50 protein-coding genes and 2 pseudogenes (2 of these 52 running past the window's edge) are annotated in these 57671 nt (G+C 61.7%); 19 read left to right on the top strand and 33 right to left on the bottom strand.

Going from position 1 to position 57671, the window contains the following annotated elements; all coding sequences use genetic code 11:
* The 5 genes from flgG to BM017_RS16000 form a co-directional block, all read right to left on the bottom strand.
* On the bottom strand, positions 1-701 hold the 5' portion of the coding sequence (gene flgG / locus BM017_RS16020) for a flagellar basal-body rod protein FlgG (RefSeq protein WP_092246122.1). It extends 85 nt beyond the left edge of the window; only the first 701 of its 786 coding nucleotides appear in the window; its start codon is at positions 699-701; its stop codon lies off the left edge, out of view.
* 126 nt (positions 702-827) lie between these two features.
* On the bottom strand, positions 828-1931 hold the full coding sequence (locus BM017_RS16015) for a serine hydrolase domain-containing protein (RefSeq protein ID WP_092246119.1): 1104 nt from the start codon (positions 1929-1931) through the stop codon (positions 828-830).
* A gap of 110 nt (positions 1932-2041) precedes the next feature.
* Positions 2042-2485 (bottom strand): GNAT family N-acetyltransferase, encoded by a 444-nt coding sequence (locus BM017_RS16010; protein ID WP_071491513.1) that lies wholly within the window; start codon positions 2483-2485, stop codon positions 2042-2044.
* A 4-nt stretch (positions 2486-2489) separates the two neighbouring features.
* Positions 2490-2864: a BrnA antitoxin family protein gene (locus tag BM017_RS16005; protein ID WP_058427066.1), complete on the bottom strand. Its 375-nt coding sequence runs from the start codon at positions 2862-2864 to the stop codon at positions 2490-2492.
* A 3-nt stretch (positions 2865-2867) separates the two neighbouring features.
* A complete protein-coding gene (locus tag BM017_RS16000; protein ID WP_058427065.1) occupies positions 2868-3149 on the bottom strand; it encodes a BrnT family toxin in 282 nt (93 codons plus the stop codon).
* A 347-nt stretch (positions 3150-3496) separates the two neighbouring features.
* Here BM017_RS16000 and gabP point away from each other — a divergent pair, with 347 nt between their 5' ends.
* Together gabP and BM017_RS15990 are read left to right on the top strand one after the other, a co-directional pair.
* Entirely contained in the window at positions 3497-4906 is a 1410-nt protein-coding gene (gene gabP, locus BM017_RS15995; protein WP_092246116.1) for a GABA permease, read from the top strand.
* Positions 4903-5979, top strand: a complete 1077-nt coding sequence (locus tag BM017_RS15990; protein WP_092246113.1) for a choline metabolism transcriptional regulator GbdR — start codon at positions 4903-4905, stop codon at positions 5977-5979. Before gabP ends, BM017_RS15990 begins: the two co-directional genes overlap by 4 nt.
* 2 nt (positions 5980-5981) lie before the next feature.
* Here the strand turns inward: BM017_RS15990 and BM017_RS15985 are convergent, their stop codons facing one another.
* Genes BM017_RS15985 through BM017_RS15975 form a run of 3 tightly spaced genes read right to left on the bottom strand, consistent with a single transcriptional unit; the run spans position 5982 to position 10016 of the window.
* Positions 5982-7325 (bottom strand): c-type cytochrome, encoded by a 1344-nt coding sequence (locus tag BM017_RS15985; protein WP_092246110.1) that lies wholly within the window; start codon positions 7323-7325, stop codon positions 5982-5984.
* 16 nt (positions 7326-7341) lie between these two features.
* On the bottom strand, positions 7342-9561 hold the full coding sequence (locus tag BM017_RS15980) for a xanthine dehydrogenase family protein molybdopterin-binding subunit (RefSeq protein ID WP_092246107.1): 2220 nt from the start codon (positions 9559-9561) through the stop codon (positions 7342-7344).
* Positions 9561-10016, bottom strand: a complete 456-nt coding sequence (locus BM017_RS15975) for a (2Fe-2S)-binding protein (protein WP_058427060.1) — start codon at positions 10014-10016, stop codon at positions 9561-9563. Before BM017_RS15975 ends, BM017_RS15980 begins: the two co-directional genes overlap by 1 nt.
* Positions 10017-10331: 315 nt before the next feature.
* Here BM017_RS15975 and BM017_RS15970 point away from each other — a divergent pair, with 315 nt between their 5' ends.
* On the top strand, positions 10332-12293 hold the full coding sequence (locus tag BM017_RS15970) for a methyl-accepting chemotaxis protein (protein WP_092246104.1): 1962 nt from the start codon (positions 10332-10334) through the stop codon (positions 12291-12293).
* A gap of 57 nt (positions 12294-12350) precedes the next feature.
* Here BM017_RS15970 and BM017_RS15965 read toward each other — a convergent pair whose 3' ends face one another.
* Positions 12351-14033: an AMP-binding protein gene (locus BM017_RS15965; RefSeq protein ID WP_092246102.1), complete on the bottom strand. Its 1683-nt coding sequence runs from the start codon at positions 14031-14033 to the stop codon at positions 12351-12353.
* A gap of 262 nt (positions 14034-14295) precedes the next feature.
* Here BM017_RS15965 and BM017_RS15960 point away from each other — a divergent pair, with 262 nt between their 5' ends.
* Entirely contained in the window at positions 14296-15072 is a 777-nt protein-coding gene (locus BM017_RS15960) for an ABC transporter substrate-binding protein (protein WP_092246099.1), read from the top strand.
* Between the two features lie 188 nt (positions 15073-15260).
* Here the strand turns inward: BM017_RS15960 and BM017_RS15955 are convergent, their stop codons facing one another.
* From BM017_RS15955 to BM017_RS15940, 4 genes are all read right to left on the bottom strand, one after another.
* Positions 15261-15887 carry a helix-turn-helix transcriptional regulator gene (locus tag BM017_RS15955; RefSeq protein ID WP_071491497.1) on the bottom strand — a complete coding sequence of 209 codons (627 nt, stop codon included), beginning with the start codon at positions 15885-15887 and terminating at the stop codon, positions 15261-15263.
* Complete coding sequence (locus tag BM017_RS15950; protein WP_092246096.1) at positions 15887-17020, bottom strand: NAD(P)/FAD-dependent oxidoreductase; 1134 nt, start codon at positions 17018-17020, stop codon at positions 15887-15889. The genes BM017_RS15955 and BM017_RS15950 overlap by 1 nt, the downstream gene beginning before the upstream one ends.
* On the bottom strand, positions 17017-17961 hold the full coding sequence (locus tag BM017_RS15945; RefSeq protein WP_092246093.1) for an ornithine cyclodeaminase family protein: 945 nt from the start codon (positions 17959-17961) through the stop codon (positions 17017-17019). Before BM017_RS15945 ends, BM017_RS15950 begins: the two co-directional genes overlap by 4 nt.
* 68 nt (positions 17962-18029) lie before the next feature.
* Entirely contained in the window at positions 18030-18968 is a 939-nt protein-coding gene (locus BM017_RS15940; protein ID WP_092246090.1) for a LysR family transcriptional regulator, read from the bottom strand.
* A 109-nt stretch (positions 18969-19077) separates the two neighbouring features.
* Here BM017_RS15940 and BM017_RS15935 point away from each other — a divergent pair, with 109 nt between their 5' ends.
* From BM017_RS15935 to BM017_RS15910, 6 genes are all read left to right on the top strand, one after another.
* Positions 19078-20577, top strand: a complete 1500-nt coding sequence (locus tag BM017_RS15935) for a CoA-acylating methylmalonate-semialdehyde dehydrogenase (protein ID WP_092246087.1) — start codon at positions 19078-19080, stop codon at positions 20575-20577.
* A gap of 243 nt (positions 20578-20820) precedes the next feature.
* Positions 20821-21759, top strand: coding sequence for a pectate lyase family protein (locus BM017_RS15930; protein ID WP_092246085.1), 939 nt, complete (start codon positions 20821-20823; stop codon positions 21757-21759).
* 251 nt (positions 21760-22010) lie between these two features.
* Complete coding sequence (locus BM017_RS15925) at positions 22011-23261, top strand: glycoside hydrolase family 68 protein (protein WP_071491491.1); 1251 nt, start codon at positions 22011-22013, stop codon at positions 23259-23261.
* A gap of 446 nt (positions 23262-23707) precedes the next feature.
* On the top strand, positions 23708-24535 hold the full coding sequence (locus tag BM017_RS15920) for an iron-containing redox enzyme family protein (RefSeq protein ID WP_092246082.1): 828 nt from the start codon (positions 23708-23710) through the stop codon (positions 24533-24535).
* Positions 24536-24553: 18 nt separating this feature from the next.
* Positions 24554-24721: a rubredoxin gene (locus BM017_RS29655; protein WP_081049337.1), complete on the top strand. Its 168-nt coding sequence runs from the start codon at positions 24554-24556 to the stop codon at positions 24719-24721.
* Positions 24722-25315, top strand: a complete 594-nt coding sequence (locus BM017_RS15910; protein ID WP_092246078.1) for a LysE family translocator — start codon at positions 24722-24724, stop codon at positions 25313-25315.
* A 96-nt stretch (positions 25316-25411) separates the two neighbouring features.
* Here the strand turns inward: BM017_RS15910 and BM017_RS15905 are convergent, their stop codons facing one another.
* The 4 genes from BM017_RS15905 to xylA all read right to left on the bottom strand — a co-directional run bounded on the left by BM017_RS15905 (position 25412) and on the right by xylA (position 30674).
* A complete protein-coding gene (locus BM017_RS15905; RefSeq protein WP_092246075.1) occupies positions 25412-26548 on the bottom strand; it encodes a sugar ABC transporter permease in 1137 nt (378 codons plus the stop codon).
* Entirely contained in the window at positions 26549-28096 is a 1548-nt protein-coding gene (gene xylG, locus BM017_RS15900; RefSeq protein WP_092246072.1) for a D-xylose ABC transporter ATP-binding protein, read from the bottom strand.
* Between the two features lie 5 nt (positions 28097-28101).
* Positions 28102-29094 (bottom strand): D-xylose ABC transporter substrate-binding protein, encoded by a 993-nt coding sequence (gene xylF, locus BM017_RS15895; protein WP_092246069.1) that lies wholly within the window; start codon positions 29092-29094, stop codon positions 28102-28104.
* A gap of 263 nt (positions 29095-29357) precedes the next feature.
* Positions 29358-30674, bottom strand: a complete 1317-nt coding sequence (gene xylA, locus BM017_RS15890; RefSeq protein ID WP_071491485.1) for a xylose isomerase — start codon at positions 30672-30674, stop codon at positions 29358-29360.
* 139 nt (positions 30675-30813) lie between these two features.
* On the opposite strand from xylA, the gene BM017_RS15885 reads away from it, so the two are divergent.
* Positions 30814-31986, top strand: coding sequence for a XylR family transcriptional regulator (locus BM017_RS15885; protein WP_058427030.1), 1173 nt, complete (start codon positions 30814-30816; stop codon positions 31984-31986).
* An 88-nt stretch (positions 31987-32074) separates the two neighbouring features.
* Positions 32075-33052, top strand: coding sequence for a sugar-binding transcriptional regulator (locus BM017_RS15880; RefSeq protein ID WP_071491483.1), 978 nt, complete (start codon positions 32075-32077; stop codon positions 33050-33052).
* Positions 33053-33267: 215 nt separating this feature from the next.
* Here BM017_RS15880 and dhaL read toward each other — a convergent pair whose 3' ends face one another.
* From dhaL to BM017_RS15855, 5 genes are read right to left on the bottom strand one after another with little or no spacing between them, the layout of a single operon-like run.
* Complete coding sequence (gene dhaL / locus BM017_RS15875; protein ID WP_071491482.1) at positions 33268-33915, bottom strand: dihydroxyacetone kinase subunit DhaL; 648 nt, start codon at positions 33913-33915, stop codon at positions 33268-33270.
* Between the two features lie 3 nt (positions 33916-33918).
* Complete coding sequence (locus BM017_RS15870; RefSeq protein WP_092246066.1) at positions 33919-34920, bottom strand: dihydroxyacetone kinase subunit DhaK; 1002 nt, start codon at positions 34918-34920, stop codon at positions 33919-33921.
* A 36-nt stretch (positions 34921-34956) separates the two neighbouring features.
* Complete coding sequence (locus BM017_RS15865; protein WP_071494914.1) at positions 34957-35715, bottom strand: SDR family oxidoreductase; 759 nt, start codon at positions 35713-35715, stop codon at positions 34957-34959.
* A 14-nt stretch (positions 35716-35729) separates the two neighbouring features.
* Positions 35730-36707: an ABC transporter permease gene (locus BM017_RS15860; protein WP_076954377.1), complete on the bottom strand. Its 978-nt coding sequence runs from the start codon at positions 36705-36707 to the stop codon at positions 35730-35732.
* Complete coding sequence (locus BM017_RS15855; protein WP_071491478.1) at positions 36704-38191, bottom strand: sugar ABC transporter ATP-binding protein; 1488 nt, start codon at positions 38189-38191, stop codon at positions 36704-36706. The genes BM017_RS15860 and BM017_RS15855 overlap by 4 nt, the downstream gene beginning before the upstream one ends.
* Before the next feature lie 256 nt (positions 38192-38447).
* Here BM017_RS15855 and rpiB point away from each other — a divergent pair, with 256 nt between their 5' ends.
* Positions 38448-38930 (top strand): ribose 5-phosphate isomerase B, encoded by a 483-nt coding sequence (rpiB, locus tag BM017_RS15850; protein ID WP_170856088.1) that lies wholly within the window; start codon positions 38448-38450, stop codon positions 38928-38930.
* A 6-nt stretch (positions 38931-38936) separates the two neighbouring features.
* Here the strand turns inward: rpiB and BM017_RS15845 are convergent, their stop codons facing one another.
* The 5 genes from BM017_RS15845 to BM017_RS15825 all read right to left on the bottom strand — a co-directional run bounded on the left by BM017_RS15845 (position 38937) and on the right by BM017_RS15825 (position 46054).
* On the bottom strand, positions 38937-40202 hold the full coding sequence (locus BM017_RS15845) for a carbohydrate porin (RefSeq protein WP_092246063.1): 1266 nt from the start codon (positions 40200-40202) through the stop codon (positions 38937-38939).
* Positions 40203-40259: 57 nt separating this feature from the next.
* The gene (locus BM017_RS15840; RefSeq protein ID WP_092246060.1) at positions 40260-42668 is read right to left on the bottom strand and encodes a glucose/quinate/shikimate family membrane-bound PQQ-dependent dehydrogenase; all 2409 of its coding nucleotides are present in this window, start codon (positions 42666-42668) and stop codon (positions 40260-40262) included.
* A 166-nt stretch (positions 42669-42834) separates the two neighbouring features.
* Positions 42835-43575, bottom strand: a complete 741-nt coding sequence (locus BM017_RS15835) for an IclR family transcriptional regulator (protein WP_071491474.1) — start codon at positions 43573-43575, stop codon at positions 42835-42837.
* A gap of 116 nt (positions 43576-43691) precedes the next feature.
* Positions 43692-45020: an MFS transporter gene (locus tag BM017_RS15830; RefSeq protein WP_092246057.1), complete on the bottom strand. Its 1329-nt coding sequence runs from the start codon at positions 45018-45020 to the stop codon at positions 43692-43694.
* A gap of 65 nt (positions 45021-45085) precedes the next feature.
* A complete protein-coding gene (locus BM017_RS15825; RefSeq protein ID WP_071491472.1) occupies positions 45086-46054 on the bottom strand; it encodes a hydroxyacid dehydrogenase in 969 nt (322 codons plus the stop codon).
* Between the two features lie 274 nt (positions 46055-46328).
* Here BM017_RS15825 and BM017_RS15820 point away from each other — a divergent pair, with 274 nt between their 5' ends.
* Positions 46329-47003, top strand: coding sequence for an RraA family protein (locus tag BM017_RS15820; RefSeq protein WP_071491471.1), 675 nt, complete (start codon positions 46329-46331; stop codon positions 47001-47003).
* A complete protein-coding gene (locus BM017_RS15815; protein WP_092246054.1) occupies positions 47000-48220 on the top strand; it encodes an MFS transporter in 1221 nt (406 codons plus the stop codon). The genes BM017_RS15820 and BM017_RS15815 overlap by 4 nt, the downstream gene beginning before the upstream one ends.
* Before the next feature lie 37 nt (positions 48221-48257).
* Here BM017_RS15815 and BM017_RS15810 read toward each other — a convergent pair whose 3' ends face one another.
* Together BM017_RS15810 and BM017_RS15805 are read right to left on the bottom strand one after the other, a co-directional pair.
* A complete protein-coding gene (locus tag BM017_RS15810; protein ID WP_092246050.1) occupies positions 48258-49148 on the bottom strand; it encodes a proline iminopeptidase-family hydrolase in 891 nt (296 codons plus the stop codon).
* Between the two features lie 80 nt (positions 49149-49228).
* Positions 49229-49987, bottom strand: a complete 759-nt coding sequence (locus BM017_RS15805) for a helix-turn-helix transcriptional regulator (RefSeq protein ID WP_071491469.1) — start codon at positions 49985-49987, stop codon at positions 49229-49231.
* Between the two features lie 139 nt (positions 49988-50126).
* Here BM017_RS15805 and BM017_RS15800 point away from each other — a divergent pair, with 139 nt between their 5' ends.
* Positions 50127-51497: an APC family permease gene (locus BM017_RS15800; RefSeq protein ID WP_092246047.1), complete on the top strand. Its 1371-nt coding sequence runs from the start codon at positions 50127-50129 to the stop codon at positions 51495-51497.
* A 43-nt stretch (positions 51498-51540) separates the two neighbouring features.
* Here the strand turns inward: BM017_RS15800 and BM017_RS29650 are convergent.
* The 3 genes and pseudogenes from BM017_RS29650 to BM017_RS15790 all read right to left on the bottom strand — a co-directional run.
* Positions 51541-52083 (bottom strand): annotated as a pseudogene (locus BM017_RS29650) (methyl-accepting chemotaxis protein); the annotation flags it as partial.
* 321 nt (positions 52084-52404) lie between these two features.
* Positions 52405-53484: pseudogene (locus tag BM017_RS29645) on the bottom strand (cache domain-containing protein); the annotation flags it as partial.
* Between the two features lie 143 nt (positions 53485-53627).
* Positions 53628-54518, bottom strand: a complete 891-nt coding sequence (locus BM017_RS15790) for a bestrophin family protein (protein ID WP_092246044.1) — start codon at positions 54516-54518, stop codon at positions 53628-53630.
* A 447-nt stretch (positions 54519-54965) separates the two neighbouring features.
* On the opposite strand from BM017_RS15790, the gene BM017_RS15785 reads away from it, so the two are divergent.
* Together BM017_RS15785 and BM017_RS15780 are read left to right on the top strand one after the other, a co-directional pair.
* The gene (locus BM017_RS15785) at positions 54966-55829 is read left to right on the top strand and encodes a hypothetical protein (RefSeq protein ID WP_092246041.1); all 864 of its coding nucleotides are present in this window, start codon (positions 54966-54968) and stop codon (positions 55827-55829) included.
* Between the two features lie 26 nt (positions 55830-55855).
* The gene (locus BM017_RS15780) at positions 55856-56881 is read left to right on the top strand and encodes a GGDEF domain-containing protein (protein WP_092246038.1); all 1026 of its coding nucleotides are present in this window, start codon (positions 55856-55858) and stop codon (positions 56879-56881) included.
* Positions 56882-56897: 16 nt separating this feature from the next.
* Here BM017_RS15780 and BM017_RS15775 read toward each other — a convergent pair whose 3' ends face one another.
* Positions 56898-57197 (bottom strand): ArsR/SmtB family transcription factor, encoded by a 300-nt coding sequence (locus BM017_RS15775; RefSeq protein ID WP_170856087.1) that lies wholly within the window; start codon positions 57195-57197, stop codon positions 56898-56900.
* A gap of 92 nt (positions 57198-57289) precedes the next feature.
* On the opposite strand from BM017_RS15775, the gene BM017_RS15770 reads away from it, so the two are divergent.
* Positions 57290-57671 carry the start of an NADH:flavin oxidoreductase/NADH oxidase gene (locus BM017_RS15770; protein ID WP_092246033.1) on the top strand. The gene runs 710 nt beyond the window's last position, so the window shows 382 of its 1092 coding nt (coding positions 1-382); it begins with the start codon at positions 57290-57292; its stop codon lies beyond the right edge, outside the window.

The following is a 57671-nucleotide window of genomic DNA, read 5'->3' as shown; positions in this document are numbered from 1 at the left end:
ATCATGTTGACCATCTCTTCAACGGTGCTCACGTTGGAGGTCTCCAGGGACCGTTGCAGGGTGGTGCCAAACCCGTTGAGCCCCGGCGTGCCGACCTGGGGCGCGCCGCTGGAGGCGGTTTCCAGGAACAGGTTGTTGCCGATTGCCTGCAAGCCGACGGGGTTGATGAAGTCGGCGGTTTGCAGGTTGCCGATCACTTGCGCAGCAGGGTTGCCGGCCACGGTGATCGACACCGTGCCATCCTGGCCCACGGTAAAGGTCTTGGCGTTATCCGGCACCACGATGGCCGGTTCCAGTGCAAAGCCGCTGGCCGTCACCACCTGGCCATTGGCGTTCAGGTGAAAGGTGCCGTCGCGGGTATAGCCGGTGGTGCCGTCCGGCTGCAACACCTGGAAAAAACCGCGCCCGTTCACCGCCAGGTCCAGCGGTTGCCCGGTGGTTTGCAGGCTGCCGGCGCTGAAGTTTTTCTGGGTGCCGACGATCTGTACGCCGGTGCCCAGTTGCAACCCCGACGGCAACGCACTGTCCTGTGTCGACTGTGCGCCCGGCTGGCGCTTGATCTGGTAGAGCAAGTCCTGGAACTCGGCGCGATCACGTTTGAAACCGGTGGTCGAGACGTTCGCCAGGTTGTTGGAAATTGTCGTCAGCTGCGTGTCCTGCGCCGACAAGCCGGTTTTTGCGACGTACAGGGCTGGAATCATGCCGTTCTCCGTGGGAACCCGGTCGACCGGGCACTCTGATGAAAGCCATTGTGCGCAACGAACGTGCGCATTCAGGGGAGGTTTTGTGGAGGAATGATGGAGAGCGGCATTTTTTGTTGGCCCTGATCACTTCAATCCGGGTTCGATCAGGCCGGCTACGCCACGTCCGATGACTTCCGGGTAGCTGTGTTCGGCATCCAGGTTGGTTAGCACCACCACCGTCAACCGGTCGTCGAGGTAGCGCGAGATGGACGAGGTAAAGCCTTGCCAGGAGCCGCCGTGCTCGATCACGGGGTGGCCGTTGACTGTGCGGATTTCCCAGCCGAACCCGTAGCCTTGCGCCCGCTGTTTGCCGGCGTAGGGGTAGGGCGTCCACATCCGTTGCAGCGAGGCTTGTGTCAGCAGGGTTTCATCGTAGAGGGCGCGGTCCCAGCGCTCCAGGTCGCGGACGCTGAAATAGAGCGTGCCGTCGGCCGTGGCATTGAAGGTTGGCGACACCCATTCCTGGTTCCTCAGCTCACCGTCGACCCTTTCGTAGCCCGACGCCCGGTTGGGCACAATCGCGAGGTCCGAGATGACCCGTGTCGAGCGCATGCCCAGCGGTGTGAAGATACGCTGCTGGAGAAACTCGCCATAAGGTATCCCGCTGACACGCTGGATCAGGATGCCGAGCAGCACGAAATTGGTGTTTTCGTAGGCCCAGTTCTGCCCGGCCTTGAAGTCCAGCGGCAGCTTGGCAATCGCCTTGGCCAGCTGCGCTTCGGTGAAGTCGCGGCGTATATCCAATGGGCCACCAGGCTTTTGCAGCGCTGGCGTGTCGTAGGCCGACAAGCCAGACGTGTGGGACAACAGATGGGCGACCGTGATCGGCGCCCAACTTGCCGGCGCCTCGGGGAAGTACTGGCGGATGCTGTCGTCCAGGCCGACCTTGCCTTGCTCCACCAGCATCATGACGGCCGTTGCGGTAAAGGATTTACCCACCGAGCCGGACTGCAACACGCTGTCGGCGCTCATGGGCACGTCGAGTTCCACATTCGCCAGGCCATAGCCCTTGGCGAGCACGGCCTGGCCGTTTCGGAAGATACCGAGGGCCAGGCCCGGCAACTGCTGACGGGTTATTTCTGCGTTGACATAGCGGTCGATGGCCGAGCGTTGTTCGTCCGTGAGCGGGGTGGCTATCGCCAGGGGCGCGGACATCAGCAGGACACTCGCCGCAAGGATTCGGAACATGGGCACCTCTGAAGCGTTTTTGCGGTTTCAGGAGGTGCCAGTGTGCGCGAGGGGGGTGGATGTTTGCGGGAGGTTCGATGGAGGCTGCGTGGAGCTGATGAGGCCAGCACTCACAGGGGTTGGATGAATTTCACATACACCCGCTCAGGGTCGTGATCGTCAAGGTTTTCGATGTGCCCGCTCGGCACGAACCCGGCCTTTGCAAACAGCGCCTGGGCGGCGGTGTTCGACGCATTGGTTGAAGTAAACAGCTTGGGCGTCTTGCACGCTGCTTGTGCCGCCGTCAGCAACCGCAGCGCAACACCTTGGTGCTGATAAACCGGCGACACAACCACCAGTGCCACGAAGCCATGATCGAAAAAATCATGGGTCAGCACCAGGTATCCCACACACCGGCCAGCGCTATCGACGGCGACGAGGCAGTGTTGGCGAACCACCGCATCATGGATGAATACGCGGCGGTGGGTATGGGCCGTGGCGTAAGCATCCAGTTCGATCAGGGCGTGCACGTCGTCGGGCGTGGCCTGGCGGATGTTTATCGAGCGTGTAGGCAAGTGATTACCTCAGCGGAGTGGGTTTAGCCTTTGGTTTGGTCGGTTTTGGTGTGACTAATACTCGATTCAACTCTCCGGCGAGCGCGATCAGCTGCTGTTCCAGCGCTTCGACTTCGCAAAGGCTGATTCCCTCCTTGATGACTTGCAGGGTTTTGGCTTTTCTCGTCAGTGCGGATCCGAGGTTATGCGCGTCTTGGGAAACCAACACTTGGCGCAGTAGGTTGTTGATCACGGTTTGATAACCGGTACCTGCATTTTCCGCTCGCTCGCGGGCGGCTGCAATCACCGCATCATCCAGCATGATAGTGATTCGGGTTTTGCCTTTGTTGCTGGCGACTGCACCGCGCTTGCCGGAGCTGAAGTCGTATTCGTCTTTCATGGTTCAAGCCTCCAAGTACTGGCGCCGTTCATTTTTGGATGCGCGCCTGGCACTGATAATCCGTACAAAATTTGGATCGCGGTAGGTGTAGGCCACTACCAATACGCGTCCCTTTGCGTCCGTACCCATGATTATCCAACGCTCTTCGTCGTGATCATTGTCTTGTATGGTTAGAGCGGTCTCGTCGTAAAACACCGGTTCTGCATCGGCAAGGCTCACGCCCTTGTGCTTTTGCTGATTAGTGATGCTTTTTGCTTTGTCGTATTGAATCCTGAAAGTTCTCATTATGCATATTTTATATGTATATAAAAGCAATTGGACAAAGCGACAGTCAGGGCATTGGTTCAGCGTCTGCGGGTCCCGATTCGGGTACGCACATCCCTACCTATCAGTGAGGGATCGATTTTGAGGAGGGTGCCCGCGTATGTCCGTGCGTAACCGGTGATCCGTTAAGTAGTCAGATTCCGATTCCATAGCCAGATAAGGTCTTATGTCGATATCAGACCAACCCCCGCCGTTTCCAGGCTATTTTCGCGCCAGTCAGCCCGCGTAAGGTGACCCATCATTCAAAAATGACGATCGCCTGACCCTCCAGTCAGTCCTCACGCCGGTCACCGAGAACAACAAAAACAATGAATAGCCTCAATTCCAACGACTCGAACGGCCAGTTGGCGCAAGGCTTCAAGCCGCGCCATGTCACCATGCTTTCCATTGCGGGGATTATCGGCGCGGGGTTGTTTGTCGGGTCCGGGCATGCGATTGCGGCGGCGGGGCCGGCGGTGCTGCTGGCCTATCTGTTTTCCGGCCTGCTGGTGGTGCTGGTCATGCGCATGCTGGGGGAGATGGCGGTGGCCAACCCGGACACCGGCTCATTCTCGACCTACGCCGACCAAGCCATCGGCCGCTGGGCCGGCTTTACCATCGGCTGGCTGTACTGGTGGTTCTGGGTGCTGGTGATCCCCATCGAGGCCCTGGCCGCCGGGCATATCCTCAACCAGTGGTTCCCGCAGATCGACGCTTGGCTGTTTGCCTTGTTGTCGATCTTTTTGTTGGTGGTCACCAACCTGTTCAGCGTGTCCAAGTACGGCGAGTTCGAGTTCTGGTTCGCCATGGCCAAGGTGATCGCGATCATCGGTTTTATCGGCGTGGGCTTTGCGGTGCTGATGGGCTGGGTGCCGGAACGCGAGGCCAGTGGGCTTGGCCAGTTGATGCAGGACCATGGCGGGTTTGCGCCCAACGGGCTGTCGGCGGTGGTCGGCGCCTTTATCACCATCATGTTCAGTTTTATCGGCACGGAGGCCGTCACCATTGCGGCGGCCGAGTCCAGCAACCCGGTGCAGAACATCGCCCGGGCCACGCGCTCGGTGATGTGGCGCATCGGGGTGTTCTACCTGCTGTCAATCTTCGTGGTGATCTCCGTGGTGCCATGGGATGACCCGTTGCTGGCCTCGGTCGGCTCTTATCAGCGTGCACTGGAATTGATGAACATTCCCCACGCCAAGCTGCTGGTGGATGGGGTGGTACTGATCGCCGTGGCCAGTTGCATGAACTCTTCGATCTACATTGCCTCGCGCATGCTGTTTTCCCTCGGCAAGCGTGGAGATGCACCCGCACTGATGAAAAAGACCTCGGCGGCGAGTGTGCCGAGGGCGGCGGTGATCGCCAGCACCATCCTGGGCGCGGGCGTGACCCTGCTCAGCTACTTCATGCCGGCCGGGCTGTTCCAGTTCCTGCTGGCCAGTTCGGGGGCCATCGCCTTGCTGGTGTACCTGGTGATCGCGGTTTCGCAGTTGCGCATGCGCAAGACCCTGCGCCAGCGCAAGGTCACGCTGAGCTTCCAGATGTGGCTGTTTCCGTGGCTGACCTGGCTGGTCATCGCGTTCATCTGCGCGGCCTTGATGGTGATGCTGGTCACGCCTGAACACCGTTTCGAAGTCTCTTCGACCCTCGTCCTGGCCCTGATGATTTCCTTGATCGGCTTGCTCACCGCCCGGCACCCGGAACCCACGCAAAAACCGGTGGCCGCAGTTTCGCAATCATGAGTGGCCGCCCGGTCGGCAGTATTGTTTTCCTGCTGCTGGACCAGTTCACCCTGATGTCGCTGGCGGCAGCGGTCGAGCCGTTGCGCATGGCCAACCAGTTGTCGGGCCAGGAGCTTTACAAGTGGCACACGGCAAGCCCGGACGGCAACCCGGTGTGGGCCAGCGACGGTGTGCCGATCACGCCCGACGGTTCGATACTCAGCGTGCCGCCCGCCGACATTGTGATGGTGTGCGGCGGCATCGGCATCCAGGGCACCGTGACCGGCGAACTGGTCAAGTGGCTGCGCAGCCAGGCGCGTTATGCCAAGCGACTGGGTGGGATTTGCACCGGCAGCGTTGTGTTGGCGCGGGCCGGCTTGCTCGACGGGTATGAATGCAGCGTGCATTGGGAATGGTTGGCGGCGATGCAGGAGGCGTTTCCACGGGTGACCGTCAGTTCCAGCCTGTTCACCCTCGACCGCGACCGGCTCACCAGTTCAGGCGGCACGGCGCCCCTGGACATGATGCTGCACCTGATCGGCCGTGAGCACGGGCACGAATTGTCGGCGGCCATCTCGGACATGTTTGTCTACGAGCGCATCCGCAACGAGCAGGACCACCAGCGCGTACCGCTCAAGCACATGCTCGGCACCCAGCAGCCCAAGCTGCAGGAAGTCGTGGCATTGATGGAGGCCAACCTGGAAGAGCCGATCAACCTGGATGAACTGGCGGCGTATGTCGCGCTGTCGCGTCGCCAGCTTGAGCGCATGTTCCAGAAGTACCTGCACTGTTCGCCCTCGCGCTACTACCTGCGGCTGCGGCTGATCCGCGCGCGGCAGTTGCTCAAGCAGACACCCATTTCAATCGTCGAATTGGCCGTGCTCTGCGGCTTTGTGTCCACGCCGCATTTCTCCAAATGCTATCGCGAGTACTTCGGCGTGCCCCCCAGTGACGAGCGTTCCGTCACGGACAGCGAGCGGTCCATCATGCTCAAGCCAGCGTTGCACACATTGCCGGCGCCCGCACCAATGAATGTATTGGAGCAGGCGCGGGGCGAGGCAACATTTGCCAGTGTGAAAAACCTGAAGTCCTGAACTCAGCGCATATGCAAGATGATCGGACTGCTGCTCGCCGGGTCGGTATGCCCGCGCAACTTGCCCACCGCCTCCACATCCACCGCACCGCCGTTGTTACCCCAGGTGCCGCGCACGTAGCTGAGCACCTCGGCGATTTGCTGGTCGGTCAGTTGCTCGCGGAACGCCGGCATGCGATAGGCGTCCGGCACGCCGGCGGCTACCACGCGTTGCGAACCGTTGAGGGTGATGTTGATCGCCGAGGCGCTTTCCTTGGCCAGGGCCGAGGTGGCGCCGGCCAGGGGCGGCATCCAGTCGGGCTGGCCCTTGCCGTCGAGGCCATGGCAGGAGGCGCAGCGGGTGGCGTAGGTGTGGGCGCCGGGGGCGTCCGGGTTGGTGGCGGCCGCCTGATACTGCCAGGGAGTGCCGTCGCGCTGCGGATCGCCGGGCAGTGACTTGAGGTAGCGGGCGATGGCGGCCAGGTCGTCGTCCTGCATGAACTGCGTGGAGTTGTTGAACGCTTCGGTCATCGAGCCGTAGACCACCGCATGGGCATTGCGCCCGGTCTTGAGGAACTGCACGATCTGCGCCTCGTCCCAGCGGCCCAGCCCGGTGTTGGGGTCCTGGCGCAGGCTCGGTGCATACCAGCCGTCGAGCAGGGCACCGGCGAGGAACGGCGCACCGGATTCGTCCAGCGCCTTCTCGTTGAAGGCCAGCCCGCGTGGCGTGTGGCAACTGCCGCAGTGGCCGGGGCCTTGGACGATGTAGGCGCCGCGGTTCCACAGCGCGTCCTGGTTGGGTTTGGCTGCATAAGTTGCAGTGGGCGCGAACACGCCGTTCCACAGCGCGATGGGCCAGCGCATATTCAGCGGCCAGGGAATATCCCTGGGGATATTCGCCTGGTTGGCCGGTTGCACGCCCTGCATGAAGAACGCGTACAGCGCTTTCACGTCATCGTCGCTGAGCTTGACGTAGGACGGGTAGGGCATCGCCGGGTACAGCCGTCGACCACCCGGCGCCACGCCGTGGCGTACCGCACGGTCGAAGTCGGCCAGGCTGTAGCTGCCGATCCCGGTGGTTTTGTCCGGCGTGATGTTGGTGGCATGGATTGCCCCCAACGGCGTGGCCATTTCCAGGCCACCGGCGAACGGCGCCTTGCCCGGCAGACTGTGGCAGGCCACGCAGTCGCTGAGACGCGCGACATATTCGCCGCGGCTGACCAGGGCCGGCTCGAAGGTGGCGGTGGCCGGCGCTTGTGCAAACGGTGTGGCGGGCTCACGGGTGACGTACCAGGCCAGCAGGCCTGCCGCGACCAGGCAGGGCAGCGCCAGCCAGCCTGCGGTTCTTGCGAATCGACGGTTGTTCATGGGCATTTCCTGAAAGTCAGCTGAAGGTGTGTCGGCTCAAGGGCAGACTGCGAACACGCTGGCCGGTCAATTGCGCCACCGCATTCGCCACGGCCGGTGCCACGGCAGGCAACGGCGGCTCGCCGATACCACCCATCTTTTCGCCACTCTCGACGACCCGCACATGCACCCGCGCCATCTGCGCCGGCGCCAGGATCGGGTACAGGTCGTAGTTGCGCGCCCGTGGCTTGCCGTCCACGTACACCGCTTCTTCCAGCAAGGTCTGTGACAAGCCCAGCGCCACCGCGCCATTCACCTGAGCCTCGACAATCGCCGGGTTGACGATGCTGCCCGGGTCGATGGCCTGCCAGATATCGTGCACCCTGACCTTGCCATTCTCGATGGACACCTCGGCAATCGCCGCCGTGTGGGAACCGAACGGCGAGGCCATGGCCACGCCGCGTGCACGCCGGCTGCCGTCTTCGGCGGTGAAGGGGCCGCGCTTCCAGCCGCCGGACAGTTCAACCGCCGCTTGCAGCAAGGTGGTCAGCCTCGGGTTGTCGCGCAGCAGGTGCAGGCGCAGTTCATAGGGGTCGTGTTTGCCCTTGTCCGCCAGTTCGTCGAGGAACGACTCGTAGAAAAAGTCATTCAGCGAATTGCCCACCGAACGCCAGTAACCGAGCATGGGCGCGCCTTTGACGTAGATCTGTGCGATGCGTTTGTTGGGGATGGCGTAGGACTTGCCCGACAATCCTTCCAGTGCCGTAGGGTCGATCTTGTCGCCCTGTTTGCCGGCGAGGGCTTCGGTCGGGCCTTCGGTGGCGCTTACCGCTTCGATGGCCACCGGCAGGCCTTTGTCATCCAGTGCGGCGCGGAACTTGACCACGGCCACCGGGCGCAATACATCGCGCAGGAATTCTTCTTCTCGGCTCCAGATCAGCTTGACCGGACGACCCACCGCCTTGGCGAGCGCGATGGCCTGCGGGTAGGGGTTGGCTGAGTCATACAGGAAATGCCGGCCGAAAAAACCGCCGAGCAACGGTGAATGCAGGTTGATCTGCGCAGGGTCCAGGCCGGTGCGCTTGGCGATATCGGCGCGGAACATGTCCGGCGCCTGGTTGGGCAGCCAGATATCCAGGGTGCCATCCGGGTTGAAGCGGGCCAGGGCGGAGGGCGGCTCCAACTGGCCGTGGTTGAGGTACTGGTTGTGATACGTCGCTTCGACCTGGGTCTTGGCGCCTTTCAGCGCGGCGGCCACGTCGCCTTCGTTTTCGTCATCACGGGCCGGGCCCTGCTGGGCGGCGAGGAACTCGAAATGCTTGTCGCTGGAGAAGTCCGCCGGCATCACGCGCAGCGTCGAGTCGGCCGCCGCTTCCTGCCAGTCGACCTGGACCGCTTCCACCGCACGCTTGGCGTGCCACCAGCGTTCAGCCACCACCGCCACCGCGCCCGGCAGCACGTGTACCGAATGCACGCCCTTCATGCCTTCGACCTGCGCCTGGTTGCGCAGGCTGCCCACAGTCATGCCCAGACGTGGCGCATGCTGGACGGCGGCGTGGAGCATGTTGTCGACTTTCAGGTCGATGCTGTAGAGCGCCTTGCCGGTGGATTTGTCGTAGGCGTCCAGGCGCTTGACCGGCTTGCCGATCCAGCGGAACTGGCTCGGGTCGCGCAGGGTGATGCTGGCAGGATCGGGCACTGGCATGTCGAGGGCGCTGCTGGCCAGTTCGCCATACCCCAGCGAACGGCCGGATGCCGCGTGCACGACTCGGCCAGGTTGGGTGGTCAGTTCGCCCACCGGCACGCCCAATTGTTTGGCGCCGGCCTGCAGCAACATGGCGCGGCCGAGGGCACCGAGACGGCGCATGGTCGGGTAGCTCATGCGCACCGACATGCTGCCGCCGGTGATGCGCATACCGTTTTCCATCACCACATAGGCTTCGCCAGGCGGGGCGGCCTCGACGATGAAGGTGGCGGGGTCGGCATCCAGCTCTTCGCCGACGATCTGCGCCATGGCGGTATGGGTGCCTTGCCCGCCTTCCATGAACGGGCTGAGCAGGCGCACCGTGCCGTCCGGGCGAATCTCCAGAAACGCCGGCACCTGGGTGCCGCGTTCAGCGGCAGTGGCGGCTTGTACCCGGCCCGAGCCCAATGGCAGGCCGAAACCGATGACCAGCGCACCTACGGCGGTACTCGCCAGAAAGCGGCGGCGTGACAGGTTGACCGGTGCGTCGAGCAGTTCGTCGAGGATGTTCATCACGCGCCCTCCTGCTTGGCCAGGGCGTCGACGGCCGCATGGATGGCGTTGTAGGTGCCGCAGCGGCACAGGTTGACCATGGCGGCGTCGATCTGCGCCTTGCTCGGCGCGGGGGTGTGCTTGAGCAGCGCAGTGGCCGCCATCACCTGCCCGGACTGGCAGTAGCCGCATTGCGCCACCTGTTGCTCGACCCAGGTCGCGACCACACGCTTGCCGACCTCGTCGTCTTCAATCGCCTCGATGGTGGTGATTTCACGCCCGACCACCCCGGCCACCGGCGTGACGCAGGAGCGCACCACATTGCCGTCCACCAGCACCGAACAGGCGCCGCACTGGGCCAGGCCGCAGCCGTACTTGGTGCCGGTCAGGCCCAGGTCATCGCGGATCACCCACAGCAATGGCGTGTCCGCGTCGGCATCGACCTGATAGGCCTTTTGGTTGATTCGTAATTCCATGGCTCACCTGCTGATCATCGGTAGGTGCGGCCTGTTTTAGATGTGAACGCAGTGGCCGCTTATTGTCGAACTCTAGACCAGCGCGCAAGGGCTATCTATCCGTTAATCGATAAGTCGGAGGATCAGGCAAGTATTCAAGAGAAATGAGCCAGTCTGGTGTTATCGAAGCGGCGATTGACCCAGGTCAATACAAGCTCGAATCGGGGGCCACGAATGGGCATGGCGAGCGTAGAGCGGTGTGTAGCGGTGATATCATGGCGCCACTATTCTGGCGCGGTGCGTCATTGCGATCCATGGAAATGAGGCTTTAGGCAAATGCTCAAGAATGCACCACTGCGTCTGAAACTGTTGTTGATCCTGCTGCTGCCCATGCTCGGGTTCCTGACATTGGCCGGCGTGTTCGTGGTGGACAACTACAAGACGCTGCGCGACATGGACGCCACGGTGACGGCCAGCGCCACCGCGCAGAAGCTGAGCCGACTCATCACCACGCTACAACGTGAGCGTGGTGCCAGCGGGGTTTTCCTGGGCAGTGGTGGCCAGTCGATGGGCGACAGGATGTTGCAGATGCGCCAGGACTCCAGCGCGGCGGTCGAGGTGGTACGCGGCTTGAGGGCGTCGGGTGGTGCGAGCCTGGATGGCGTGCAGCGTGCCTTGGACCAACTGCCGGCGACCCGTGCACAGATCGACAAGCTGGGCATCAATAGCACCGAATCCGGCGCGCGCTACACCGAGATCATCCAGGCCCTGGTGGGGTATACCCATTCCCTGGAGGCCAGCGTCAACAACGCAACCCTGGTCTATGCCCTCGGCGCGTTGAACCAATTCATCGAAATGAAAGAGCGCGCCGGACGCGAGCGCGTGATACTGGGGCTGGTATTCAATCAGGATCGCTTTGATGCGACGCTGCTGTCACGCTTCAGCCGTAACCTGGGTGAGTTCAATGCCTACTACGATGCGTTCCGCCGCAAGGCACCGGTAGCCACGCTTCAACAGTTCGATGAGCAGATGCAAAACCCCGCCGCCGTGGAAGTCGGCAAACTGCAACGCCTGGCATTTGAGGTGCCGATGGGGCAGGCGCTGGGCATCAAGCCAGAGGCGTGGTTTGAAACCTCCACTCGACGCATCGACCTGATGAGCCAAGTGGAAGAAACCCTGGGCCAAAGTGTCAGCGACCTGGCCAAGCATGAACGCGATGCCGCCAGTCGTGCCCTGTGGTTGACCCTGGGCGCGGTGGTGGTGGCGCTGTTGGCGGTTGTGGTGTTGTCCTGGCTGATTATCCGCATGATCGGCTCGGCGGTGCGCGACCTGAACCGGGTGCTGAACGACCTGGCGCAGCGCGACCTCACGGCACGGGCGACGTACCAGAGCTGCGACGAATTCGGCCAGATCTCACACAACCTCAACCGCATGGCGCAAGAGATCAGTGGCGTCGTGCAGGAAATCGGCAACGCCACCGCCCAAGTGGCGACGGCGGCGGAGGAGTCCTCCACGGTCACGATCCAGACCAGCCAGAGCGTCGAGCAGCAACGCCAGAGCACCGAGCTGGTGGCGACGGCGATCAACCAGATGAGTGCCACCGTGCGCGAAGTGGCGCACAGCACCAACGATGCGGCGCAGATGTCGCAACGGGTCAATACCAGCACCGCACAAGGGCGTGCCGAAATAGAAAGCACCATCGCACTGATCCGCCAGCTCTCGGGGCAGGCCGAGGAAACCGCGCTGATCATTGGCGATCTCAAGCAGGAAAGCGACGGCATTTCCACTGTGCTTGACGTTATTCGGGGCATCGCCGAGCAAACCAATCTGCTGGCCTTGAATGCGGCGATCGAAGCGGCGCGGGCCGGGGATCACGGCCGTGGGTTCGCGGTGGTGGCGTCCGAAGTCCGTGTGCTTGCGCAGAAGACCCAGGAGTCCACGGGCAGTATTCAACAGATGATCAGCAACCTGCAGACCGGCTCCGACCGTGCGGCCACGTCCATGCAAGAAACCCTGGGTAAGGCGCAGGACGGTGCGAGCAAGGTGGAACGAGCGGGTGAGTTGCTGCAAGAGATCGCCGAAGGGGTGTCGGGGATTAGTGATCGCAACATGCAGATCGCATCGGCCGCCGAAGAGCAGAGTGCGGTCTCGGAGGACATCAACCGCAACGTCAACGAGATCAATGACCTGGTGATCCAGGTCAGTGCCGGGGCTGAACAGACGGCCGCTACCAGCCAGGAGCTGGCGCGCCTGGCCGAGCAGCAGCAACGCCTGGTCAATCGTTTCAAGGTGGCCTGATCGACTGGCGTGCAGCGCGCCCCGCCGAGTGCAGCCACCTGCATCACGGGGCTTTGGTTAAGCGAAATCTTCCTCGAAGTGTTCCCGCTCGCCACGCGTATCGCCCTGGCGCCGCACCACCTCCATCTGGCGCAACTCCACGCGGCGGATCTTGCCGGAGATGGTCTTGGGCAGTTCGCTGACGAACTCGATACGCCGCACCCGTTTGTACGGCGCCAGGTGCTCGCGGGCAAAAGCCAGGATGTGCCGGGCCAGCTCGGCGTCGCCCGCAGCATCGTGGGCCAGGATCAGGAACGCCTTGGGCACCGCCAGGCGCAGCGGGTCTGGGCTCGGCACCACGGCCACTTCCATGACCGCCGGGTGTTCGATCAAGGCGCTTTCCAGCTCGAACGGGCTGATGCGGTAGTCGGAGGCCTTGAACACATCGTCGGCGCGACCGACGAAGGTGATGTAGCCGTCGGCGTCGACCTGCGCGGTGTCGCCGGTGCGGTAGTAGCCGTCACGCATGACCTCGGCGGTTTTCTCCGGGCTGTCTTCGTAGCAGATCATCAGCCCGAGAGGGCGCACGTCCAGGGGCAGGGCGACTTCGCCTTCGCTGCCGGGATTGCCATCCGGGTCGAGCAAGGCCACCTTGTAGCCCGGCAGCGGACGGCCCATGGAACCGGGCTTGAGCACCTGGCCTGGGGTATTGCCCACCAGCGCGGTGGTTTCCGATTGGCCGAAACCGTCGCGCAACGGCAGGCCCCAGGCGTGCTGGATCTGCTCGATGATTTCCGGGTTCAGCGGCTCACCGGCGCCTACCAATTCGCGCAGGCTCAGGCGCGATTTATAGCTGGCAAGATCCTCCTGGATCAGCATGCGCCATACCGTGGGCGGCGCACACAGGCTGGTCACGCCGTAGCGTTCCAAGGCACTGAGCAGGGCCGGCGCGCTGAACCGCGCGACGTTATGGATAAAGATGCACGCACCGGCATTCCAGGGCGCGAACAGGCAACTCCAGGCATGCTTGGCCCAACCGGGCGAGGAGATATTCAGGTGCAGATCGCCCGGCTGCAGGCCAATCCAGTACATGGTCGACAGGTGGCCCACCGGGTAACTCTGGTGGCTGTGCAGCACCATCTTCGGTTTGGACGTGGTGCCGGAGGTGAAATAGAGCAGCATCGGGTCGGTGGCCAGGGTGCGGCCTTCGGCCTCGAAATGATCGGGGTATTCAAAGGCGGCGTTGTGGGCGACCCAACCCTGCGGTGCCGCGCCCACACAGATGCGGTTGCAACCGTCTGCCAGCCCGTCGAATTTAGGTACGTGGGCCTCGCCGACCACCAGATGGCGCACCTGCCCGCGCTCGATGCGGTCGCGCAGGTCGTCGGGGTTCAGCAGGGCGGTGGCGGGAATGACCACGGCGCCGAGCTTGAACGCGGCGAGCATGGTGTCCCACAGCGCCACATCGTTGCCGAGCATCAATAGCACCCGGTCACCGCGACGTACACCGAGTGCGCGCAAGTGATTGGCCACCTGGTTGGAGCGCGTGGCCAGTTGCTGGAAGCTGTAGCGTTGCTCACTGCCGTCTTCCTCGACGATCCACAGCGCATGCGCCGCATTGCCCTCGGCCATCGTGTCGAAATAGTCCAAGGCCCAGTTGAATGCATCCAGTTGCGGCCAACGGAAGTCCCGGACGGCAGTGGCGTAGTCGGTGCGGTGAGCGAGCAGAAAATCCCGAGCGGCCAGGAAGGGCTGGGTCATGGTGGCTGTCCTTAATTATTGTTGTGGGGACTGACCCTCGGTTTAGCCGAGAGGCTGGATCGAGTATAGGCACGCATAAATCAGAGCAGAACGCCCAAAAACACCGGTGCGTTGTGCAAAAAAGTCATGGGTGTCGCGCCAGGCAGCGGTGAGATTGACGATTGAGACGTAAAAGTCCAAGATGGAATTATAAGTACAAAATAGCGCGATTCATCTCTTTCTCACTCTTGCCAAACCAACAACAACTTGCGAGACCACGATCATGCAGAAACGCTCCCTCATTACCGCCCTGGCCTTGAGCCTGCTTGCATCCGGCCCCTTGGTCGCCGCCGAGAAAACCCTGCGCATCGGTATCGAGGCGGCTTACCCACCGTTCGCCTCCAAGACCCAGGAAGGCAAGATCGTCGGGTTCGACTACGACATCGGCAATGCGCTGTGCACGCAGATGAAGGTCAAGTGCGTGTGGGTCGAAGGTGAGTTCGACGGTCTGATTCCGTCCCTCAAAGTCAAGAAAATCGACATGGCGCTGTCGTCCATGACCATCAACGAAGACCGCAAGAAGTCGGTGGATTTCACCCACAAGTACTACTTCACTTCATCGCGCCTGGTGATGAAGGAGGGGGCGGTGGTGGATGACCAGTACGCCAGCCTCAAGGGCAAGACCGTGGGGGTGCAGCGTGCGACCACCACGGATCGCTACGCCACCGAGGTGTTCGAGCCCAAGGGCATCAACGTCAAGCGCTATGGCAATAACGAAGAGATCTACATGGACCTGGCTGCCGGGCGACTGGATGCGATCTTTGCCGACACCATCCCCTTGAATGATTTCCTGCAGATGCCCCGTGGCAAGGGCTACGCGTTTGTCGGCCCGGAACTCAAGGACCCGAAATACGTGGGCGAGGGCGCGGGCATCGCGGTGCGCAAGGGCAATACTGAATTGGTCAGCCAGTTGAATGCGGCCATTGACGGCATTCGCGCCAGTGGCGAGTACCAGAAGATTTCGCAGCAGTACTTCAAGGCCGATATCTACGGCGATTGAGAGGTACACGCGCGCTGTCGCGCGGCCAATTAGAACCCCTGAGGCCAACGGACTTGTTGTGGCGAGCGGGCTTGCTGTGGCGAGCGGGCTTGCCCCGCGTTGGGTTGCGAAGCGACCCCAAAGATGGGCCTGCTACGCAGTCCAACGCGGGGCAAGCCCGCTCGCCACAAAATGCGGTCGTGCGCACCTCAGCCCTTCAGTTCCTTCAGATGCTTGTAGACCGTCGCCCGCCCCATGCCCAGCACATTGGCCACATAGTTCGACGCGCTCTTGCCCTTGAACGCCCCCTCGGCGTGCAGGGCCAGCACCAGCTCACGCTTGTGGTCGCGGGTCAGCACATTCAGGCTCAACTGCCGCTCGCGCATCCAGGCATGCAAAAACGTGTTGATGCGCTCCTGCCAGTCATCACGAAACAACGAGTCCGGCTGCGGGATCAGCTTGCTCGGCGACAGGAACAGGTCCAGCGCCGCCTTGGCGTTTTCAAACAGTGAAATATTCAGGTTAATGCACAGCACCGCCAGGCGTCGGCCCTTGTGGTCGTGCAGCACGGTGCTCAGGCTGCGGATTTTCTGGCCATCCCAGTTGAGCTTTTCGTACGGGCCGATATTGACCTCGCTGACGTCGGCGTCGAGCATGTCCTCCAGCGCCGAGTCATCGCCGATGCTGCGCTTGGACAGGTTATTGGCGATGTAATCGACTTTTTGCGAGCGCAGGTCATGCAGCACCGCTTCGGCGTGGGGGAAGAACAGCGTGGCGATGGCGTCGGCCATCGCGCGGAAGTTCTGCATGACGGTGTCTTGTTCAGCGGTGTTCATCAATGGGGCTCCAGGCGTGCAGGGGAGAGCATACCAGCGTCGAGGCCGAAGCGTGTCAGCGCCTCCGGCAGCGCTGCGCCGCGCACCAGTGCGGCACTGGCCTGGCCCATGGCCGGTGAGGTCTGGATGCCATAACCGCCCTGTGCCGCGACCCAGAACAGCCCCGGTACCACCGGATCAAAACCCGCGAGCAGATCACCGTCGTGCACGAAGCTGCGCAGGCCGGCCCAGGTGCGGGTCGGGCGGCGGATGGTCAGGGTGGTGGCTTCTTCGATCTGGTAGATGCCCATGGCGATGTCCAGCTCTTCGGGCTGAATATCCTGAGGCGCCACCGGGTCGGCATTGGCTGGGGAGCCGAGGAACATGCCGGCGTCGGGTTTCATGTAGAAGGATTCGTCCAGCGCCACCAGCATCGGCCAGCGGTGGCTGTCGACGCCGTCGGGGCCGGCGAAGATGAACGCCGAACGCCGCTTGGGCTGCAAGCCGATGGACGCGGCCCCGGCGAGACCGCCGATGTGGTCGGCCCAGGCGCCGGCGGCGTTGATGATGACCGGCGCGGTGTAGGTTGTGTCCTGGGTTTGCACCTGCCAGACGCCGTCGCTGTCGCGGCTCAAGCCGAGTACGTGGCTATCGGTATGCACCTGGCCACCGTTGCGGCGGATACCGCGCAGGTAGCCCTGGTGCAGGGCGTCGGTGTCGATGTCGCTGGCGGTGGGGTCATACAGTGCACCGTGGACTTTTTCCCGGCGCAGGATCGGCAACTTCGCACAGGCCTCGTCGGCGCTGAGCAATTCGACCTCGGCCACGGTGGCCTTGGCGCTCTGGTACTGGGTGTTCAACTCGGCCGCATCGCCGATGAAGTCCACGGTCATTTCGCCCCTGGGCGTGAGCAACGGGTGTTCGCAGAAACCGGGCGGCGGGTTATCGAAAAACGCCCGGCTGGCCAGGGTCAGCGCCCGCACCTGCGGGGTGCCGTAGGCGGCGGTAAACAGTGCCGCCGAACGTCCGGTGGAGTGATAGGCCGGGTGGCTTTCGCGCTCAAGCACCCGCACCTTGCCGTGCTGCGACAACCAGAACCCCGTGGAGGCGCCGGCAATACCGCCGCCGATGATGATGAAATCTGCGTGGTTCATAGCTGTCTCCAGAGGGCATTGGCCAGGGCGATGTCTTCCAGGCCCAGGCCGATGGAGCGGAAGAATACATGACGGTCGTAGGTCGGAGGTTGCACCCATTCGCTGAGCAGTTCGGGCAAGTCCCCCACGATGGCACGCGGGTCCCACCCGTGTTGCTCGGCGGCGATCAGCATGTCACCCGCCGCGCCCGGGGTGGTCTGGCGATAGTCGCAGAACACCTGCATCGCGTTGAGGCTGTGGGGCGGCACTTCGTGGGCGCGGGGCGCATTGGTGCTGATCGAGGTAATCAGCGCCGGTTTGCTCAAGTGGGCAGGGTCGAGTACCGGCCCGGCCGACGAGGTGCACAGCAGGATCACATCGGCGTCGTCCACGGCCGCCTCGCAGCTGTCGGCGATGACCACCCGTGGGTCCAGGTTTTTGAGGTGGGCGATAGCCTCGGCGCTGGCGTTGCCCAGACTGGGGGAAAACAGGCTGATGCGCTGCCAGTCACGCAGTTGCTTGACGTAGTGCAAATGCGCCTGCGCCACCTTGCCGCTGCCAATGATCGCCAGGCGTCTTGCTGATAAAGGCGCCAATGCTTCCACCGCCAGCGCTGTGGTGGCCGCAGTGCGGGCCGTGGTCAGTTCGGCCGCATCGCACAGCAGCAGGGGTTGGCCGGTCTGCATCGACATCAACAAGGTCCACGCGGTCACCAGTGGCCCTTGCTCACCCACGATATAGGGCGAGGTCTTGACCCCGTACACCCCATCCTCGGCCAGCACACCCAGGTAGTTGATAAAGTCGCCGGTGGCGTGCGGGAACTCCACCAGTTGCTGCGCTGGCTGCACGGCTTGCCCGGCCGCCAGGTCCTGGAACAGCTTGCGCAGGATCTGCGGCACATCGACTTTTCCGAGCAATTCGCGGGCCTGGGCCTGGTGGATCACATGGGGTGTGCTGGACATGGGGATCTCCGCAAGTAAACTAATTTGTCTATTATGGACTTTTAGTTTCGTTGGGCAAGCGTAAAAGATCACCCCGTAAAGCGAAACCCACCCGACAATTCAGTTTTCAGAAACCCCACCAACGCACTCACCGCCTTAGGCACATGGGGCGAATACGGTCGGATCAGGTAGATCTCGTTGGCGAATGCGCCCTTGAGCGTCCAGCCCTTGAGCACCTGCACCAGCTTGCCGCCGGCCAGGGCGGCGTGGGCGCTGAAGTCGGGGAGCAGGGCGATGCCCAGGTGATTGAGGGCCGCATCGCGCAGGGCTTCGCTGTTGTTGGTGGCGAAGCTGCCGGCGATGGGCACGGTGAGGCGTTCGACGTTTTTAGTGCCACGCTCGAAGGTCCAGGCCGGCTGGTCGGCGCCGCGAGGGTAGAACAGGCAGTTATGGGCGCACAGGTCATTGGGTTCGCGAGGCTCGCCGTGGCGTTGCAGGTATTCCCGGGTGGCGACCAGCACCGAGCCGGTGTCGCACAGCTTCCAGGCCACATGGGTTTCCGGCACCTGGAAGCCGTGGCGCACGGCCAGGTCGTAGCCTTCGGCGGCCAGTGAACTCAGGGCGTCGGACACGTCCAGTTGAATGCGCACCTGCGGGTACTGTTGCAGGAATTCCGACAAGTGCGGCACCAATTGCTGACGGGCGAACGCCACCGGCGCGGTCAGCCGTACCAGCCCGCGAATCTCGCCAACCGAGTCGCGTACCGAGGAAAAGCTGCGGGCGATCTGCTCATAGGCGCTGCGCACTTCACGGGTCAACGACAGCCCCGCATCGGTCAGCCTGACGCTGCGCGTGGTGCGGGTGACCAGCCGCGTGCCGGTGGCTTTTTCCAGGTCGGAAATACGCTGGCTCACCGCCGACTTGCTCACGCCCAGGCGTGCGGCGGCGGCGGTGTAGGTGCCTTGTTCCTCCAGCACCGACAGCCAGTGGATATGGGTCCACAGCCCTTCGATCTCGGATTTTTCCATGGGTGGATTGTTCGCTATGCTGGACAATAAGTTCTGGATTCTGCTCTGGTTTGGAACAAATCGAAAGCCTATCGTGGTCCCCAACGCTATCCACCTGGGATCTACTGCCATGACCACCACCATCGAGCACTACATCAACGACCAGCGCGTGTCCCGCGACGATCGCTATCAGGACGTCTACAACCCGGCCACCGGCGAAAAGACCGGCCGCGTCGCCTTGGCCAGCCGCCAGACCGTGTCCGAAGCCGTCGCCGCCGCCCAGGCCGCGTTCGCCGGTTGGGCCGACACCCCGCCGATCCGCCGTGCCCGCGTGCTGTTCGAATACCTGCACCTGCTGCGTGAGCGCAAGGACGACCTGGCGCGCATCATCGTCGCCGAACACGGCAAGGTCTTCACCGACGCCCAGGGTGAAGTGGATCGTGGCATCGATATCCTGGAGTTCGCCTGCGGCATCCCCAACCTGCTCAAAGGCGAGCATTCCGACCAGGTATCCCGTGGCATGGACAACTGGACGATGCGCCAACCGCTGGGCGTGGTGGCGGGTGTCACGCCGTTCAACTTCCCGGTGATGGTGCCGATGTGGATGTACCCGATCGCCATCGCGGCGGGCAACACCTTCATCCTCAAGCCAAGCCCCACCGACCCGAGCGCCTCGCTGTTCATGGCCGAACTGCTGCGCGAAGCCGGCCTGCCCAAAGGCGTGTTCAACGTGGTGCAGGGCGACAAGGAATCGGTGGATGCGCTGATCGAGCACCCGGACGTCAAGGCCGTGAGCTTTGTTGGCTCCACGCCGATTGCCCAGTACATCTACGAGACCGGTGCGCGCAACGGCAAGCGCGTGCAAGGCCTGGGCGGCGCAAAAAACCACATGGTGGTAATGCCCGACGCCGATCTCGACAAAACCGTCGACGCCTTGATGGGCGCCGCCTACGGCAGTGCCGGCGAACGCTGCATGGCCATCTCCGTGGCGGTGCTGGTGGGCGATGTGGGCGACAAAGTCATCGCGGCGCTGACCGAGCGCGCCAGGCACCTGCGCATCACCGACGGCCGCGACCTCAAGGCCGAGATGGGCCCGATTGTGTCCCGCGCCGCCCTGGAGCGCATCAGCGGCTACATCGAACAAGGCGTGCAGGCCGGCGCGCAGTTGCTGCTCGATGGGCGCGACTATGTGCCCACCGAGGCCGGCCTGGAAAATGGCTTCTGGCTCGGCGCGACCCTGTTCGACCACGTGACCCAAGAGATGAGCATCTACCGCGAAGAGATCTTCGGCCCGGTACTGGCGTGCGTGCGCGTGAATGACTTTGCCGAGGCGATCAAGCTGGTCAACGACCACGAATTCGGCAACGGCGTCAGCTGCTTTACCCGCGACGGCCACATCGCCCGCGAATTCGCACGGCGCATTGAAGTGGGCATGGTCGGCATCAACGTGCCGATCCCGGTGCCGATGGCCTGGCATGGCTTTGGTGGTTGGAAGAAGAGTTTGTTCGGCGACATGCACGCCTATGGCACCGAGGGCGTGCGCTTCTATACCAAGCAAAAGTCGATCATGCAGCGCTGGTCGGAAAGCATCGAGCAGGGCGCGGAGTTTGCGATGCCGGTGTCCAAATAACGGGCAAAAGAACACAGCAGGGCAAATGTGGGAGGGGCTTGCCCCCTCCCACTTTCGATTGTTTTCCACTTGAGGGTTGACGGTCGTGCGAATGCACAATACTGTATATAAACACAGTGTTTAAGCGCTGATCGACCAACACCGGCAACCTCAGTCCTGCCAGACACTGTGTGCAAGTTAACGGATTAACTTGATGCACAGGCTCGTCTTACCGAGCCATTTTTATTGATAGAGAGGGAACTCATGTCCTACCCAGAAAGCAGACTCACCGGTCTGATCGGTTTCGCCCAAGCGGCAAAAGTGACAGGTGGCTGGTCCGGCCCCGTGGTCAGTATCACCACGCTCGATCAACTCAAGGCCAATATCGGCGACACCACCCCACGGGTACTGGTGATCAACAGTAATATCTCGGCGTCGAGCCTGACCAAAGTCAACATGGGCGCCAACAAGACCCTGATTGGCTCGTTCCAGAACCGCACCCTGGAGAATATTCACCTGCGTGCAACGGCGCAGTCGCAGAACATCATTCTGCAGAATCTTATCTTCAAGCACTCGGCAAGTATCAAGGCCAATGACGATATCCAGGTCTACTTGAACTACGGCAGCAAGTATTGGATTGACCATTGCTCTTTCGTCGGGCACAGCTGGTCCACCACTGACGGCAGCGAAGATAAACTGCTGTATATCGGGGAAAAGGCCGATTATGCCACCATCAGTCACTGCTTCTTTGGCAGTCATAAGTATGGTCTGATCTTCGGTCACCCGGCGGATGATAATAATGCCGCGTTCAATGGCTACCCACGCCTGACACTGTGCCATAACCGCTTCGACAACATGGAAGTGCGTGCGCCTGGCTTGATGCGTTACGGTTATTTTCATGTGTACAACAACTACATCAATAACTTCCACCTCGGTTTTACCCTGGCACAAAATGCCAACATCCTTTCTGAAAGTAATTACTTTGGCGAAGGCAGCCAGAATAAAGGCATGTTGGATGACAAGGGCACCGGGACCTTCACCGACATCAACAGTGTGCCGCCAATCACTAATCAGAAGTCGCCCAAGGCGCAGTGGACGGCCTCATCCAACTATGGCTATACCTTGAAGACCGCCGCACAAGCCAAGGATTTTACCCAGAAGAATGCCGGCGCCCAGTCGGTTGCACTGGTCTTTGGTAGTTGATTAGCTAGCTTTCTACTTAGTGATCAATTAATGCGAGTGCCACTGTATTTATATCAAGGATATAAATACAGTGATGGCCTTTCTAATCTAAATAATTCTTCATATTGCGACAGGCAGGCTTCCATGTTAAACCTTGTTTTGCACTTGCAGAGCCAACTATCCCTTGCTCTTTCAGCCACTATCAAGTTGTTGGCTGTCATGTGCTATTTAATCTTCGCTTGTCACTTAAGCGTCAGCAAAAGGACATCATCATGAAACATGCGAATCACACACCCACTCGCTGGACACGGGCCGATGCGCTGAAAGTTAATGAGAATGACCCGACGACGACACAGCCGTTAGTGAGTCCTGACTTTCCTGTCATGAGTGACACGGTCTTTATCTGGGACACCATGCCCTTGCGTGAACTGGATGGTACGGTGGTATCGGTCAATGGCTGGTCAGTGATCTTCACCCTGACGGCTGATCGTCGCCCCCATGATCCACAATTCATCAACGCCGATGGCCGTTACGACATCAAGCGCGACTGGGAAGACCGCCATGGCCATGCGCGTATCTGCTACTGGTATTCGCGCACCGGCAAGGACTGGATCTTCGGCGGCCGTGTCATGGCCGAAGGGGTTTCGCCGACCACGCGGGAATGGGCAGGTACACCGATCCTGCTGAATAACAACGGCGATATCGACCTGTATTACACCTGCGTCACACCGGGCGCCACCATTGCCAAAGTCAGGGGCCAGGTGGTCACCTCGGATACCGGCGTGACCCTGCGGGGCTTTGATCAGGTCAAATCGTTGTTTGATGCCGACGGTATCTATTACCAAACCGAAGCGCAAAATTCGACTTGGAACTTTCGCGATCCCAGCCCCTTTATCGATCCAAAAGATGGCAGGTTGTACATGGTGTTCGAAGGCAACGTTGCCGGCGAGCGCGGGACACACGAAGTAGGCCCGAATGAAATAGGCCTGGTGCCGCCCGGGCATGAAGATGTCGGCGGTGCGCGTTATCAGGTCGGCTGCATCGGCATTGCGGTGGCCAAAGACCTCAACGGTGACGAGTGGGAGATTTTGCCACCGCTGGTGACCGCCGTTGGTGTGAACGACCAGACCGAACGGCCGCACTATGTGTTCCAGGACAACAAGTACTACCTGTTCACCATCAGTCACAAGTTCACCTACGCGGACGGCGTGACGGGCCCGGATGGTGTGTATGGTTTCGTCAGCGACCGGCTGTTCGGCCCTTACACACCGATGAACGCCTCCGGCCTGGTGCTCGGCAATCCGCCTTCGCAGCCCTTCCAGACATACTCCCACTGTGTAATGCCCAACGGCCTCGTGACATCGTTTATCGACAGTGTGCCCACCACTGGCGATGACTACCGTATCGGCGGCACCGAAGCGCCGACGGTCAGGATTGTGTTGAAGGGCGATCGTTCGTTTGTGCAGGAGGCTTATGACTATGGCTACATCCCGGCGATGCGCGATGTAGTGTTGAGCCAGTGACTGCCGTGCAATCGTCAGCCTGATCATCTGGTGTAAACCGATGCAAAAGTGGGAGGGGGCTTGCCTCCTCCCACTTTTTTAACCGCAATCCAGTTCGGTGGCCGAAGCACTGTCGAGCAAGCTGGCGGTGTAGAGCAGGGTGTGTCAGTGCGAGCATGTTTAATTGATGAATAAATAAACTAATGGATGGTTTAATTGGTGATGGGAATTTCCTTCGGATGGTATTCGTCTTACAAACGCAGCCTACAGTATTATCGGTAGGACTTAGTTGCTGGTTTGCTGGCGGTTTTTTTTTATCGTGCAGGAACGCTCTACAGTGAGCGTTTAAGATGTGTGATACAAAATCATGAGGTGTTTTGGCTTGACAAATTTATGTGCGGATAAATAATTTAATCGCTTGCTTTAAAGGTGTTAAGTCATTTTTTATAAAAATAAGGATGAAAATGATGGATGCTCAAGATTTAGTGAAAAACAGATCAAATGAAAGGCTCTCTAAGAATGAGATTTATAGAGTGTGCGAGGCCGGTTACAACGAGGTGGCTAATGCAATTGTCCGGCATGCCGCGCTTAGGGAACTTGAAAAATTCGGCGAGATTATCTCTGCTCGTCCTCTGACGCATCAGGGTATGGCCTTGTTTTTTGGCACCCTTTGGGCTTTTTTTAAAGACGTGCCTGCGGGAATCGTTGCGTTGGCTGCACGTGTTACGGATGAATGGATCAAGGAGGATATGTGGAATGGCACAGCCAAGGCTGCGCATATTCTTTATGCTTCGGTTGATGAGTATGGTCTGCACCAGCATAGTAAACATATGCTGCCTACCCATCATCAGATGTTTAAACAACTGACGACTCATCTGGGGCTTTCCGATGCTGATCTGTTTAATCCGTCTAACGTACTCCCAGAGGGTACTGCGATGGGGAATAACACGCATAGGATGTACCGCTCCGAGTTTTTGGGCGAAGCGTTGGGTTTTCATTTGGCTTCGGAAATGACCTCGTCCAGAGAGTTTCAGTACTTTCTTGAAGGGTTTAAAAAATACGCCCGTGAGTATGGCTTGGTGGATGAGGAAGACCCGGTCTTGGCGTTCTTCGCTATCCACTGCGAAGTCGAACCCATGCACGTAGCGACCGGGCGGGAGATCGTAATTTCATACTTGGAGAAAAACCCAGGTATCGCTCCACAAGCCATGCGCGGTGCGATGGCATTCATGGACGGTTTTGAACATATGTTTTCGGCACTTAATCGTCGCCTTGCCGACCCGCAGAGTCTTTGAATTCTGGAGATTGTCTACATGTATAAGTCTTATGAGTGTCAGATCTGTCACTACGTTTATTCCGAGGCATTGGGTGAGCTTCTAGTCGACGTTGAGGCAGGAACAAGGTGGGGCGAGCTAGACGACAATTTTCAGTGTCCGCACTGTCGGGCAAAGAAAAAAATGTTCAGAGAGATTGTGAGGTAAATGCACGACTTTCTGAGTGCAATGCTATTTTCGACACTGCTTTCAATAAGCGTTGGACCGATAGCCTTGATCATTCTAAGGCAGTCCATCGTCTTTGGCTTTCGCAGTGCATTGCCCGCAGCCCTGGGGGCGGCAGTTGCCGACGCGGTATTTGCAGCTGTCGCCTTTACAGGCTTGAAGGTGGTCGAAGCATTTTGGGTCGACAATCATCAGCTATTGACGTGGGGAGCGATTGCCTACCTCCTTTATCTTGGTGTTACCACATTCAAGAACGCTGCTGGCACGATGCAGATAACGTGCACCGCAGGATTTGTACCGGTCTTTTTACTGACGTTGACTAGCCCGTTCACCATTGCGGCGATTTCTTCCTATGCCATCGCCAGCGGCGCCCAGCTTCAGGGGCAGGGAATCTACTGGAATTTGCTGGGTGTTCTAGTGGGCTCGTTTCTCGGGCAAATGTTGTATGCAGCAGGGGGTGGGGGGATGAAGAAGCTGTTTGCTGAACGTTCAGGTTTTGGTGTGCTCAATCGAGCGAGCGGGGTGTGTCTGATTGGATTTGCGGGCTGGCAGATGGCTTGTGCTCTATCGCTATAGGCTTGCCCCCGATGGCGGTGGATGAGTCAGCTAGAGGTAAGCTGACTCATCCACCGCCATCGGGGGCGAGCCACCTCCCACATTAATCTTGCGTTCCTAGCGCCGACCTGTGCGGGTACTCACATCCACCCAAACCGCCAGCACCAGAATGCTGCCCTTCACGATCATCTGCCAGTAACTGTCCACATCCAGCATCGACATGCCGTTATCCAGGCTGGTAATCACCAACGCCCCGAGCAACGCGCCATACACCGTGCCCGAGCCGCCGCGCATCGATGTGCCGCCGATAAAACACGCGGCTATGGCATCCAGCTCACCCATGTTACCCGCCGACGGCGAGCCGGCAGCCAGGCGAGCGGTGTTGACCAATCCGGCGAGCGCGCACATCACGCCCATGATGCCGAAGATCCACAGTTTCACTGCCTGCACGTTGATGCCCGACAGGCGCGTGGCTTCCATATTGCTGCCCACCGCGTACACCCGGCGGCCGAACACGGTCTGGCTGGTGACGTAGCTGAATACACCGAGCAGTACCAGCAACAGCAGCACCGGCACGGGGATGCCGTCGTAGCTGTTGAGGGTGGTGACAAACCCGGCCAGCACCGCGCCGATCACTACCACGCGCAGCACATCACGCACCAATGAATGCGCAGCCAGGCCATGCAGTGCGCGGTTGCGCCGTTGTTTCCAGGTGAGGAACAGGGTCAGGGCAAACAGTAAGACACCGAGGCCGATCCCGACCGAATGGGGCAAATACCCTTGGCCCACATACACCAAGGAAGGCGACACCGGCGCAATGGTGGTACCGCCCGTGATCCCCAGGAGAATCCCGCGAAACGCCAACATCCCCCCCAGGCCAACGATAAACGATGGGATACGCAGGTAGGCCGTCATGTAGCCGTTGGCCAACCCGATCATCAAACCGCACAGGGCAACCAGGCTCAGGTTCGCCAATAGCGGCACGTGATACACCACGTCCAGGATCGCCGCCAACCCGCCCAGCAAGCCGAGCAACGAGCCCACCGACAAATCGATCTCGCCGCTGATGATCACCAGCACCATACCGCACGCCAGGATCCCGGTGATCGACATCTGACGCAGCAGGTTGGACAGGTTGCGCGGTGTAAGGAAGCCCCCCTCGGTCTGCCAACTGAAAAACAGCCAGATCACCGCCACGGCGATCACCAGGGCTAGCATTTTGTAGCGGGTAAACAGCTGTTTGAGCTGATTCATCTACGCGGTCTTCCGATCATTATTATTGTGTTGGCTGAGCGCCGCGGCGAGCACCTGTTCCTGGGTGAGCCCGTCATTGATGAAGTCGCCGCGCAACTGGCCGTCGCCGATCACCAGCACGCGGTTGGATACGCCGAGCACTTCGGCCAGCTCCGAGGAAACCATGATGATCGACACTCCCTCGGCCGCCAGCGCGCCCATCAATTTGTAGATCTCATACTTGGCGCCCACGTCCACCCCGCGTGTGGGCTCATCGAGGATCAGCACGCGAGGCCTGGCCATCAGCATTTTCGCCAGCACGGCCTTTTGCTGGTTGCCACCGGACAGGCTGGTGATCGGCAGGAACGGGCTGGCGGTCTTGAGGTGCAGGCGTGCAATCTGCTGGTCGATGCTGCCCAGTTCGGCTTCGGCGTCGATGCGCGTCAGGTGCGCGTAGGTGTCGAGTACCGCCAGGGTGATGTTCTGGCCCACGCCGAAGTCGGGAATGATGCCCTGGCGCTTGCGGTCCTCGGGCACCATGCACAGCCCGGCGCGGATCGATTTGAGCGGGGTGCGCGTGTCGATCACCTGGCCGTCCAGCCACACCTCGGCACTGTAGCGACCGGGGTAGGCGCCGAACAGTGCCGACACCAGCTCTGTGCGCCCGGCACCGACCAGCCCGGCAATGCCGAGGATTTCCCCGCGCTTGAGCACAAAGGACACATCGTCCACGCGCTTGCGCCTGGGGTTGTCGACGTCATGGCAGGTGACGTTGCGTGCCTCGAAAATCACCTCGCCCACCGCATGGGGTGCGGTGGGGTAGAGGTTGCTCATCTCGCGGCCGACCATCTGGGTGATGATTTGTGCGATGTCCATGTCGGCCATGGCGGTGGTCGCGATGTGCTTGCCGTCGCGGATCACCGCAACGGTGTCGCACACCGCCGCCACTTCATCGAGCTTGTGGGAGATGTACACGCAGGCCACGCCCTTGGCCTTGAGGCCGCGGATGATGTCCAGCAGCACCTCGATTTCCGAGCGGGTCAGGGCCGAGGAGGGCTCGTCGAGAATCAGCAGCCGCGCCTGTTTGTTCAGGGCCTTGGCGATTTCCACCAGTTGCTGGTGGCCGCCGCCGTACTGCGACACCGGCAGCGCCACGTTCATGTCCGGCACCTTGAGCTCGCGCATCAAGGCTTCGGCGCGGTGGAACATCGCCGGGTAGTTCATCCGCCCGCCCGGCAGGGTCAGTTCATGACCCATGAAGATGTTTTCGGCCACCGACAGGTCGGGCACCAGGGTCAGTTCCTGGTGGATGATCACGATACCGGCCGCTTCGGTTTCGCTGATCGACTGGGCCTTGAGCGGCTGCCCGTCCCAGAGAATTTCGCCGTCCCAGGTGCCGTGGGGATACACCGCCGACAGCACCTTCATCAAGGTGGATTTACCGGCACCGTTCTCGCCGCACAGGCCGACGCATTCTCCCGGCCGCACCTTGATATCGATGCCGTTCAGCGCGTTGACCCCGCCAAAGCGTTTGACGATGCCGTTCATTTGCAGCAGGTAGTCGGCCATGGCGCTTACTGCCCGGCCATCTGCTCTTTGGTGTAGAACCCGTCTTTCTCCAGCAGGTCGATGTTCGCCTTGGTCAGCGGGGTCGGGGTGAGCAGGATGGTGTCGACCTTTTTGCTGCCGTTGTCGTACTGCGAGCTGTAGGTGGGTTGCTCATTGCGCGCCAGTTGCACCGAGAGTTTGGCGGCTTCGCTGGCGATCAGCTTGAGCGGCTTGTACACGGTCATGGTCTGGGTGCCGTCGATCACGCGCTTGACCGCCGCCAGGTCGGCATCCTGGCCGGAGATCGGCACCTTGCCTGCCAGTTTCTGCGCGGCCAGGGCCTGGATCGCACCGCCGGCGGTGGCGTCGTTGGAGGCGACGATGGCGTCGATCTTGTTGTTGTTCCGGGTCAGGGCGTTTTCGACAATACTCAGGGCTTCGGTGGGGTTCCATTCCTTGACCCACTGCTGACCGACCACCTTGATATCGCCCTTGTCGATGGCCGGTTGCAGCACTTTCATCTGGCCTTCGCGCAGCACCTTGGCGTTGTTGTCGGTGGGCGCGCCGCCGAGCAGGAAGTAGCTGCCCTTGGGCGCCGCTTGCAGCACGCCGCTGGCCTGCATTTCGCCGACCTTTTCGTTATCGAAGGAGATGTAGGCGTCGATGTCCGCATTCAGGATCAGGCGGTCATAGGACACCACCTTGATCCCGGCTTTCTTGGCTTCGGCGACGGCGTTGGTGAGCACGGTGGCGTTGAACGGTACGATGACGATCACATCGACGCCGCGGGAAATCAGGTTTTCGATCTGGGAGATCTGTTTTTGCTCGTTGGCATCGGCGGATTGCACGAAGACTTTGGCGTCGAGTTTCTCTGCGGCGGCGACGAAGTAGTCGCGGTCGCGGGACCAGCGTTCCAGGCGCAAGTCATCGATGGAGAAGCCGATCTTCGGGTGGGCCGAGTCGGCCAGCACCGGCAGGGCGAACAGGGCAAGGGCAGTGGCGATGAGGGTGCGTTTCATGGTTATGCGTCCTTTTATTGTTGTTGGAAAGACTCTAGGCAAACACCGTATTTGTGGCGATGAAGCGTGTTGTGGCAAGTGAGCTGTTGTGGCGAGCGGGCTTGCCCCGCGTTGGGGCGCGAAGCGGCCCCTTTCCTGGCGACATGTTTTCACCTGACACACCTAGGCGCCTGGTTCTGGGGCTGCTTCGCAGCCCAACGCGGGGCAAGCCCGCTCGCCACAACAAGCCAGCTCGCCACAAGAAAAACCCGCATGTCACACAGTCAGCGGTAGATAAAGCGATTCACAATACCTTCCAGCATCTCTTGCCGACCACTCACCGCCTGCGGGTTCAGCTCATGGGCAAAGGCATGCTCGGCCAGGGATTCCAGGCTGAATTCCCCCGCCAGCACCGCCTGGCCCAGCGGCTGCTGCCAGCCGGCGTAACGCTGGTCCTTGAACTGCTGCAACCGGTCGTTCTCGACCATGGCCGCCGCCCGCTCCAGCGCCAGCGCCAACACATCCATGGCCGCCACATGCCCGTGGAACAGGTCCACCTCATCGAGGCTCTGGCGGCGTACCTTGGAATCGAAATTGTAGCCGCCATTCTTGAAACCCCCGGCCTTGAGGATTTCATAAGTGGCCAGGGTCATTTCCTCGACGCTGTTGGGGAACTGGTCGGTGTCCCAGCCGTTCTGCGGGTCGCCACGGTTGGCGTCGATGCTGCCGAAAATCCCGAGGGACACGGCGGTTGCGATCTCATGATGAAAGCTGTGCCCGGCCAGGGTCGCGTGGTTGGCCTCAATGTTGACCTTGATCTCATGCTCCAGGCCGAACTCATGCAGGAAGCCGAACACGGTGGCGCTGTCGTAATCGTATTGATGTTTGGTCGGCTCCTGGGGCTTGGGCTCGATCAGCAGGTCGCCCTTGAAGCCGATCTTGTGCTTGTGCTCTACCACCATGCGCATAAAGCGTCCGAGCTGTTCGCGTTCGCGCTTGAGGTCGGTGTTGAGCAGGGTTTCATAGCCTTCACGGCCGCCCCACAGTACATAGTTGGCGCCTTTGAGCCGCAGCGTCGCGTTCATCGCGCTGAACACCTGGGCGGCGGCGTAGGCAAACACCTCCGGGTCCGGGTTGCTCGCGGCGCCGGCTGCAAAGCGTGGGTTGCTGAAGCAGTTGGCGGTGCCCCACAGCAGTTTGATGCCGGTCTGTTCCTGATGGCGTTCCAGGTGGTCGACCATCTGCGCAAAGTGATTGCGGTATTCCTTGAGCGAGCTGCCTTCGGGGGCGACGTCCGTGTCGTGAAAGCTGTAGTAGTCGATGCCCAGCTTGGTGAAAAACTCGAAGGCCGCATCCGCCTTGCCGATGGCCAGATCCATCGGCTCGCCACTGCGTTGCCATGGCCGTTTGAAGGTGCCCACGCCAAACATATCCGCCCCTGGCCAGACGAAGGTGTGCCAATAACAGGCGGCCATGCGCAGGTGTTCGCGCATGGGTTTGCCGAGGATGATTTTATTGGCGTCGTAATGGCGAAAGGCGAGGGCAGAGTCGCTGCTGGGGCCTTCGAAGCGAACCTTCTCGACACCGGGGAAGTACGGCATGGCGTTTTCCTTATTGTTCTTGGCGGTGCCCCGATACTAGCAACGGCCAATGGGCTGCCGATTATGAAAATCACCAAGGGAGGGTGCGATTTTGAGTGGCAGGGTCTAGGCTGTTGCGACCGGCCCCAGGACAACAACAATGAAAACCCTACCGCCCGTGCACCGCATCGCCTTGCTGTTCAACGGCAGCAAAATCTACGACCGTGGCATCATCGCCGGCATCGGCAATTACCTGAGCAGTACCCGCGCGTCCTGGGACTTGTTCCTTGAAGAGGACTTCCTGTGCCGCCTCAAAGGCATTGAGCGCTGGCAGGGCGACGGCATCATCGCCGACTTCGACGACCCGCTGATCGGCGAGGCGCTGGCCGGCAGCAAGGTGCCGGTGGTGGCAGTGGGCGGTTCTTATGAGGATGCGCGCGCCTACCCCAAGGGCATTCCCTATGTGGCCACCGACAATGCGGCCTTGATGAAGCTGGCCTATGAACATTTGATCGAGGCCGGTGTGACGCGGTTCGCCTGTTTCAGCCTGCCCGAAGCCCAGGCCAATCGCTGGGCCCAGGAGCGCGAAAAGGCCTTCAAGCGCTTGCTGCAACGCGATGGCTTGCCAGTGCAGATCTATCGCGGCCTGGGCACCAGTGCGCCGCTGTGGGACAGCGCGGTGGAGCAGCAGATCGCCTGGCTGCAAAGCCTGCCCAAGCCCATCGGGATCATTGCGGTCACCGACGCCCGCGCCCGGCAACTGCTGCAAGCCTGTCTAACCGCCGGCATCGCGGTGCCGGAAGAGGTGGCGCTGATCGGTATCGACAACGACCCACTGACCCGCACCCTCACGCGCGTGCCGTTGAGTTCGGTGATCCAGGGCACCGAAACCATGGGCCGCACCGCCGCCGCGCTGTTGCACCAGATGCTGCATGGCAAGCCTTGCACCGGCACGCAGGTGCTGGTGCCGCCGGATGCGATCAACGTGCAGGCGTCGAGCCTGCACCAACCCTTGGGCAACCCTTATGTGATGCAGGCGTTGCTGTTTATCCGCCAATACGCCTGCCAGGGCATCAAGACGGCGCAGGTGGCGGCCTATGTCGGCGTGTCGCGTTCATCGCTGGAATCGCACTTTCGCAAGGCGCGCGGGTGCAGTGTGCACGACGAGATCCTGCGCTTCAAACTCGCCAGCGCCGCCAAGGGCTTGCAGGGCAACCACCTGGCGATTGCCGACATCGCCCAGCAGTGCGGCTTCAAGTCGGCGCAGTACCTGCACACCGTGTTCCGCCGCGAGTTCGGCTGCACGCCACGGGAATACCAGCACAGCCATTAGAAACTTTGCAGGCATCGCCCATTCGCCGCTGGACTTGCACCGTACAGACTAGGGAGAATGGTTTTTTGTGGCGTAAATGGAAGCTCCCATGACCGACAGTGCCCAGCGTGCCGCCAGCGACATCGACCTGATGACCGAAGTGGCCATGCTTTATTACCTCGACAACATCACCCAGGAAGCCATTGCCAAGCGCTTCGACCTGTCGCGGGTCAAGGTCAGCCGCTTGCTCAAGCGCGCCCGTGATGAAGGGGTGGTGGAGGTGCGGGTGTTGCAGCATCCGGCCCTGAACACGGAGTTGGAGCAGGCGCTGGTCGAGCGTTTCCAGTTGGACCGCGCCTTGATCGCGGTCGACCACGGCGACCCCGACACCCAGCGCTCGGCCGTGGCTAGCCTGGTGGCCAACTACCTGAACAAGACCCTCAGCGACGGCATGATCGTCGCCGTCGGCATGGGCCGCAACGTGGGCGCCGTGGCCGAGAACGTGTTCCTGCCGGTGACGCGCAACTGCACCTTCGTTTGCGCCATCGGCGGCTCGCTCAAGGCCGGCGAATACATGAACCCCGACCATATCTGCCGGCGCCTGGCCCTGCGTTTCGGCGCCGAGAGCGAAACCCTGTACGCCCCGGCCCTGGTGGCCAACCCGGAACTGCGCAGCGTGCTGATCAACAACGACACCGTGCGCTCCACCCTCGACCGTGCGCGCCGCGCCGATATCGCTTTGATCGGCATCGGCGACATGAGCGAGAACAGCAACATGGTGCGCATGGGCTGGTTCTCGCCCCAGGAAATCGCCCAGGCCCGGGTGTCCGGTACGGTCGGTGACATGATGGGCTACGACTTCATCGACATCCACGGCCAGCCGGCGGTCAACGCCATGCAGGGCCGGGTGATCGGCCTGTCGGTACAGGAGCTGGTGCGCATTCCCGACGTGGTAGCGATTGCCAGCGAAAACACCAAGGCGGCGGCCACCCTCGGTGCGTTGCGCTCCGGGGTGATCAACACCCTGGCGACGACCGTCTCGAATGCCTACACGATCCTTGCCCTGGATGATGCAACGCGCCGCTAGGTGACATCTTATATGTGGTGAGCCCGCTTGTTGTGGTGAGCGGGCTTGCCCCGCGTTGGGTGGCGAAGCCGCCCCAATCCAGGCACAGCATTTATTCAGATAGAACTCATTGGCAGGTTCTGGGGCCGCTTCGCAGCCCAACGCGGGGCAAGCCCGCTCGCCACAGAAAGCCCCGTCCACCAAAGAGGCTGTGTAGGGCAAACCCGCTCCCACACCTAGGCCACCAACCGCGCCTCAACCGATTCGGCAAGGTTGGTCAGGATCAGGCAGCACGACACCGCGCCCGCATCCAGTACTCCCAGGGAGCGCTCCCCCAGGCGGCTGGCACGGCCGATCTTGGCCACCAGGTCGCGGGTGGAATCACGGCCCTGGGACGCGGCGCTTTTCATCCGGTGCAAGGCTTCGCGGAACGTCGCGCCGCTGGCCTGGGCCTGTTCGAACGCCTCGACCGCTGGAATCAACGTATCCATCAGGCACTTGTCACCCACGCCGGCGTCGCTGATGTCTTGCAGTGAGGTCAGGCCGCCACGCAGGAGCCTGGCGAAGGTCGCCCCATCGATGCTATCGCGGCCGCGCACTTCGTCGGCCATGCCGATAAACAGGCTGCCATACAGCGGGCCCATGGAGCCGCCGATGCCTTCCATCAACGCCAGGGTCAGTTCGTCCAGCGCCTCGGCCAGGGACAGTTCGCGGCCCTCCAGGGTCTTGCCGCAGCGCGAGAATCCCTTGGCCATGTTGATGCCGTGGTCGCCGTCGCCGATGGCGCCGTCCACTTCACTGAGGTATTCGCGGTTGGCGACGATGATCGACACCAGGTTGGTGACGATGGCGCTGCCGGTGTTGCTCGGGAAATGTTCGCTCATGCTTCACTCCGACTGGGTCATGCCGATGGAGCGGCAAGGTTGGTCGATCAAACGGCTCAGCTCGGCGTCGAGGCCAAGCAGGGTCAGGGTCACGCCCATCATTTCCAGGGACGTGAAGTAGTTGCCCACGTAACAGCGGTGTATGCGCAGGCCCTTGGCGCGCAGTTGGCGCTCGACCTCGGCGTAGAAAATATACAGCTCCATCACCGGCGTGGCGCCCAGGCCCGAGACCAGCACCACCACGCTCTGGTCCTGGGTGAAGTCGCGGTCGGCCAGGATCGGCGCAAGCATGCGCTCGGCCATGGCGGCGGCGGACTCCACCGGCACCAATTCGATACCGGGTTCGCCATGGTGGCCGATGCCCAGTTCCATCAGACCGTCAGCAATCTGGAAGTTGGGTTTGCCTACCGCCGGAATGGTGCAGGGCGTGAGCCCCACGCCGATGGAGCGGCAATGGTCCACGGCCTTCTGCGCCACGCGGATCACGCCGTCAAGGTCGTAGCCCTGGGCGGCGGCGGCACCGCCGATCTTCCACATGAAGATCTCGCCGGCCACGCCACGCCGCTTGGCTATTTCGGCGGGCGGGGCGGAGGCCACGTCGTCGTTGGCCACCACGGTGCGGATGTCCATGGCTTTGCTGGCGGCCATTTTCATCGCCAGCTTCACGTTCATGTTGTCGCCGGCATAGTTGCCATACAGGCACGCCACGCCCGCGCCCTGGTCGGCGGCACGGAACGCGTCGAAGAAGCTCTTGGCGGTGGGTGAAGAGAAAATCTCGCCCACCGCCACCGCATCCACCAGCCCCGGGCCGACATAGCCGAGAAACGCCGGCTCGTGCCCCGAACCGCCGCCGGTGACAATACCGACCTGGCCGGCCGGTGAGGACGTGCGTTTGCGGATGACCCGTGGGTTGCTCTCGTACTGCACCAGTTCCGGGTGCGCCAGGAGGATGCCCGCGAGCATGTCCTCGACCACCAGGTCCGCATCATTGATGACTCGATTCATTGGGTGTTTCCTTGTTCTTATTCGTCTGGAATCGGCTTACTGAATGCTGTAGCCACCGTCGATCACTACGTTTTCCCCGGTGATCATCCTGGCCGCGTCGCTGACCAGGTAGAGCACCAGGCCGGCGATTTCTTCCGGCTGGGCGAAGCGCCCCACCGGGATCTGCAATTTGGCCCGTTCGCCCAGTTCGCCCGCCCAGGCTTTCTTGCCCAGGGCGGTCTCGACGATGGTCGGAGACACGGCGTTGACGTTGATGCCGTGGGGCGCCCATTCCATGGCCAGCACCTTGGTCATGCCGACCACGGCGGCCTTGCTCGCGCAGTAGGCCACATGACGGTCCAGGCCGATGACGGCGGCCTGGGAGGCAAGGTTGACGATACGCCCGCCGCCTTGTTCGATCATGTAGCGGGCACAGGCCTGCGCCACGAAGAAGCTGGCCTTGAGGTTGATGTCCAGGGTGGTGTCCCAGGCGTTTTCATCCACGTCCAGGGCCTTGTCGAGCAGCGCGACCCCCGCGCTGTTGACCAGGTAATCGATGCGCCCGAGCCCGGCAGCGGCCTGGTCGACGACGGCCTGCAGCGAATCGAGCTGGCGCAGGTCAGCCACCAGCCCCACATGACCCGCGCCGAGGCTGGCAGCCACTTCGACCACCGCCGGGTCACGGTCCAGCAACGCCACCCGGGCGCCGCGCTCCACCAGCAACTGGGCACAGGCCAGGCCGATACCGGCGGCGCCCCCGGTGATCACGGCGCAACGGCCGGTGAGGTCGAACGCCTGGTTCCAGAAATTGGACATTGCACACACTCCACTTAGCGTTTTTTCTTGCGCCAGACATCAATCAACACCGCAAGCACGATGATCAATCCCTTGGCCACTTGTTGGTAATACGACGACACCCCGAGCAGGTTCAAACCGTTGTTGATCACACCGATCAGCAGTGCGCCAAACAACGTGCCGACAATGCTGCCGGTGCCACCCGACAGGCTGGTGCCGCCGATCACCACCGCCGCAATCGCATCCAGCTCATAAGATACGCCCGCCTGGGGCAGGGCCGAGGTGGTGCGCGCCGCCAGCACCACACCGGCCAACCCCGCCAGCAGGCCGGAAATCACATACACCGAGAACGTGACCTTGCGCACGCCGATGCCGGAGGTGCGCGCGCTTTTTTCGTTGCCGCCCACGGCGTACACGTAGCGCCCGTAGGTGGTGTAGCGCAGCACCATCCAGAAGATCAGCGCGACCACCGCAAAGATAATGATCGGCACGCCAATGGGGCCCAGCTTGCCGATGCCCATGGCGAGGAAGCTGTCCGGCAGGTCGGTGACCGGGCTGCCGTCGTTGAGAATAAAGGTCATGCCCCGCGCCACGCTGAGCATGCCGAGGGTGGCGACAAAGGGTGGGATGCTCAGGTTGGCTACCATGAAACCGTTGACCACGCCGAGCATGGCCCCGGCAAACATCCCCGCACTCACCGCCGCCAGCAGGCCATAACCCTGGGTGGCGACCAGCGCGCTGCACAAGCCGGCGAAGGCCAGGATCGAGCCCACCGACAGGTCGATGCCCTTGGTGAGGATCACGTAGGTCATGCCCACGGCCAGGATGCCGTTGATGGAGGTCTGGCGCAGGATGTCCATCCAGTTGCGCCAGGTCATGAAGTATTCGCTGGAAAACGCCATCACCAGGCACAGCAGGATAAACACCAGCGGCAGGCCGAAGCGGTCAAGGGACAAGCGCAGGCGGTTGCGCGGCGCGGCAGTGACGGGTGCGGCGAGGACTTTACTGTTCATGAGGCAAGACTCAACAAGGCTTCCTGGGAAAGGGCGGTGTCGCTGCTGACGGTCACCAGGCGGCCGCCCTTGAACACCGCGATGCGGTCACTCAGGTGCAGCAGTTCCGGCGCCTCGGACGAGACCACGATGGCCGCACCGCCGGCGCGCACGAATTCGTCGAGCAGGTGATAGATCTCCTGCTTGGCGCCTTCGTCGATGCCGCGCGTGGGTTCGTCGCACAGCAGGCAGATCGGCTGGGTCGACAGGCATTTGGCGAGCACCACTTTCTGCTGGTTGCCGCCGCTCATGGACTCCACCGGCAGGTCCAGGGACGAGATCTTGATCTGCAGGCGCTTGACCATGCTCTGCGCCAGGGCCTGTTCCTTGCGCGCATTGATCACCGACCAGCTCGACAATTGCTTGTAGGCCGACAGCGCGATGTTGGCGAGGATGCTGGCGCTGAGCACCAGGCCGCTGTCCTTGCGGTCTTCGGTGACCAGAGACATGCCGGCGCGGATGGTCGCCGCCGGGGTGCCGGTGGGCAGGGGCTGGCCTTGCAGGGTGGCGCTGCCGGCGTCCGGCAGGGTCAGGCCATACAGGCAGTTGAGGAATTCGCTGCGGCCCGAACCCATCAGCCCATAGATGCCGAGGATTTCGCCCTGGCGCAGTTGCAGGCTGATGTCCTGGAACTCGCCGTCACGGCTCAGGCCATTGACATCCAGGCACGTGGCGGCGGCGCATTCGCGGCCGACTTTATGGTCGATGCGCTGCAACTCCTGGCCGACGATGCCGCGCACCAGGTGGGCGCGGTCGATATCGGCCATGCGCCCGCTTTCCACAAAGGCGCCGTCGCGGAAGATGCTGTAGTCATCGGCAATCTGCGCCAGTTCACTCAGGCGGTGCGACACATAGATGATCCCGGCGCCACGGGCGGTCAGGCGGCGGATCGCCTTGAACAGGGTTTGCGCTTCGTGTTCGCCGATGGCCGAGGTGGGTTCGTCCATGATCATCACCTGGCAGTCATGGCTGAACGCCTTGGCGATCTCCACCAGTTGGATCTGCGCCACGCTCAGGCGATGCATGGGGCTGGTGGCGTCCACGTCGAACTCCAGGCTTTGCAGCAGTTCGCGGGTGCGTCGGTTCAGTTCCTTGCTGTCGACGATACAGCCGGCGCGGCGTGGCTCGCGGCCCAGCCAGATATTTTCGGCGACGGTCATGTAGGGGATGGGTTCCAGCTCCTGGGTGATCATCGCCACCCCGGCGGCGAGGGCTGCGCTGGGGCGGTCGAACTGCACCGGCTGGCCGTTGAGCAGGATGCTGCCGGCGTCACGCTGGGTGATGCCCATCAAGATGCTGAGGAAGGTGGATTTGCCGGCGCCATTGCCGCCGCACAGTGCGTGCACGCTGCCGGCCCGCAGGGAGAGGCGCCCGTCGCGCAGGGCAGGGACCCCGGCGTAGGCCTTGGAAACTTGTTCAGCGTGGAGCAGTAATGGCGGGGCCATCGGTGTGTCCTCTTGCTGATTTTCTTATTAGGTAGGCTTAGCCAACAGCCTGATCATATGATCGGATAGTGATCATATGTTTAAACTGCTAGGGCCGGCTTTGTCAATGGTTTGGCACAGTGTTCGCCCGTGCTTTTATCGTTTTAGTGGGCTGTCGCCTTGAAATAAGCCTTGACAGCGGTGGGCTGATCGTCCGCTAATGATTGTGCATAATTTCAGTGAGTGATCATTTGATCGGTCTGATGGAGAAACAGTAATGGGTGCACAAACGATGTTTTCGGTGGCCATCGGATGCGACGAGGCAGGCTTTGAGCTCAAGGAAATGCTCAAGCGCTTTATCGAAAGCCTGGGGTATGGGGTCGAGGACTTTGGCTGCCATTCGTCCAGCCCGGTGCTGTACCCGGACATCGCAGCAGCCGTAGCCACGGCGGTGGGCGCGGGTGAGCAGCGCCTGGGTGTGTTGATCTGCGGCACCGGCATCGGCATGGCGATTTCCGCCAACAAGATCAAGGGTGTGCGGGCCGCCCAGGCCCACGATACCTATTCGGCCGAGCGCGCACGCAAGAGCAACGATGCGCAGATCCTGTCCATCGGTGCGCGGGTGATCGGGCCCGAGCTGGCCAAGAGCATCGTCAAAGTGTTCCTGGAATCGGAGTTCGAAGCGGAGCGCTCCGGGAGGAAAGTCGAGCGCATCACTGCGCTCGAGCAGGCGAACAGGGCGTTGCCATCAGACGACTGAGTCGCTTCAGAACACCGCCTTGACCTGCAGGCCCAGCACCAGGGCGTTGTCGATGTTGTCACCGGAAAACGCACCCGGCTCGATGATGTATTGCACATCCGGGCGCAGGGTCAGCCAGGGGGTGGCCTGGTAGCCGTAGCTGAGTTCGATCAGTTGTTCGGCATTGTTCAGGTCGGGATAGTCGGTCCCGGCCTTGAAGGCGGCCAGTTCCTGTACCTCGCGGCTGCGCGGGTTCGGCACGGCGCGACCATAACCCAGGGCCAGGGTGTCACGCGGCCGGCCTTCGAACGGCTTGTACAGCACCACGCCTGCGCCGTACCACTTGCTGAACGGCGAGGCCGCTTCGCTGGCGGCGGAATACTGGCCGAAGGCGTGCAGCACACGGCCGGCGGATGAGTCCGAGGCCCACACTGCCTGGTCGATCAGCAGGTAGTGACCACCGCGGCCGCTGACCTTCCTGGTGCTGCCGATGCGTTTCACGTCGGAGCTGTCGTAGTAATAGCCCAGCTTGTATTCACCCGGCAGGCTGCCGGCGTGTTTGTAGATCAATTCGATGGGCACTACGGTGCCAGTGGTGTGCTTGGGGTCCAGGCGCCAGGCGCGGCTGGAGTTGCCGTTGCTTTGCGGGTCGACGTTGAAGGCGGCAACGCGCAATTGCCAGGCCGGCGAGAAGTCATATTTCACCCGCGCACCCAGGCGTGCATTCGGGTAGTTGGTCCAGCCGCTGCCGCCGGACATGTTCAGCGGGTGCCCGCAGAACCCGGCGTTCATGAAGTTGCACAAGATCCCGCTGTCGAGGCCGCCGAGGTCATTGCCCATGGCCATGTAGCCGAGCTTGACGTTCAGCGCCGGGGTGAACAGCGTGCGTTCGTAGCTCAACTCGGTGAGGCGGGTGTAGAGACCGCCGTAGTTTTCCTGGATCGGCAGGCGGTTGCCCACCAGGTCCTCGGACGCACTGTTGCCGCGCCGGTCATTGATCGTGAGCTGGATGCGGTCGCCATTGTTCAAGCCGTAGAGCTTGCCCAGGTCGAACTGCACGCCGAGCTTTAGGTTCTGCGAGTAGCGCGCCGAGCGGTGCTGGCCGCCGTGGGCGTTGTAGGCGGTCTCGCCGCTGTAGTCGCCGGTGAAGCGAATGCCTTGTGCGTCGAGTTCACGGCGCAGGCCGCCCCAGTCGCCGGTCAGGGTGGTGTCATCGGCTTGTACGGGCAGGGCGGCACCCAGGGCGAGGCCCAGCAACAGGCGCCCAAGGGCAATATGAGAAGTGGGGGTCATGCGGGTTTTTCCAGGTACAAGGCGCGGCGCCGGGGAGGCGCCGCGCGAACAGGGGGGTTAAGGCAGGGCGTAGGCGATCACGTAGTCGCCACGGTCAGTGGACTGGCGTGCGCCACCGGCGGTGATGACGATGTACTGCTTGCCGGTTTTCGGCGATACGTAGGTCATCGGGCCGCCCTGGCTGCCGACGGGCAGGCGGGCCTTCCAGATTTCCTCGCCATTGCCGCTGTTGAAGGCGCGCAGGTAGAAGTCCTGGGTGCCGGCGATAAAGATCAGGCCGCCCTGGGTCGACAGGGTGCCGCCGAGGGTCGGCAGGCCGATCTTGATCGGCAGGTGCATGCGGATGCCGAGGGGGCCGGTGTCCTCGACGGTGCCGACCGGTACTTGCCAGGCGACTTTCTGGGTCTTCATGTCGATCGCAGTCAGGGTGCCGAACGGCGGCGCCTGGCACGGAATACCCGCCACCGACAGGAAGCGGTTTTTGTTCACCGCATACGGCGTGCCCTTGAGTGGCACGGCGCCCATGCCGGTATTCAGCGCTTCGCCACCCGACGCGGCCTGGGCCTTGTTCTGCGAGGGTATCATCTGGATCCACAGGCCCAGTCGCATATCGTTGACGAAGATAAAACCGTGCACCGGGTCGGTGGAAATGCTGCCCCAGTTCATGCCACCCAGCGAGCCCGGGAAACTCAGGGATTTATCGGTGCCCGGCGCGGTGTACAGGCCGTCGTAGCGCATGCCCTTGAAGTCGATGCGGCACAGCAACTGGTCAAACGGTGTGGCGCCCCACATGTCCGATTCGGTCAGGGTCTGCGCGCCGATCTGTGGCATGCCGACCGATTTTGGCTGGGTGGGCGAGTAGGGCTCGTCAGGGATGTTGGCGGCCTTGACCGGCACTTCCTTCACCTCGGTCAGCGGCTTGCCGGTGGCACGGTCGAGCACGTAGATCTGCCCGGCCTTGGTGCCGATCACCACTGCAGGCACAGCCTTGTCGCTGCCCGGCGGGGTGAAGTCGATCAGGCTCGGCTGCATCGGCAGGTCGAAGTCCCACAGGTCATTGTGGACGGTCTGGTACACCCATTTTTCCGTGCCGGTGGAGGCGTCCAGTGCCAGTACCGACGCGCCGTATTTGTGGTTGAGCTGGGTGCGTTCCACACCGTAGATGTCGGTGGACGAGCTGCCCATCGGCAAGAACACGGTGTTCATCAGCGGGTCATAGGACATTGGCGCCCAGCTGTTCGGCGTGCTGCGCACGTAGGTGCTACCGTCGGCCGGGGCTTTTTTGTCTTCCGGGTTGCCCGGGTCGAACGCCCAGCGCATCTGGCCGGTGATTACGTCGAAGCCACGGATCACGCCGCCGGGCATGTCGGTCTGCACGTTGTCGGCCACGCGGCCGCCGACCACCACGGTGGTGCCGGCGATCAGCGGTGCCGAGGACAGTTGGTAGTAGCTGTCCGGCACGTTGCCCAGGCCGGCTTTCAAATCCACCTGGCCGTGGGTGCCGAAGTCTTCGCAGAACTGGCCGGTGTCGGCGTCCACGGCGATCAGGCGTGCATCGATGGTGTTGGTCAGCAAGCGACGCTGGCACTGCGCACCGGCGGGCACGCTGGCGGCGATGATCGGTGAGCTGTTCGGTTGGGTAGGCTGGGCAATCGGCGCAGTGGCGTCGAAGTAGGCCATGCCACGGCAACGCTGCCACACCGCCGATTTGGCGTTGATCTCGTTCTTCCACAGCTCTTTGCCGGTGTCGGCGTCGAGGGCGATCAGGTTGTTGTGCGGCGTGCAGATGAACACTTTGTTGCCGATCTGCAGCGGGGTGAGCTGGTCTTCGGCACCGTTGCCGTCGCTGAGGGCGACGTCACCGGTGTGGTAGGTCCAGGCCACTTTGAGCTTATTGATATTGTCGCGATTGATTTGGTCCAGCGCGGCGAAGCGGCTGCCGCCTTCGGTGTTGCCGTAGTGCGCCCAGTCTTTCTGTGCGTCGGCCGCGGCCACCGGCGTGATGCCTGGGCCAGTGCCGGTGGGTGCCACGCTCGGGTGGGCGACAAACATGTTGCCCGCCGCCACGGCCACGCCCACCGCCAATACCGCCGCCACGCCATAGGCGCCACGTGCAGGCCGGTTGACCAGCAGCGGGTACAGCAGCGCTACCACCAGGCCGATCACCGTAAACATGAACAGGCGGGAGAACAGCGGCCAGAACACCAGCCCCACATCCGCCACCGCCCAGAGAGCCGTGCCGATCAGGAAGGCCGCGAACAGCCACGCGCCCGCCGGCTTGCGTCGGGCAATCAGCAAGCCGGAAACGGCCATGGCCGCACCGCCGATCAGGAAGTACCAGGAGCCTCCCAGGCTCACCAGTTTGCCGCCGCCAATGGCCAGCGCGAGGCCGAGCAGGGCGATGATCACGCCCAGGCCCAGCAGTAGGATTCTAGAGACGCCAGTGGCGCGCGATGCTCGTTTCATGTCGATAGAACTCGAATGTGAGAGGGCAAAGACGCGATTTTAGCAAGATAAGTAACTGGTTAGTACATTGGAGTCCTGCAATAGACTATTACAGGTGCTGCGATGATGGCATGTGGTCGAATGTCGCTCGAGGTGCGATGCGTCTCGCACCTGGCAGGCCGGCGTTTTAGTCGGATTTCTTGCCGCGCAGCTTTTTTTGCGGGGCCTCGGTGCTGGCAAGTGCGTCGCCGCCCAGGCTGCGGGTCAGTTCGACGGCGGCTTGCTGGAACAGCGGGTGCAGCGTCTGCGCCTGTTCGGCGGTCAGGCGGCTGGCGGGGCCGGACAGTACCAGTGCGCCGATCAGGTTTTCCCCTGGACCGAAGATGGGCAGGGCCATGGACGAGGCATGGGGGTCGGTGGCGCCATGGGAGAAAATCGGTTTGATCATTTTCGCGGCCAGCGCATAGGGTGTGCGCAACGCCTCGGCTCCGGCGGCGCCGTCCATGGGGCGAGTGTCCCCGGGTTGCAGGTGCAGGCGCAGATGGTGAGGGGAGTTCACGCGGTACAGGCACATCCGATAAGCGCCGTGGCGTACGTAGAAGGAAGCGGTTTCGCCGGTTTCCTGAGTCAGGCGGTGCAGCAGCGGAGTGATGTGGCGTTCAAGATCGAGGCCGTCCTGGTACACCGTGTTCAAGCGCATGATTTCGGTGGCCAGCTGATAGCGACCATCGGCCAGGCGGGTGATCAGGCCGTGATTCTCAAGCGAAACCATCAAACGCATGATGGTGCTTTTGATCAGTCCGGTGCGTGCGGCGAGTTCGGCCAGTTCCAGGGCGGTATCCCCCATGCGGAAGGCAGTCAGCACGGTGAGCACCCGATCAGCCGAGGCCACCCCGGTGACTGCGGGGCGTGGGCGGGTTTTTACCATGGGTTGCTCCTTGTGAGGGGGTGGGCGGGTAGGCTGCAAAATACTGCCATTGGTCGGCGCGGTCAAAGCGGTGGGGAGAAGGGCAGTCGAATCATCGTGCTGCCCCTCCCGCTTTTTCAGGTCGTGTTGGCAGGTTTGTTGAGTTGCGCCGTTTCGCTCATCTGCTTGCGCCCCATCAGCAAGACCATGATCGCACCAGCGGCACACAGCGCCGCCAGCGGCAGCAATGCAAGGGCGTAGCTGCCTGTGGCGTGATGAATGGTTCCATACACGTTGACCATGATGCCGCCGCCTATCAGGTTGGCCATCGCGCCTACGGCGGCCAGGCCAGCGGCTGCGGTGGAGGATGAAAGCCAGGTCGAGACCAGCGCCCAGAACGGTCCTTTCATGGAGTACGCACCGATCAGCACCATTGACAACATGAACACCGTGGCGACCAGCGAAGAGGTCACCAGCGCCAGCAGCAACCCGCCGGTGATCAGCAACAGGGTGAGTGCGGTATGCCAGCGGCGTTCACCGGTCTTGTCGGAGCTGCGGCCCCACACAATCATCAGGATGGACGCGAGCCCGTAGGGGATGGCGTTGACCATGCCGATTTCCAGGTTGTCCAGGCCAAACGTCTTGAGCAGTTGCGGCGCCCATACACTCATTGTGCTGCCGGCCGCCGATGCGCCGGAATAGATCAGTGCCAGCACCCAGATGTGCTTGTGGCGCAGTAGTTTCCACAGGGAGATATGACCGATGGCGGTCTTGCGGTTGCGCTCTTCGTCGAGGCGGCGAGTGAGCCAGTGGCGCTGCTCGTGGTTCAGCCATTTGGCTTGTTCCGGGCGATCAGTCAGCACGAACAGGCAGGCGATGCCCAGCAGTACAGCGGGAATGCCTTCGATGATGAACAGCCAGTGCCAGCCACGCATGCCGAACCAGCCGTCCAGGCTCAACAACAAGCCGGACAGTGGTGAGCCGATGAAGTTGGCGCCGGGAATCGCCACCATGAAAATCGCGACCATGCGCCCACGGTATGCCGCTGGCAGCCAGTAAGTGAGGTACAGCAGCACGCCCGGGAAGAATCCTGCCTCGGCCGCGCCCAGCAGGAAGCGCATCACATACAGCGAGTTGGCGCCGGTGACAAACGCTGTGCCGGCGGAAATCAGGCCCCAGGTAATCATGATCCGCGCAATCCACACCCGTGCGCCGAAGCGCTGCAAGGCCAGGTTGCTCGGCACTTCCACCAGGAAGTACGAGACAAAGAACAGGCTGCTGGCAAAGCCGAAGATCGCCGGGGTCAGCCCCAGGTCCTGGTTCATTTGCAGCGAGGCCATGCCGATGTTGCCGCGGTCGATGATCGCCAGCAGGTAGCAAAGGATCAGGAACGGCAGCAGTCGCCACGCCACCTTGCGCATGGTTGAGCGCTCGATGGCGCTGATGTCGGTAGAACTGATAGGCATGACTCTCTCCCGTATTGTTTTTTTTGGAGATGCGTGATGAGCCCGCATGTAACCGGCGGGAGATGTCAGTGTGCGTAGAGGTGGCGGTTGACCACAGCACGCGGCGGCGGCGCGATGCCGTCCCAGAAATCGATGATTTGTTGCAGGGCCAGCAGGCCCACTCGGTCCCGTGCTTCGGCGGTATTGGCCCCCACATGCGGTGTGGCTACCAGGGTAGGCAGGCCCCATAGCGCCGAATCGGCGGGAGGGGGTTCGGGGTTGAACGTGTCGAGTCCGGCGCCGGCAATCTGCCCGGTGCTCAGGGCGTGGACCAAGGCTTCGGTGTCGATCAGTTCACCGCGCGCCGTATTGATCAGGAGGCTGCCGGGGCGCATGCGCTTGAACTGCGCCGCGCCAAACAGGTTGCGGTTATGTTCGGTCAGTGGGCAATGCAGGCTGATGATATCGCAGCTTGTCAGCAGGTCATCAATGTCGTCGACGCGCTCCACATTCGGCAGTTCCGGCAAGTACGGGTCGAACACTTTGATGGTCATGCGCAGCGGCGCCACCAGTTCCATCAGGATCCGTCCGATGCTTCCCAGGCCCACCAGGCCCAGGGTCTTGCCGGACAGTTCGATGCCCACTGAAGTGGCTTTGTCCCAATGCCCGTCACGCATCCGTGCGTCGAGCAGGGCGGTCTGGCGCGCCACGCTGAACATCAATGCCAAGGCGTGTTCGGCCACCGATTGCGCGTTGGCGCCCAGGGCGATAGTCACCGGGATCTGGCGTTCGGCGGCGGCGGCGATGTCGATGCTGTCGTAGCCGACGCCGTGCTTGGCGATGATCTTCAGTGCGGCCGATGCGTTGATCATCTCCCGGGTCAGTTGGCCCTGGCGCACGATGATTGCGTCCGGTTGTTCGCGGGCAATGATCGCGATGAGTTCATCGGCCGGTGCGTAGGGGGTGGTAGGGATGACGCGCACGCCGTGGGAGGCGGCGTGGGTCATGGCGTCGGCGGTCAATTCCGGGCCGGTCAGCAGGAGGGTTCGGGTCATTTCTGTGCACCTTGGTGTTTTTGTCGGTGTGCGGTAGTGACTGGAAATTATCATAATGAAACGGCGTTGCAATAAATAATTTTTTATCGTCGCTTCAAAATCGGCCAAATACAGTACCCAACCTTGCCAGGTAGGGTTTTCTGCTGGTTTTTCAGGAGTGGTACCGCTGGTCATTTGATGCCTAGGTTGGGCTTGAGTCTTGTTGATTTGAATTTGTGGTGTTAATTTCGAAATGGTGTTTCAAAACAAACAAAAATCATCAGAGGAATACCCCATGTCCATCGGATTCAGAGTGCTCAAGCAGCAACGCAAGGTCGCCGTTGAGTGGGTCGAGCGTTACCGGAGCGTGCCTGTCGCCAATATCAGCGACTCCATGCACCGCCTTACCGCCGGCGGCGCAAGCCTGCAACCGATGCATCGCACGGGCGTATTGGTCGGGCCGGCGCTCACCGTAAAGGCGCGGCCGGGGGATAACCTGATGCTGCATCACGCGCTGGACATCGCCGAGCCCGGCGACGTGATCGTGGTGGATGCCGGCGGTGACCTGAGCAACGCGCTGATTGGCGAGATGATGGTGGCTTATGCGATCAAGAAAGGTGTGGCGGGTATTGTGATCAACGGCGCGATTCGCGACGCAGCCAGCATCGGCACCGGGGATTTCCCGGTGTTCGCCGCCGGTATCACCCATCGCGGCCCTTACAAGGACGGACCTGGCGAGGTGAATGTGCCGATTGCCCTGGCCGGTATGGTGATCGAACCGGGCGATCTGGTGATCGGTGATGAAGATGGATTGCTCTGCGTGCCGTTCGAGCAGGTCGGTGAGGTGTATGATCGCGCCAGTGCCAAACATGCCGCCGAACAGAAGCAGTTGGAACAGATTGCACTGGGCGAAAACGACCGCTCCTGGGTCCTTGAATCCCTGAAACAAAAGGGCTGTGAGTTTATTTGAATCCTGCGTCTACCTCCCGATGGCCCCCGCCCATCCGCGCGCTGCGCCATCGCAATTTCCAGATCTACTTTGTCGGTCAGGGTCTCTCGACCCTGGGCAAGTGGGTGCAACAGGTCGCGCTGTCATGGCTGGCCTACCACCTGACGGGCTCGGCCGTACTGCTGGGGGCCATTGCGTTTTTGACGCTGTTGCCGCAGCTGTTGGTCGGGCCGCTGGCGGGCGCCTGGTCCGACCGCCACGACAAGCGTCGCCTGTTGATGGCGGTGCAGGCCGCCCTGGCCCTGCAATCGCTGGCCCTGGCCGTGCTGACCTGGCAGCAGTGGATGGGCCGTGAGGTGATCATCGCCATGGCGCTTCTGCTGGGTTTGCTCAACGCCCTGGAAACGCCTCTGCGCCAGGCCTTGATCGCCAGCTTCGTCGATGACCCCAACGACCTGCCCAATGCCCTCGTGCTCAATGCAATGCTGATCAACGCCGCGCGCTTTATCGGCCCACCGCTGGCCGGTTTGCTGATCAACTGGAGCGGTGAGGCCGGTTGCTTCCTTCTCACCGCTATCGCCTTCGGTATGTTGCTGATCGGGCTGGGCAAGGTGCAGAGTCGTGCGCCCGTGCGGGCAAAGGGGTCGACCGGGGAGATTTTCCGCGAAGGCCTGCGCTACCTGTGGGGCACACTGTCCATTCGGCGCTTGCTGATCAGTGTGGTGATGGTGAATCTGCTCGCCTCCTGCTACACGGTGCTGCTGCCGATTCTGGCCAAGCACACGTTCAGCGGCGACGCGCAGACCCTGGGCTGGCTATGGGGCGCTGCGGGCGCGGGGGCTTTTGTGGCCACGATCTTTCTCGCTTTCGCTGGCAGCACCTCGCGATTGGGCCGCATCATCGCCATGGGCGCGGTGGTCTGTGCGGTTTCGTTATGCGCGGTGGCGGCCGACCCACCGCTGTGGCTCACGCTGGTTGCGCTGGCGGGGTTGGGCTTTGGCATCACGGCGAGCAATGTCAGCAGCAACATGACTCTACAAAGCGCCGCGCCCGAAGCGTTGCGGGGCAGGGTGATCGCGTTCTATATCGCCATGCGCTTCGGCTTTGAAGCCATCGGCGGGTTAGTTGCAGGCTTGTTGGCGGCGGCGCTGAGTGTGCAATGGACACTGCTGCTGGCGGGCGGTTTACTGGGGCTTTATCAGTTGGCGAGTTGGCGGATCAGCCGCGCGCGCGGGTGAGAACACCCCCGCACGGCCCACGGCTTGACCCGGCATGCTAGCTCGGTTGCTGTTCCAGAAATGCCGCCACACAGGCCATGCACGCTTCTCGTTCTTCCACGTGGGGCATATGACTGGACGCCTCGAATATCTGCCACTGCACGTTGGCGATTCCGTCGGCGAATGGCTGCACCGTTGCGGGGGTGGCTTCATCGTAGCGACCGGAAATCAACAGCGTCGGCACCTGGATGCGAGGCAAGCGATCAATGATCGTCCAATCGCGCATGCTGCCGATCACGTGGAATTCGGTGGGGCCGTTCATGGCGTGGTAGACCGTGGGGTCCGCATCGATGGCAGCGAAGGTGCGCGCCACTTCGGCGGGCATCGGCTGGATGCGGCATACATGGCGCGCATAGAACACGTCCGATGCTGCGCGGTACTCGGCGCTGGAGGTGGTGCCTGCTGCTTCGTGGCGTTGCAGCGTCGCCTGCACATCCGCAGGGAGTGCCTGGCGTAGCTCATTCGCGGCCTCGGACCACAGCGCCATGGACGCCGGTGAGTTGGCGATGATCAGTGCCTTGAGGCCGACCGGCTGGCGTACCGCATGCTCGGCCCCCAGAATGCCGCCCCAGGATTGGCCGAGCAGCGCGTAATCACGGATACCCAGATGAGCGATCAGGTTGTTCAGTTCGGCGAGAAACAGGTCCACCACCCAGTATTCGCGGGGCGCATCCGGCAGATGGGTCGAGCGGCCATTGCCGAGCTGGTCGTAGTGCACCACCGCCCGACCGGTGGCGGCCAGGTCCTTGAAGCTGTCGACGTAGTCGTGGGTGCAACCGGGGCCGCCGTGGGCAACGATCAGGGGCAGGCGCCCCGAGTCCGGATCGCCCGTGACCCGGAACCATGTCCGGTGCCCACGGAACTCGGCATAACCTTCGCGAACCTGCATGCTGTGTACCTCCTGGGGATCAATAAGGTACAGGCTAGTCAAAGCGTGCCGTCAGGGGCACTGGCAAAAGTTATAGGTTCTCAGATCTCCACCAGCCGGTAATGCAGGCCACGGACCACCGCTTCCACGCGGTTGCGCGCGCCCAGTTTGCGCGCCGCACCCACCAGGTGCAGGTTGACCGTGGCCTGGGACCGGTTGAGGGTGGCGGCGATGCCCTTGGCCGTAAGCCCCTTGGCCGAATGTTGCAGGCACTCGCGTTCGCGGCGGGTGAGGTGGATGTGGGTGCAGCAGCGTTCGGCCGGCGCCAGCAACTCGCTGGCCCTGGACTGGAAGGCATGGGCCAGTACCAGCATCTCGCCCAGGTTGTGCTGGGCTTGTCGTTCGGCGCCGTCGGGCGTGCCGTCGACAATGGCGGTCAGTGTGGCAAAGCCGCCATCGGGCAAGTGCAGCGGCACGGTCAGTCCGGTGCTCAAGCCATAGTCGCGAATATAGTGAGCCACCGGGCGATGGGCGTCGGTGAGGGCGCCGTTCCAGTGCGTGTCCGCGCTGAATGACCAGACAAATGGCGTAGTCCGGCGGGCTGCGCATTGCTGCACCGGGTCGATCTGGTAATAGCCGCGCTCACACCACAACGTGTGCATGTCGGTCGGGGCATTCAGGGTCTTGAACACCGACGGGGTGATCAGCGCCCCCTCGTGGCTCACCGGCACGGGGGCGTAATCGTAGATCAGCGTCTTGAAACCCAGTTGGTCGGTGGCGGCCTGAACCTCGGCCAGGCACGCGTCCAGCGTCGTGGTGTGGGCGAGTTGCTCGCTGAATCGCATCAGGTCGGTGTGCATGGCGCCTCCGGGCGTTGGGTTGCGCGGTTTTCCAAGCAAACAATCTGCCAAGGCCAAAACCTAGTATTTTTCAGGATACAGCTGCCGGCCTGTAACGCCCTAGAGTGAAGCTTCTGTCCAACCCTTGCGGAGCGTCATCATGATCGATCCTTCCACCCCCGGTGACAGCGCGGAGCTTGCGCGTTTCGGATATACCCAACAACTCAAGCGCCAGCTGAGCCTGGGCGACCTGCTGATCTACGGCATGGTGTTCATGGTGCCGCTGGCGCCATTCTCCATCTTTGGTGGGGTGTTCGACGCCAGCCACGGCATGGTGCCGCTGACGTACCTGATCGGCTTCGTCGCCATGCTGTTCACTGCGATCAGCTACCAGCAGATGTCCCATGCGTTTCCGGTCGCCGGTTCGGTGTATGCCTATGTGGGGCGTGGGCTGAACAGCCAGCTGGGGTTTCTTGCGGGCTGGGCGATCCTGCTCGATTATCTGCTGGTGCCGACGTTGCTGTATGTGATCGGTGCCAATGCCATGGCCAATGTGATCCCCTCGGTGCCTCAGCCATTGTGGATCGTGTTTTTCGTGGTACTGAACACTCTGGTGAACCTGCGCGGTATCCAGACCACTGCGCGCGCCAATCGCTTGTTCCTTTATGGGCAACTGGTGGTGCTGGTGGTGTTTGTGGTGCTGGCCAGTATCGCGATCAGCAACGGCGTGAATGGTGCCAGTTGGACCCTGAAGCCACTGTACAACCCGGCTGAGTTTTCCCTGCCGCTGATCTTCAGCGCATTGTCGGTGGCGGTCCTGTCGTTCCTGGGCTTCGATGCGATCTCCACGCTGTCGGAGGAGACCCGTGGCGGTAGCCGGGCGGTGGGGCGTGCGACCTTGTGGGCACTGGCCCTGGTAGCGGCATTGGTCATGGTGCAAACCTGGTTGGCCGCGCTGTTGCAGCCCAACCTGGTGCAGTACCCGGATGCCGATGCGTCGAACAACGCGTTCTACGAAATCGGCCGCCTGGTGGCAGGCCCGTGGTTGCAAGTGGTGATCGCCCTGGCCGTGGCCATCGGCGCCGCCATCGCCAATTCCCTGGTGGCCCAGGCCGCCACCTCGCGCCTGCTGTTTGCCATGGCCCGCGATCGCCAACTGCCGCAGTTTCTCAGCCAGGTGCACCCGGTCACCGGCGTGCCGCAGCGCGCCACCCTATTGGTCGCGGGCTTGAGCCTGGTGCTGGGCTTGTTCTTCGTGGGGCAGATCAACCTGCTGGCGTCGATGTGCAACTTTGGTGCGCTGAGTGCGTTCTTGCTGCTTCATGTCGCCGTGGCCTGGCACTACCGCGGCGCCGGTCGTCGGTTGGTGCATGGGCTGGTGCCATTGATCGGCTTTGTGATCATCAGCTATGTGCTGGTCAACTCTGATATCTATGCCAAGGTCGGCGGCATGTGCTGGCTTGCGCTGGGGATTGTCGTGTTGGTGTTCTTCAAGGCCACCGGGCGCTCCACGGAGCTTCAGGTGGGGTGACCGATCCTGTGGAGCCGGCAAGCCGGCCCCTGCGGAGGATGGATCAGAACTTGAAGCGTCCCACCAACCCTTTGAGCTGCCCGGAAATATCCGTCAGCCGACCTGACCCGGTCTGCGCCGAATGGGCAAACCCCTCGACCAGTTGCGCATCGGCATGGATCTGCGCGATGTGCCGGTTGATCTCTTCGGCCACCTGGTGCTGTTCTTCGGCGGCGGTGGCGATCTGGGTGTTCTGGTCGCGGATCGAGTCCACCGAGCCACGGATCTTGTCGAAGCTGTCGCGGGCCTGCTGGATGCGCTCCACGCTGGTGTGGGACACCAGCAGGCTGCCTTGCATCTGCTGCGTCACTTCCTGGGTGCGACGGGCGAGGTTGCCGAGCAGGCTGTCGATCTCGCCGGTGGAGTCGGCGGTGCGACGGGCGAGGGCGCGGACTTCGTCGGCGACCACCGCAAAGCCACGGCCCTGGTCACCGGCACGGGCGGCCTCGATGGCCGCGTTGAGCGCCAGCAGGTTGGTCTGTTCGGCAATCGAGCGGATGGTGTCGAGGATGGTGTTGATGTTTTTGCTGTCCTGCTCCAACTGCTGCATGGTCTGGGTCGAGCGTTGCAGGTCTTCGCTGAGCTGAAGCACGCTGCCGGTGGCTTCGCCGATGTGCTGCTGGCCGTCGTGCACATCGCGGTAGCCTTCGTCGGCACTGGTGGCGGCGGCACTGCAGGAGCGCGCGACTTCGTTGGCGGTGGCCACCATTTCGTTGAACGCTGTGCTTACCAGTTCCACCGCTTCACGCTGGCGACCGGCGGCCTGGTTCATGTTGTGCGCGACTTCGCTGGTGTCGGCGGCGGCGGTTTGCAGGTCGGACGAGGCGTTGCCGATGCGCTGCACCAACTGGGCGATCATGCTCAGGAACTGGTTGAACCAGCCGGCCAGGCTGGCGGTTTCGTCCTTGCCTTGCACCTTGAGCTGGCGGGTCAGGTCGCCTTCACCTTCGGCGATCTCTTGCAGGCCGTCGGCCACGCCGCGAATCGGACGTACGATCACGCTGGCGAAACTGGCGCCGACAATCGCGAAGACCACGGCCAGCGCGGCGGCAATCGCCGCGATCAACCAGGTAAGGCGGGTCGCGCCGGCCATCACTTCGTCGCGCTTGATCAGGCCGATAAAGCGCCAGCCCAGGTCTTTGGAGCTGACCATGTTGGCCATGTACGCCACGCCATCAATATCGATCTGGCTCACGCCGTCGCCGCGCTTGGCCAGCTCGGCGTAGTTGGGGCCCAGATCGGCCAGGGGCTTGAAATTGTGCTTGGCGTCGCTGGGGTCGACCAGCACGTTGCCGTTGCCTTCCACCAGCATCAGGTAGCCGCTGTCGCCGAGCTTGATGTTGCGCACCAACTCGGTGAGCTGCTTGAGCGACACGTCCAGGCCGACCACGCCGAGGATCTTGCCGGCGGCGTCGGTGACGGTGTGCACGGTGCCGATCAGCGTCACGTCGTCCGGCGCCCAATAGTAGGCCCCGGTGCGCACGGTTTTACCCGGCGCGGCGATGGCGGCCTGGTACCAGGGGCGTACGCGCGGGTCATAGTTGTTCAGCTTGGTGTCGTCGGGCCAGCTGGCGTAGCCGCCGTCGGCGAGGCCCAGGGACAGGTAGGCGGTGCTCGGATGGCTCTTGGCGAACTGGTCGAAAATCTCCAGCAGCGCTGTGTTGGTGGGGGTGAGGGGGATTTGCGCGGCATCGGCGCCGGCGTAGCTCTTGAGGTCCTTGGCCGCGACAACGCGCGGGTCCTTGGCCACATACTCGACGTTCTGGCTGATGCCGTCGAAGAACTGCTTCATGCCATTGTCGATCTGGCGGATCTCGCGGCCGCTGCTGTCGAGGAAATTGGCCTGGGCCCCCTCGCGCAGATTCAGTACAACCAATACAGCGACCAAAATAACCGGGACGCACGCGATGGCGGCAAACGCCCAGGTCAGCTTTTGCTTGATATTCATGACTTCACCCGCGGGTATTTATAATTTTGGCAAGGAGAAAACAGTAGCGTCGAGCGTCGCATGTGTTGTTTTAAGGGGTGTGGCCCATGCGTACCCTCTGTATATCGACTGCGCGGGCACGCACTTGAGGGCTGAGGGAGGGTTTAACCGATGCGCTCGCCACCCAGCGCATCACGCTGCATCGACTGCAGGTTTTTTTCGATGGTTTCGCAGATGGTGTCCATCTGGATCTGGTGTTCGCTGGAGTTGAACGGGCTTTGCAGGTCGGTGCCGATGCGCTCGATGGCCAGCAGCATGAACCCCACCACCGTCGAGGCCAGCGGGGTGAACCAACCCAGGGACTCCACCAGGCCCACCGGCACGATCAGGCAGAACAGCGAGATAAACAGCCGCGGGAAGTACACGTAAGGGTAGGGCAGCGGGGTGTTGGCGATCCGCTCCATGCCGCCCTGGGCGTTGGACAGGTCCACCAGGGTCGACTCCAGCCGCGCCAGACGGATGCTGTCGAGGTGACCGACCTTGTACTCCCGGGCCAATAACGCCGCCGAGCCGGTAAGGATATCGTTGGCAAAGTTGTTGGTGGCGCCGTTGCGCGCAAACTCGTCACCAGGGATAAACGCGCGGACTTCTTCGGGGCACGGCTGGCCCTTGAGGTGCGCGGCCAGGCAATTCACATAGGCCACATGACGACGCAGCAGGGTGGCCTTGACCGGGTTCACTTCGTCGTCGGGGTCGTCCAGCAGGGTCAGTACCTGGCGCGCAAAACTACGCGAGTTGTTGACCATCGCGCCCCACAGTGTGCGGGCTTCCCACCAGCGGTTGTAGGCACTGCTGTTACGGAAACTGATCAGCACCACCAGCGCCGAACCCAGCAGGGTCAGAGGCATCAGCGGCAGATTGATCTTGTAGGTGAGAAACAGCATGAAGTCCACGGTGACGGCGACGTCCCACAGCAGCAGCCAGAACAGCGCCCAGCCAACGTAGCCCATGGTCTTGATGATCAGGCGGTACTTTTTGAGGATGGCGGCTTTCAAACGGAGACCTCGCGGTGAGTGGCAGGCAACGGTGCCTTAGCTCGGACGCGGGTCGCGGTGAAAGGTTCGCCCCAGGGCCTGAATCGTTTAAGTAGCGCTCACCGGCTCCCGTGAGAGTCGTCGCAATTCTTCCAGTGCCGCCAGGATTCAATGGCATCGGCGAACAGGTCGATTGAACAGTTTCATCACAACGCTTGGATATATTTAAAAGCAGCGAAGCACCGCAGCTGTCATGGGCGTGTATGAGTGGGTTGTTTTAGGGACGCCAATACGTTTTGGAACAATTTTGGTAGCGATGATGTCTGTCGGGTTAATCGCGATACATTGCGCTCGAGGCAAAACGCCATCACTGGTGGTGTTTACGACGTGAGTTGTTGTGAGACCTGGTTGCAGAAGTGCTGCGCCATCGATCAGTGAATTCCAGTAGGTTGATCAGGGCTCTTTCTCATGTGCGTCAGTTCGTTGAAGTGGGCGTTGGATCATTCCGCGCGGGTGTTGGAACGTCACGGGGAATTTGAATGCAGTATTCGCGCGCACTACGCCATTCTGCTGGGTCCCTATTCAAAACGACCGTTTTTCTACAAGACAGCGCTGAAGTTCAACCGTTTGATGGTGTCTTTCACGCTGCTGAGTGAATATTTCTCCAAGCCCGCGCCATTGTTGTCCGACGTGAAAGCGTTCTGCGTGGCTCGCGGCTTCTGTTCCAGGAACAGCCTGGAGTCGATCTTCCTGCTGTTCCGGGCACTGGGGTTCATGAAGGTCGCCGGCCACCCTGACGACAGCCGTTTCCGAGTGTTCAGCCCATCGGCCCAAGCCTGCCATGAAGTCAGGTCGATGCTCAATTCCGTGGTGCAGCCGCTGGGACCAATGTGCCCCAGTGAAGCGCAGGTCCAGCGGATGAGTGAGTTGGACGACCGAGCCTTCCTGGCACTTTATTTCAAAGGTTTTGCCACCCTTCTTTCAAATAAGCTGACCATCGATGTATTGCTGCCTGAATGTGACTGGCTGGTTAACCGCGATGCCGGACATATGCTGATGTTGGCGATTTATAACGATGCCTGTTCCTTGGACTGTCAGGGCGCAAGTTTCAGGACGTCCTCTTATCTTTCACTGGCGACGCAACTTTCAGTGTCCAAGACCCATGTGATTCGTCTGGTTCAGGAGGGTGTTGAAAAAGGTTGCTTTAAAGTGCATTCCAAGACGCAGTTGGAAGTATTGCCGCCCTTTGTAAAGTTGGTGCGCCGTTTCATGGCGTATTCATTTGCAATCACCCTGCAGAGTCTCGAATTGGGCCAAGCCAGCAAAATATAGGCAACTTATGCGCAGGGAGTGTTGAGATGCCGGCTGACTTAAAGCTCAGGCCAAGGATGCAGAGGTTATTGTCGCCCGCTGTTGCCCAGGCGGAATGGATAGGCCTGATTGTCTGGTGGTGGGTGCTCTTGGTGGATCCGGTGCTGGAGTTCGGGTGGTACACCGTGCTCATTACCGTGTGTTTGACAGCGTTGTGTCGATTTCACCGGCGGTTGACCAATTTCCTGGCCTGGCGGGCGTTCGGTGTGGTCTATATGGCGGTGTTGGCCGGCGGCTTTGCGTTGGTGATGCAGACCGATCAGGCGTTGCAGGTATTTGCTCTACCGCTGGCGGTGATTCTGGTGCTGAGCAGTGCCTTGCTCTTTATCGCAGTCCAGGATTTCTTGATAGGCGCTGCATTGATCTGGTCGATGCTGTGGCCAGCTGTTCATATGTCGATCTACGTCGGGGTTGAGGTTTACCTGGTGATGTTCTGCCTGGCGTCGGTGTCGATCGGCTTTATCCTGAATTATTCATACGTGAAGAACCTGCGCTCTGTGTTGCTGGTCGAGAGTGAGTTCCGGGAACTGGCAGAAACGGATTACTTGACCTCCATCCTGAACCGCAGGGCGTTTATCGAACGTTTCGCCAAGGTGATCGCCGAGGGGCAGTGCGGCTATTTCATGATGCTGGATATTGATAGCTTCAAGTTGAAAAACGACCAGTTTGGCCATGATGTCGGTGACAAGATTCTCTGTGCGATGGCGCACTGCCTGAAAGCCACGCCGGGCAGCGACAGCTTCGGCAGGATCGGGGGAGAGGAGTTCGGCGTGTTGCTGGTGGGGGATGACCCTGGGGCGGCCACTGATTTTGCTGCGCGGCTGCTGCAAGCGATTCGTGGCAGTGTCCCGCCGCCCCATCACTACACGTGCAGCGCGGGTATGACGCATTTCTCGGTGGGTGCCGATATGTCAGTGGTACTCAAGTGCGCCGACCGCAACCTGTATGCCGCCAAGCACAATGGCAAGGACTGTGTGTATCTGGATGGCGAGCCATTGACCGCTTCCAGATGAAACGGACAGACGGGCCTCAGTGCTGGGCCAGAATGCTCGCGAGCAAGCCGGGGAAGCGGCTTTCCAGGTCGTCCGCGCGCAATGCATTCATGTGCGTGGTCCCCACGCTTCGGGTCTGCACCAGCCCGGCGTCGCGCAACACCCGAAAGTGATGGGACATGCTCGACTTCGGTCGCCCACCGTCCAATTCGCCGCAGGTAGCCTCGGGCACGCCGGCCAGGCAGCGCACGATTTCCAGGCGCACCGGATCACTCAGGGCGTATAGCACGCGCTCAAGGGTCAGGTCTTGCAGGGGAGGGTGTTTGAAGGCTCGCATGAAACGAATCATAACAGGGGGCTATCGTTGAATACCATAGTTCGATTACCATCGAACTATCGAATCAACCACCTGCTCACTGGAGTCGCCCCATGGCCGCATTGTTCGAACCGTTCCAACTAAAAGATGTCACCCTGCGTAATCGCATCGCTATCCCGCCGATGTGCCAATACATGGCCGATGACGGCATCGTCAACGACTGGCACCTCGTGCACCTGGCCAGCATGGCCCGTGGCGGTGCTGGCCTGGTGGTGGTCGAAGCCACTGCCGTCGCGCCGGAAGGTCGGATCACCCCAGGCTGCGCGGGGCTTTGGAGTGATGCGCATGCCGAGGCGTTCGTGCCGATGGTCCAGGCGATCAAGGCCGCCGGTTCCGTGCCGGGCATCCAGATCGGCCACGCCGGCCGCAAGGCCAGCGCCAACCGCCCGTGGGAAGGGGACGACCATATCGCCGCCTCCGACGCCCGCCGTTGGG

The sequence above is a fragment of the Pseudomonas sp. NFPP04 genome (genome assembly GCF_900113815.1).
Classification (GTDB): Bacteria; Pseudomonadota; Gammaproteobacteria; order Pseudomonadales; family Pseudomonadaceae; genus Aquipseudomonas; species Aquipseudomonas extremorientalis.
This window is presented reverse-complemented; position numbering and strand designations above follow the sequence as displayed.

Coding starts and splice junctions, on each gene's coding strand:
- BM017_RS16015 (WP_092246119.1), bottom strand. CDS start 1,931: ATGTTCCGAATCCTTGCGGCGAGTGTCCTGCTGATGTCCGCGCCCCTG.
- BM017_RS16005 (WP_058427066.1), bottom strand. CDS start 2,864: ATGAAAGACGAATACGACTTCAGCTCCGGCAAGCGCGGTGCAGTCGCC.
- BM017_RS16000 (WP_058427065.1), bottom strand. CDS start 3,149: ATGAGAACTTTCAGGATTCAATACGACAAAGCAAAAAGCATCACTAAT.
- gabP (WP_092246116.1), top strand. CDS start 3,497: ATGAATAGCCTCAATTCCAACGACTCGAACGGCCAGTTGGCGCAAGGC.
- BM017_RS15990 (WP_092246113.1), top strand. CDS start 4,903: ATGAGTGGCCGCCCGGTCGGCAGTATTGTTTTCCTGCTGCTGGACCAG.
- BM017_RS15985 (WP_092246110.1), bottom strand. CDS start 7,325: ATGAACAACCGTCGATTCGCAAGAACCGCAGGCTGGCTGGCGCTGCCC.
- BM017_RS15980 (WP_092246107.1), bottom strand. CDS start 9,561: ATGAACATCCTCGACGAACTGCTCGACGCACCGGTCAACCTGTCACGC.
- BM017_RS15975 (WP_058427060.1), bottom strand. CDS start 10,016: ATGGAATTACGAATCAACCAAAAGGCCTATCAGGTCGATGCCGACGCG.
- BM017_RS15970 (WP_092246104.1), top strand. CDS start 10,332: ATGCTCAAGAATGCACCACTGCGTCTGAAACTGTTGTTGATCCTGCTG.
- BM017_RS15965 (WP_092246102.1), bottom strand. CDS start 14,033: ATGACCCAGCCCTTCCTGGCCGCTCGGGATTTTCTGCTCGCTCACCGC.
- BM017_RS15960 (WP_092246099.1), top strand. CDS start 14,296: ATGCAGAAACGCTCCCTCATTACCGCCCTGGCCTTGAGCCTGCTTGCA.
- BM017_RS15955 (WP_071491497.1), bottom strand. CDS start 15,887: ATGAACACCGCTGAACAAGACACCGTCATGCAGAACTTCCGCGCGATG.
- BM017_RS15950 (WP_092246096.1), bottom strand. CDS start 17,020: ATGAACCACGCAGATTTCATCATCATCGGCGGCGGTATTGCCGGCGCC.
- BM017_RS15945 (WP_092246093.1), bottom strand. CDS start 17,961: ATGTCCAGCACACCCCATGTGATCCACCAGGCCCAGGCCCGCGAATTG.
- BM017_RS15940 (WP_092246090.1), bottom strand. CDS start 18,968: ATGGAAAAATCCGAGATCGAAGGGCTGTGGACCCATATCCACTGGCTG.
- BM017_RS15935 (WP_092246087.1), top strand. CDS start 19,078: ATGACCACCACCATCGAGCACTACATCAACGACCAGCGCGTGTCCCGC.
- BM017_RS15930 (WP_092246085.1), top strand. CDS start 20,821: ATGTCCTACCCAGAAAGCAGACTCACCGGTCTGATCGGTTTCGCCCAA.
- BM017_RS15925 (WP_071491491.1), top strand. CDS start 22,011: ATGAAACATGCGAATCACACACCCACTCGCTGGACACGGGCCGATGCG.
- BM017_RS15920 (WP_092246082.1), top strand. CDS start 23,708: ATGGATGCTCAAGATTTAGTGAAAAACAGATCAAATGAAAGGCTCTCT.
- BM017_RS29655 (WP_081049337.1), top strand. CDS start 24,554: ATGTATAAGTCTTATGAGTGTCAGATCTGTCACTACGTTTATTCCGAG.
- BM017_RS15910 (WP_092246078.1), top strand. CDS start 24,722: ATGCACGACTTTCTGAGTGCAATGCTATTTTCGACACTGCTTTCAATA.
- BM017_RS15905 (WP_092246075.1), bottom strand. CDS start 26,548: ATGAATCAGCTCAAACAGCTGTTTACCCGCTACAAAATGCTAGCCCTG.
- xylG (WP_092246072.1), bottom strand. CDS start 28,096: ATGGCCGACTACCTGCTGCAAATGAACGGCATCGTCAAACGCTTTGGC.
- xylF (WP_092246069.1), bottom strand. CDS start 29,094: ATGAAACGCACCCTCATCGCCACTGCCCTTGCCCTGTTCGCCCTGCCG.
- xylA (WP_071491485.1), bottom strand. CDS start 30,674: ATGCCGTACTTCCCCGGTGTCGAGAAGGTTCGCTTCGAAGGCCCCAGC.
- BM017_RS15885 (WP_058427030.1), top strand. CDS start 30,814: ATGAAAACCCTACCGCCCGTGCACCGCATCGCCTTGCTGTTCAACGGC.
- BM017_RS15880 (WP_071491483.1), top strand. CDS start 32,075: ATGACCGACAGTGCCCAGCGTGCCGCCAGCGACATCGACCTGATGACC.
- dhaL (WP_071491482.1), bottom strand. CDS start 33,915: ATGAGCGAACATTTCCCGAGCAACACCGGCAGCGCCATCGTCACCAAC.
- BM017_RS15870 (WP_092246066.1), bottom strand. CDS start 34,920: ATGAATCGAGTCATCAATGATGCGGACCTGGTGGTCGAGGACATGCTC.
- BM017_RS15865 (WP_071494914.1), bottom strand. CDS start 35,715: ATGTCCAATTTCTGGAACCAGGCGTTCGACCTCACCGGCCGTTGCGCC.
- BM017_RS15860 (WP_076954377.1), bottom strand. CDS start 36,707: ATGAACAGTAAAGTCCTCGCCGCACCCGTCACTGCCGCGCCGCGCAAC.
- BM017_RS15855 (WP_071491478.1), bottom strand. CDS start 38,191: ATGGCCCCGCCATTACTGCTCCACGCTGAACAAGTTTCCAAGGCCTAC.
- rpiB (WP_170856088.1), top strand. CDS start 38,448: ATGGGTGCACAAACGATGTTTTCGGTGGCCATCGGATGCGACGAGGCA.
- BM017_RS15845 (WP_092246063.1), bottom strand. CDS start 40,202: ATGACCCCCACTTCTCATATTGCCCTTGGGCGCCTGTTGCTGGGCCTC.
- BM017_RS15840 (WP_092246060.1), bottom strand. CDS start 42,668: ATGAAACGAGCATCGCGCGCCACTGGCGTCTCTAGAATCCTACTGCTG.
- BM017_RS15835 (WP_071491474.1), bottom strand. CDS start 43,575: ATGGTAAAAACCCGCCCACGCCCCGCAGTCACCGGGGTGGCCTCGGCT.
- BM017_RS15830 (WP_092246057.1), bottom strand. CDS start 45,020: ATGCCTATCAGTTCTACCGACATCAGCGCCATCGAGCGCTCAACCATG.
- BM017_RS15825 (WP_071491472.1), bottom strand. CDS start 46,054: ATGACCCGAACCCTCCTGCTGACCGGCCCGGAATTGACCGCCGACGCC.
- BM017_RS15820 (WP_071491471.1), top strand. CDS start 46,329: ATGTCCATCGGATTCAGAGTGCTCAAGCAGCAACGCAAGGTCGCCGTT.
- BM017_RS15810 (WP_092246050.1), bottom strand. CDS start 49,148: ATGCAGGTTCGCGAAGGTTATGCCGAGTTCCGTGGGCACCGGACATGG.
- BM017_RS15805 (WP_071491469.1), bottom strand. CDS start 49,987: ATGCACACCGACCTGATGCGATTCAGCGAGCAACTCGCCCACACCACG.
- BM017_RS15800 (WP_092246047.1), top strand. CDS start 50,127: ATGATCGATCCTTCCACCCCCGGTGACAGCGCGGAGCTTGCGCGTTTC.
- BM017_RS15785 (WP_092246041.1), top strand. CDS start 54,966: ATGTGCGTCAGTTCGTTGAAGTGGGCGTTGGATCATTCCGCGCGGGTG.
- BM017_RS15780 (WP_092246038.1), top strand. CDS start 55,856: ATGCCGGCTGACTTAAAGCTCAGGCCAAGGATGCAGAGGTTATTGTCG.
- BM017_RS15775 (WP_170856087.1), bottom strand. CDS start 57,197: ATGCGAGCCTTCAAACACCCTCCCCTGCAAGACCTGACCCTTGAGCGC.